55 protein-coding genes (2 of these 55 only partly in view) are annotated in these 57524 nt (G+C 62.2%); 37 read left to right on the forward strand and 18 right to left on the reverse strand.

The window, feature by feature from the left end; all coding sequences use genetic code 11:
- Window positions 1-95: the start of a hypothetical protein gene (locus AC6JA3_RS09495; protein ID WP_223943218.1), read on the reverse strand. 109 nt of this gene lie to the left of the window's left edge; the window shows 95 of its 204 coding nt (coding positions 1-95); the start codon lies at window positions 93-95; its stop codon lies beyond the left edge, outside the window.
- A 176-nt stretch (window positions 96-271) separates the two neighbouring features.
- On the opposite strand from AC6JA3_RS09495, the gene AC6JA3_RS09500 reads away from it, so the two are divergent.
- From AC6JA3_RS09500 to AC6JA3_RS09525, 6 genes are read left to right on the forward strand one after another with little or no spacing between them, the layout of a single operon-like run.
- A complete protein-coding gene (locus tag AC6JA3_RS09500) occupies window positions 272-1279 on the forward strand; it encodes an AAA family ATPase (RefSeq protein ID WP_026542420.1) in 1008 nt (335 codons plus the stop codon).
- Between the two features lie 12 nt (window positions 1280-1291).
- Entirely contained in the window at window positions 1292-2221 is a 930-nt protein-coding gene (locus tag AC6JA3_RS09505) for a DUF58 domain-containing protein (RefSeq protein ID WP_026548192.1), read from the forward strand.
- Entirely contained in the window at window positions 2202-2672 is a 471-nt protein-coding gene (locus AC6JA3_RS09510) for a hypothetical protein (protein WP_223943217.1), read from the forward strand. Before AC6JA3_RS09505 ends, AC6JA3_RS09510 begins: the two co-directional genes overlap by 20 nt.
- Complete coding sequence (locus AC6JA3_RS09515; RefSeq protein ID WP_026548190.1) at window positions 2663-3643, forward strand: vWA domain-containing protein; 981 nt, start codon at window positions 2663-2665, stop codon at window positions 3641-3643. Before AC6JA3_RS09510 ends, AC6JA3_RS09515 begins: the two co-directional genes overlap by 10 nt.
- A complete protein-coding gene (locus tag AC6JA3_RS09520; protein ID WP_026548189.1) occupies window positions 3640-4644 on the forward strand; it encodes a vWA domain-containing protein in 1005 nt (334 codons plus the stop codon). Before AC6JA3_RS09515 ends, AC6JA3_RS09520 begins: the two co-directional genes overlap by 4 nt.
- Complete coding sequence (locus tag AC6JA3_RS09525) at window positions 4641-5345, forward strand: hypothetical protein (protein ID WP_026548188.1); 705 nt, start codon at window positions 4641-4643, stop codon at window positions 5343-5345. The genes AC6JA3_RS09520 and AC6JA3_RS09525 overlap by 4 nt, the downstream gene beginning before the upstream one ends.
- Window positions 5346-5441: 96 nt before the next feature.
- On the opposite strand, the gene AC6JA3_RS09530 is transcribed toward AC6JA3_RS09525, so the two are convergent.
- The gene (locus AC6JA3_RS09530) at window positions 5442-5945 is read right to left on the reverse strand and encodes a DUF2004 domain-containing protein (protein ID WP_026542426.1); all 504 of its coding nucleotides are present in this window, start codon (window positions 5943-5945) and stop codon (window positions 5442-5444) included.
- Window positions 5946-5995: 50 nt separating this feature from the next.
- On the reverse strand, window positions 5996-6961 hold the full coding sequence (locus tag AC6JA3_RS09535; protein WP_026542427.1) for a LysR family transcriptional regulator: 966 nt from the start codon (window positions 6959-6961) through the stop codon (window positions 5996-5998).
- 396 nt (window positions 6962-7357) lie between these two features.
- Here AC6JA3_RS09535 and nrdH point away from each other — a divergent pair, with 396 nt between their 5' ends.
- The 4 genes from nrdH to nrdF all read left to right on the forward strand — a co-directional run bounded on the left by nrdH (window position 7358) and on the right by nrdF (window position 11385).
- A complete protein-coding gene (gene nrdH, locus AC6JA3_RS09540) occupies window positions 7358-7600 on the forward strand; it encodes a glutaredoxin-like protein NrdH (RefSeq protein ID WP_011775022.1) in 243 nt (80 codons plus the stop codon).
- Window positions 7601-7663: 63 nt separating this feature from the next.
- Window positions 7664-8134, forward strand: a complete 471-nt coding sequence (gene nrdI / locus AC6JA3_RS09545) for a class Ib ribonucleoside-diphosphate reductase assembly flavoprotein NrdI (protein WP_026548187.1) — start codon at window positions 7664-7666, stop codon at window positions 8132-8134.
- Between the two features lie 11 nt (window positions 8135-8145).
- On the forward strand, window positions 8146-10287 hold the full coding sequence (nrdE, locus tag AC6JA3_RS09550) for a class 1b ribonucleoside-diphosphate reductase subunit alpha (RefSeq protein ID WP_272944995.1): 2142 nt from the start codon (window positions 8146-8148) through the stop codon (window positions 10285-10287).
- A gap of 123 nt (window positions 10288-10410) precedes the next feature.
- Window positions 10411-11385, forward strand: coding sequence for a class 1b ribonucleoside-diphosphate reductase subunit beta (gene nrdF / locus AC6JA3_RS09555; RefSeq protein ID WP_011775019.1), 975 nt, complete (start codon window positions 10411-10413; stop codon window positions 11383-11385).
- Between the two features lie 67 nt (window positions 11386-11452).
- Here nrdF and AC6JA3_RS09560 read toward each other — a convergent pair whose 3' ends face one another.
- On the reverse strand, window positions 11453-12796 hold the full coding sequence (locus tag AC6JA3_RS09560; RefSeq protein WP_497920632.1) for an HNH endonuclease: 1344 nt from the start codon (window positions 12794-12796) through the stop codon (window positions 11453-11455).
- Between the two features lie 382 nt (window positions 12797-13178).
- On the opposite strand from AC6JA3_RS09560, the gene AC6JA3_RS09565 reads away from it, so the two are divergent.
- Window positions 13179-13772 carry a dienelactone hydrolase family protein gene (locus AC6JA3_RS09565; protein WP_155854159.1) on the forward strand — a complete coding sequence of 198 codons (594 nt, stop codon included), beginning with the start codon at window positions 13179-13181 and terminating at the stop codon, window positions 13770-13772.
- Window positions 13773-13790: 18 nt separating this feature from the next.
- Here AC6JA3_RS09565 and AC6JA3_RS09570 read toward each other — a convergent pair whose 3' ends face one another.
- A complete protein-coding gene (locus tag AC6JA3_RS09570; RefSeq protein WP_043433330.1) occupies window positions 13791-14879 on the reverse strand; it encodes a PDDEXK nuclease domain-containing protein in 1089 nt (362 codons plus the stop codon).
- A 60-nt stretch (window positions 14880-14939) separates the two neighbouring features.
- Between AC6JA3_RS09570 and AC6JA3_RS09575 the strand changes: the two genes are divergently transcribed.
- Together AC6JA3_RS09575 and AC6JA3_RS09580 are read left to right on the forward strand one after the other, a co-directional pair.
- Window positions 14940-15434: a DNA alkylation repair protein gene (locus tag AC6JA3_RS09575; RefSeq protein ID WP_026548185.1), complete on the forward strand. Its 495-nt coding sequence runs from the start codon at window positions 14940-14942 to the stop codon at window positions 15432-15434.
- A 67-nt stretch (window positions 15435-15501) separates the two neighbouring features.
- The gene (locus AC6JA3_RS09580) at window positions 15502-17016 is read left to right on the forward strand and encodes an FAD-dependent oxidoreductase (RefSeq protein WP_026548184.1); all 1515 of its coding nucleotides are present in this window, start codon (window positions 15502-15504) and stop codon (window positions 17014-17016) included.
- On the opposite strand, the gene AC6JA3_RS09585 is transcribed toward AC6JA3_RS09580, so the two are convergent.
- On the reverse strand, window positions 17013-18005 hold the full coding sequence (locus AC6JA3_RS09585; RefSeq protein WP_026548183.1) for a hypothetical protein: 993 nt from the start codon (window positions 18003-18005) through the stop codon (window positions 17013-17015). The genes AC6JA3_RS09580 and AC6JA3_RS09585 overlap by 4 nt on opposite strands.
- A gap of 135 nt (window positions 18006-18140) precedes the next feature.
- On the opposite strand from AC6JA3_RS09585, the gene AC6JA3_RS09590 reads away from it, so the two are divergent.
- The 3 genes from AC6JA3_RS09590 to AC6JA3_RS09600 are packed head-to-tail and all read left to right on the forward strand — an operon-like array spanning window position 18141 to window position 20213.
- Window positions 18141-18629: a VTT domain-containing protein gene (locus AC6JA3_RS09590; protein ID WP_026548182.1), complete on the forward strand. Its 489-nt coding sequence runs from the start codon at window positions 18141-18143 to the stop codon at window positions 18627-18629.
- 31 nt (window positions 18630-18660) lie between these two features.
- A complete protein-coding gene (locus AC6JA3_RS09595; RefSeq protein WP_026548181.1) occupies window positions 18661-19464 on the forward strand; it encodes a thioesterase family protein in 804 nt (267 codons plus the stop codon).
- Window positions 19464-20213, forward strand: a complete 750-nt coding sequence (locus AC6JA3_RS09600; protein ID WP_026548180.1) for a lipoate--protein ligase family protein — start codon at window positions 19464-19466, stop codon at window positions 20211-20213. Before AC6JA3_RS09595 ends, AC6JA3_RS09600 begins: the two co-directional genes overlap by 1 nt.
- 49 nt (window positions 20214-20262) lie before the next feature.
- Here AC6JA3_RS09600 and AC6JA3_RS09605 read toward each other — a convergent pair whose 3' ends face one another.
- The 3 genes from AC6JA3_RS09605 to AC6JA3_RS09615 form a co-directional block, all read right to left on the reverse strand.
- Window positions 20263-20895 carry an MBL fold metallo-hydrolase gene (locus AC6JA3_RS09605; RefSeq protein ID WP_026548179.1) on the reverse strand — a complete coding sequence of 211 codons (633 nt, stop codon included), beginning with the start codon at window positions 20893-20895 and terminating at the stop codon, window positions 20263-20265.
- Window positions 20892-21977 (reverse strand): S-(hydroxymethyl)mycothiol dehydrogenase, encoded by a 1086-nt coding sequence (locus AC6JA3_RS09610; RefSeq protein WP_026542440.1) that lies wholly within the window; start codon window positions 21975-21977, stop codon window positions 20892-20894. Before AC6JA3_RS09610 ends, AC6JA3_RS09605 begins: the two co-directional genes overlap by 4 nt.
- 149 nt (window positions 21978-22126) lie before the next feature.
- Window positions 22127-22387: a mycoredoxin gene (locus tag AC6JA3_RS09615; protein WP_026542441.1), complete on the reverse strand. Its 261-nt coding sequence runs from the start codon at window positions 22385-22387 to the stop codon at window positions 22127-22129.
- Window positions 22388-22537: 150 nt separating this feature from the next.
- Between AC6JA3_RS09615 and AC6JA3_RS09620 the strand changes: the two genes are divergently transcribed.
- A complete protein-coding gene (locus tag AC6JA3_RS09620; RefSeq protein WP_167332904.1) occupies window positions 22538-23302 on the forward strand; it encodes an SOS response-associated peptidase in 765 nt (254 codons plus the stop codon).
- Window positions 23303-23304: 2 nt separating this feature from the next.
- Here the strand turns inward: AC6JA3_RS09620 and AC6JA3_RS09625 are convergent, their stop codons facing one another.
- Window positions 23305-23694, reverse strand: coding sequence for a hypothetical protein (locus tag AC6JA3_RS09625; protein ID WP_026548177.1), 390 nt, complete (start codon window positions 23692-23694; stop codon window positions 23305-23307).
- A 46-nt stretch (window positions 23695-23740) separates the two neighbouring features.
- Window positions 23741-24277, reverse strand: a complete 537-nt coding sequence (locus AC6JA3_RS09630; RefSeq protein ID WP_497920099.1) for a TetR/AcrR family transcriptional regulator — start codon at window positions 24275-24277, stop codon at window positions 23741-23743.
- Between the two features lie 52 nt (window positions 24278-24329).
- On the opposite strand from AC6JA3_RS09630, the gene AC6JA3_RS09635 reads away from it, so the two are divergent.
- From AC6JA3_RS09635 to pdxS, 7 genes are all read left to right on the forward strand, one after another.
- Window positions 24330-25391: an FAD-dependent monooxygenase gene (locus AC6JA3_RS09635; RefSeq protein WP_497920100.1), complete on the forward strand. Its 1062-nt coding sequence runs from the start codon at window positions 24330-24332 to the stop codon at window positions 25389-25391.
- Window positions 25392-25473: 82 nt separating this feature from the next.
- Window positions 25474-25818 carry a DUF6504 family protein gene (locus AC6JA3_RS09640; RefSeq protein WP_223943204.1) on the forward strand — a complete coding sequence of 115 codons (345 nt, stop codon included), beginning with the start codon at window positions 25474-25476 and terminating at the stop codon, window positions 25816-25818.
- A 4-nt stretch (window positions 25819-25822) separates the two neighbouring features.
- Window positions 25823-29323 carry a DNA polymerase III subunit alpha gene (locus AC6JA3_RS09645; RefSeq protein ID WP_497920101.1) on the forward strand — a complete coding sequence of 1167 codons (3501 nt, stop codon included), beginning with the start codon at window positions 25823-25825 and terminating at the stop codon, window positions 29321-29323.
- Window positions 29324-29465: 142 nt separating this feature from the next.
- Complete coding sequence (thrS, locus tag AC6JA3_RS09650) at window positions 29466-31475, forward strand: threonine--tRNA ligase (protein ID WP_026542448.1); 2010 nt, start codon at window positions 29466-29468, stop codon at window positions 31473-31475.
- A gap of 19 nt (window positions 31476-31494) precedes the next feature.
- Window positions 31495-32088 (forward strand): HIT family protein, encoded by a 594-nt coding sequence (locus tag AC6JA3_RS09655; protein ID WP_026542449.1) that lies wholly within the window; start codon window positions 31495-31497, stop codon window positions 32086-32088.
- Entirely contained in the window at window positions 32078-32713 is a 636-nt protein-coding gene (gene pgsA / locus AC6JA3_RS09660; RefSeq protein ID WP_026542450.1) for a phosphatidylinositol phosphate synthase, read from the forward strand. Before AC6JA3_RS09655 ends, pgsA begins: the two co-directional genes overlap by 11 nt.
- A gap of 247 nt (window positions 32714-32960) precedes the next feature.
- Window positions 32961-33887, forward strand: coding sequence for a pyridoxal 5'-phosphate synthase lyase subunit PdxS (gene pdxS / locus AC6JA3_RS09665; RefSeq protein WP_105693961.1), 927 nt, complete (start codon window positions 32961-32963; stop codon window positions 33885-33887).
- Between the two features lie 155 nt (window positions 33888-34042).
- Here the strand turns inward: pdxS and AC6JA3_RS09670 are convergent, their stop codons facing one another.
- Window positions 34043-36055 carry a M3 family metallopeptidase gene (locus AC6JA3_RS09670; RefSeq protein WP_497920102.1) on the reverse strand — a complete coding sequence of 671 codons (2013 nt, stop codon included), beginning with the start codon at window positions 36053-36055 and terminating at the stop codon, window positions 34043-34045.
- Window positions 36056-36137: 82 nt separating this feature from the next.
- On the opposite strand from AC6JA3_RS09670, the gene AC6JA3_RS09675 reads away from it, so the two are divergent.
- Complete coding sequence (locus AC6JA3_RS09675; RefSeq protein WP_497920103.1) at window positions 36138-37394, forward strand: CapA family protein; 1257 nt, start codon at window positions 36138-36140, stop codon at window positions 37392-37394.
- Between the two features lie 3 nt (window positions 37395-37397).
- Here AC6JA3_RS09675 and AC6JA3_RS09680 read toward each other — a convergent pair whose 3' ends face one another.
- Both AC6JA3_RS09680 and AC6JA3_RS09685 read right to left on the reverse strand, forming a co-directional pair.
- The gene (locus AC6JA3_RS09680) at window positions 37398-38141 is read right to left on the reverse strand and encodes a type 1 glutamine amidotransferase (RefSeq protein WP_497920104.1); all 744 of its coding nucleotides are present in this window, start codon (window positions 38139-38141) and stop codon (window positions 37398-37400) included.
- Window positions 38138-39469, reverse strand: a complete 1332-nt coding sequence (locus AC6JA3_RS09685; RefSeq protein ID WP_026540837.1) for a Mur ligase family protein — start codon at window positions 39467-39469, stop codon at window positions 38138-38140. Before AC6JA3_RS09685 ends, AC6JA3_RS09680 begins: the two co-directional genes overlap by 4 nt.
- Before the next feature lie 102 nt (window positions 39470-39571).
- On the opposite strand from AC6JA3_RS09685, the gene pdxT reads away from it, so the two are divergent.
- From pdxT to AC6JA3_RS09730, 9 genes are all read left to right on the forward strand, one after another.
- On the forward strand, window positions 39572-40273 hold the full coding sequence (gene pdxT / locus AC6JA3_RS09690; RefSeq protein WP_026540836.1) for a pyridoxal 5'-phosphate synthase glutaminase subunit PdxT: 702 nt from the start codon (window positions 39572-39574) through the stop codon (window positions 40271-40273).
- Between the two features lie 3 nt (window positions 40274-40276).
- Window positions 40277-41032 carry a YebC/PmpR family DNA-binding transcriptional regulator gene (locus AC6JA3_RS09695; protein WP_026540835.1) on the forward strand — a complete coding sequence of 252 codons (756 nt, stop codon included), beginning with the start codon at window positions 40277-40279 and terminating at the stop codon, window positions 41030-41032.
- A 44-nt stretch (window positions 41033-41076) separates the two neighbouring features.
- Window positions 41077-41655 carry a crossover junction endodeoxyribonuclease RuvC gene (ruvC, locus tag AC6JA3_RS09700; protein ID WP_026540834.1) on the forward strand — a complete coding sequence of 193 codons (579 nt, stop codon included), beginning with the start codon at window positions 41077-41079 and terminating at the stop codon, window positions 41653-41655.
- Window positions 41656-41748: 93 nt separating this feature from the next.
- On the forward strand, window positions 41749-42396 hold the full coding sequence (ruvA, locus tag AC6JA3_RS09705; RefSeq protein ID WP_026540833.1) for a Holliday junction branch migration protein RuvA: 648 nt from the start codon (window positions 41749-41751) through the stop codon (window positions 42394-42396).
- Window positions 42389-43465, forward strand: a complete 1077-nt coding sequence (gene ruvB / locus AC6JA3_RS09710) for a Holliday junction branch migration DNA helicase RuvB (protein ID WP_026540832.1) — start codon at window positions 42389-42391, stop codon at window positions 43463-43465. The genes ruvA and ruvB overlap by 8 nt, the downstream gene beginning before the upstream one ends.
- Before the next feature lie 145 nt (window positions 43466-43610).
- On the forward strand, window positions 43611-43994 hold the full coding sequence (gene yajC, locus AC6JA3_RS09715) for a preprotein translocase subunit YajC (protein ID WP_026540831.1): 384 nt from the start codon (window positions 43611-43613) through the stop codon (window positions 43992-43994).
- 114 nt (window positions 43995-44108) lie between these two features.
- Entirely contained in the window at window positions 44109-45860 is a 1752-nt protein-coding gene (gene secD, locus AC6JA3_RS09720; RefSeq protein WP_026540830.1) for a protein translocase subunit SecD, read from the forward strand.
- The gene (gene secF, locus AC6JA3_RS09725; protein WP_026540829.1) at window positions 45861-46850 is read left to right on the forward strand and encodes a protein translocase subunit SecF; all 990 of its coding nucleotides are present in this window, start codon (window positions 45861-45863) and stop codon (window positions 46848-46850) included. It begins immediately after the preceding gene.
- Window positions 46851-47013: 163 nt separating this feature from the next.
- Window positions 47014-49407 (forward strand): RelA/SpoT family protein, encoded by a 2394-nt coding sequence (locus AC6JA3_RS09730; RefSeq protein WP_026540828.1) that lies wholly within the window; start codon window positions 47014-47016, stop codon window positions 49405-49407.
- On the opposite strand, the gene AC6JA3_RS09735 is transcribed toward AC6JA3_RS09730, so the two are convergent.
- From AC6JA3_RS09735 to AC6JA3_RS09745, 3 genes are all read right to left on the reverse strand, one after another.
- A complete protein-coding gene (locus tag AC6JA3_RS09735; protein WP_497920105.1) occupies window positions 49404-50048 on the reverse strand; it encodes a hypothetical protein in 645 nt (214 codons plus the stop codon). The genes AC6JA3_RS09730 and AC6JA3_RS09735 overlap by 4 nt on opposite strands.
- Before the next feature lie 98 nt (window positions 50049-50146).
- Entirely contained in the window at window positions 50147-51754 is a 1608-nt protein-coding gene (locus tag AC6JA3_RS09740; protein WP_497920106.1) for a DUF349 domain-containing protein, read from the reverse strand.
- Window positions 51755-51820: 66 nt separating this feature from the next.
- Window positions 51821-52621: a peptidylprolyl isomerase gene (locus AC6JA3_RS09745; RefSeq protein ID WP_026540825.1), complete on the reverse strand. Its 801-nt coding sequence runs from the start codon at window positions 52619-52621 to the stop codon at window positions 51821-51823.
- 209 nt (window positions 52622-52830) lie between these two features.
- Here AC6JA3_RS09745 and hisS point away from each other — a divergent pair, with 209 nt between their 5' ends.
- The 3 genes from hisS to AC6JA3_RS09760 all read left to right on the forward strand — a co-directional run bounded on the left by hisS (window position 52831) and on the right by AC6JA3_RS09760 (window position 57032).
- A complete protein-coding gene (gene hisS / locus AC6JA3_RS09750) occupies window positions 52831-54186 on the forward strand; it encodes a histidine--tRNA ligase (RefSeq protein WP_497920107.1) in 1356 nt (451 codons plus the stop codon).
- 124 nt (window positions 54187-54310) lie between these two features.
- Window positions 54311-56104, forward strand: a complete 1794-nt coding sequence (aspS, locus tag AC6JA3_RS09755) for an aspartate--tRNA ligase (RefSeq protein ID WP_026546889.1) — start codon at window positions 54311-54313, stop codon at window positions 56102-56104.
- Window positions 56105-56192: 88 nt separating this feature from the next.
- On the forward strand, window positions 56193-57032 hold the full coding sequence (locus AC6JA3_RS09760) for a GNAT family N-acetyltransferase (RefSeq protein WP_497920108.1): 840 nt from the start codon (window positions 56193-56195) through the stop codon (window positions 57030-57032).
- On the opposite strand, the gene AC6JA3_RS09765 is transcribed toward AC6JA3_RS09760, so the two are convergent.
- Window positions 57029-57524, reverse strand: the 3' portion of a protein-coding gene (locus tag AC6JA3_RS09765) for a Vms1/Ankzf1 family peptidyl-tRNA hydrolase (protein ID WP_026546887.1). 101 nt of this gene lie beyond the right edge of the window; only the last 496 of its 597 coding nucleotides appear in the window; its start codon lies off the right edge, out of view; the stop codon is at window positions 57029-57031. The genes AC6JA3_RS09760 and AC6JA3_RS09765 overlap by 4 nt on opposite strands.

Here is a 57524-nt window from a genome sequence, read left to right on the forward strand (position 1 = left end):
GCGGCGGACTGGAGGAGGACGGGCCGTACTGCGTCAATGACGTGTTGGTCCTGGGCGGCGAGGTAGTTCTGGTAGGCGGCTGGTAGCTGATGCATGGCAAAAGGATAGACCTCGAAAGGCTGCATGGGGAGGGGTCCCCATTGCGGCCCTGAACAGGGAGGGCTTGGATAGAGTGGCCCGTGCAGGGTCGTGCATCAGGTACCAGGTATCGCGTATAAGGTACCGCGTGCCGGAACTGCCCGGGATCAGAGAAGCCAGCGAGGGGACCAGAGTGCAACAGACCACAGCCACGGCCGGAATCGACGCACCGGACATGGCCCGTGCCCAGCAGCTGGTGGGGAGCATCGTGCGGAGTTTCGAGAACAAGGTGGTTGGCCAATCAAGGCTTCGTGAGACCTTGGTCATCGGGTTGTTGACCGGCGGCCACGTCTTACTGGAAAGTGTTCCAGGCCTTGCCAAGACCACTGCCGCGCAGGCCATTGCGGAGTCCGTCAGTGCAGAGTTCCGCCGCATCCAGTGCACACCGGACCTGCTGCCCAGTGACATTGCGGGCACCCAGATTTTTGATGCGGCCAAGGGCACTTTCGTCACCCAGCTGGGCCCGGTCCATGCCAACATCGTCCTGCTGGATGAAATCAACAGGTCCAGTGCCAAGACGCAGAGCGCCATGCTGGAGGCCATGCAGGAACGGCAGACCTCCATCGGTGGTGAGTCCTATCCTTTGCCGCAGCCGTTCCTGGTGTTGGCAACACAGAACCCGATCGAGCAGGAGGGGACGTACAGGCTGCCCGAAGCCCAGATGGACCGCTTCATGCTTAAGGACGTCCTGGACTATCCGAGCCCGGCCGAGGAAGCCGAGGTCATCCGACGGATCGACGCCGGGGTGTTCGATGCCGGGCAGAAACCGCCGGCTGCTGCTTCCCTGGACGCCGTGGTCCAGGTCCAGGAACTCGTGAAGCGGGTTTACATCGACCCTGCCATCGTCAGGTACATCGTCGGCCTTGCCTATGTCACCCGCCATGCCTCCCAGTACCTGGAGCCCCGGCTGGCCAACTTGGTGGAGTTCGGCGCCAGCCCCAGGGCCAGTATTGCCTTCAGCCAGGCGGCACGGGCGCTGGCCCTGCTCAACGGCCGGGACCACGTGATTCCCGAGGACGTCAAGAGCCTTGCCCACCGCATTCTGCGTCACCGCATCATTCTGGGATTCGATGCCGTGGTGGAAGGTGTCCCGGTGGAGGCCGTCATTGATGCCGTCGTGGCGTCCGTCCAGACACCGTAGCGGGGACAACGAGTGCTCAGCCTGCTTCGCCGGGTCAAGTCGAAGATGTTCATCTTCGCCCACCGGCGGACCCTTACCCTGCTTGATGGCGAGTACGGCTCTGTCTTCAAAGGCCGCAGCCTGGACTTTGACGAGCTTCGGGCCTACGTGCCCGGAGATGAAGTCAGGGACATTGATTGGAAGGCCACCGCACGGCACGGCTCGCCCCTGGTCAAGCGGTATGTTGCGGTCCGCCGGCATTCAGTGCTGTTGCTGGTGGATACCGGCAGGACCATGGCCGCCCAGGCGTTGTCCGGTGAATCGAAGAAGGACCTCGCCGTTCATGCTGCCGGGGTCCTGGGCTATTTGGCGTGCCGTCACGGTGACGACGTCGGCCTGCTGCACGGCAATGGAACCACAAGCCGGTATGTCCCGCCGCGCAGCGGTGAGGAGAACCTGGAACGACTCCTGCGGGAGGTGGACTCGAGCATTTCGGACCAGGGGCCGGCCAGTTCCCTCGCGGAGCAACTGGACTACGTCCTGCGGTACCTCAAGGGACGCCTTCTCATTGTTGCCATCGCGGACGAGTTCATGCCCGATGCCCGCACTGAGAGCCTGATGCGCAGGCTTCGAGCCAGACACGAAGTCCTCTGGCTCACCATCCGGGACGCGGACCTTGCGCCGGTGGCCGGCCACGAATCCCCGAACAGTACCGATGTGGGGACGGGACAGGTCATTCCAGCGCCCTTGGCCGGGAACCGCAAAATCCAGGCAGCCTACGAAGCTGCCATGGCCGAACGCGCAGAACGCCGCAGCTCCATCTTCCGCCGATTAGGCATAGCCGAGGAACAAGCCTCAGGCAGTGCCGACGTCCTGCCCGCTGTCTTTGCCCTCCTGGAAAAGCACCGCTCGGGTGCAGTGCCGTCCAAGGACGCCGCCGGGGGTGTCAGCCGTGCAGGATGACGCCGGTTTCTACGCGCCACTTCAGTACCAGCCGCTCTGGTTCTGGACCGGGTTGCTGATAGTGCTGTTGGTGGTTGCCTGGTATGGCTGGATCTTCCGCCCAGCCCGCCGTAAACCACCTGCAGGTGCGGAAATGCCACAGCCGGACCTGGACGCGTTGCGATCGGCGTGCCTCACGGCGATCGACGCCACCGCAGAGGACGCCGACGCCGGACGCGTGCCAGTGCGCGACGCCCACCAAAGACTCAGCTTCCTCGTGCGGGAGTTCGCCGGCGCGGCCACAGGCCTGCCCGTCACCTCCATGACGTTGGAGGAGCTGCGCCACCAAGGGCTTGATCGACTGGCCGAAGGGATAGCAGGAATCTATCCCAACGAATTTGCCCGTGTCCCGGTCCACCCCGTACAGCACTCAGCAGCGGTTGCACGGCAGGTGGTGTCCGGATGGAACTAAGCTACTGGTGGATGCTTCCCCTTGCCGCCGCAGCAGTGGTCATCAGCGCCTGGCTGCACCATCGTCGTCGTACTCCACAAACCCGGCCCATCGCACACGGTGACCGGCTGACGGCCCTCCCTGAGTATCAGGACGCGCTCCGCAGGCACAGGAGGCGGCTGCTGTGTGCAGTCATACTCGGAGCGGTGTTCCTCGGCGCCACGGCTACAGCGGCCGCGAGACCCCTCACGCGCACCACCGAGGTTCCGGAAATCCGGAACAGGGACATCGTGCTCTGCCTGGACGTGTCCGGATCCATGACCAGCACCGACGCCGCAATCGCCAAGGTCTTCCAGGAACTCGCCAAGGAATTCGACGGCGAGAGGATCGGCATGGTGATCTTCGACAGCAGCAGCGTCCAACTCTTTCCCCTCACGGACGACTACGACTACGCAGCCCAGCAACTTTCCGAAGCGCGGGAAGCCCTGGACAGCGGGGCAGGATCCTTCTTCGACGGCACCTGGAACGGCGCCGGTTCTTCCTTGATCGGAGACGGCCTCGCCTCCTGTGTGCAGAGCTTCCCCGAGGACACAGCCTCCGCCGATCCCCAGCGCTCACGCTCAGTAGTGCTCGCCACTGACAACTTCCTCTCCGGCGAACCGATCTTCACCCTGGACGAAGCGGCAGCCCTGGCCGTCGCCAAAAACGTGAAGGTCTACGCGATGAACCCGAACGACCTCGACTACGGCAAGCAAGCTGACGAACCCGGGACCCAACTGCGCGCCGCAGCCGAGCGAACAGAGGGGGCCTACTACACCGTAGACAGTGCTGACGCCGTGGCCGGCATCGTCGACAAAGTCCAGGAATCCGAGGCCACAAGCTACCTTGCAGCTCCGCAGGCAGTAGTGGCCGACGCTCCCGCCTGGCCCCTCGGCATTGCACTGCTCGCAGGAACAGGCATGCTGGTGCTCGGCAGGCGGATGGAACCATGACCTTCGCACCGATCATCCCGTGGCCACTGCTGGTACTGGCGCTCGCCGTCGTATCGGTGTTCACACTGCTGCCCCTGGTGCGGGAGCGCCGGGGACCGAAGCAACCAGCGCGGAACCTGAAACCGGCCGCCTTGCGGGGTGCCGCCGTCGTCCTCCTGCTCCTAGCCCTGCTCCGACCGGGCTGGCCCGGGGGACAAGCCAATACCGCCACAGCGGAGATGGACGTGTTCTTCGTGGTGGACACCAGCACCAGCATGGCCGCCGAAGACTACAACGGCTCCGCTACCCGCCTGAGCGGTGCCCAGCGCGACGTCATGGCAATCGCCACAGAGCTCGCCGGCGCCAAATTCTCGCTCATCACCTTCGACAACACAGCCACCGTCCGCATGCCCCTCACCCGTGACGCCACGGCGCTCCAGACCGCCATGACCACGCTCCAACCCCAAAACGCCCGCTACGCAAAAGGCAGCAGCGTCACCGGTGCAGCACAACTGCTCAAGGAGCAGCTCGCTGCCGCAAAGGAGCAACACCCCGGACGGCCCGCCCTGGTCTTCTACGCCGGCGACGGCGAAAACACCAGCACCGAACGGCCACCGGCCATGGACGCAGCCAACGTAGCAGGGGGAGCAGTCCTCGGGTACGGCACCCCCCAAGGCGGCCGCATGAAGGAAAGCCCGGACGCCGACGCCGGCTATCTCAAGGACCGCAGCTCCGACACCGCACAGGATGCCGTTTCCCGCATCGACGAAGAGCAGCTTCACTCCATTGCCGAACAACTCCACCTCCCCTATGCACACCGAACCGGCACCGAGCCTGCATCGGACATGCTCGGCAAAGCCCAGCCAAGTGCCCTGACCGTGACTGACGCAGACACTCCCGGACGCGTGGAGCTCTACTGGCTGCTCGCCCTCGCGGCCTTCCTGCTGGCACTGCATGAACCGCTGCGCCATCTCGCCGCCCTCCTGAACCTCCGCCCCGCACCAAAGGAGCGAACCCGGTGAACAACAATCGACGACGCCGACGCCGCCGGCTTGCGCTGTGGTCCGCCCCACCGGCCCTCTTGGCGCTCGCAGTTTCGGCGAAATTGCTGAGCTTGGGCGCCTTGGGCAATGCAGCGGCCGAGTCCTATGCCGCCGGCCAGGGTAGCAGCGTGGAGAAAGCGGCAGAATGGCTCCAGGTCGCGAACCTCGTGGAGCCGCATAAGGCGTTGTTCGCTTCGGGGGACGCCCAGGTGCTGGCAGGTGACTTCGCTGCTGCACGGGCTGATTTTGAGGCTGCGTTGCGCGCGGGGCCGGGTGACGACGAATGCAAAGTCCGGGTCAACCTGGTGCTCAGCATCGAGAAATTGGGAGACGCTGCCGGCGAGGGCGATGCTGCAGCCCGGCTGTTTGCCGAAGGGCTTGCAGCTGCGAACGCATCGCCGCCGCAATGCCATGCTGATGGTCCCGCGAACGCCGCAGGGGAGGGCGCCGCCCTTGATGCGGCCGGGGAGCGGCTCAGTGCGAAAATCGCCGAGGGCCAGTCGCGCAATGGCGGACCCCAGCAGCCCTCCGGCAAATCGCCGTCCGCTCCTGCACAGGAACAACTCAAACAGCTGGAGCAGAGTGCGCAGCAGGCCCAACGCGAGCGCTCTGAAGGGCAGGAACGCGGAGAATACCTGAGAAGCCCTGACGACGGTCCGCGCGTTGACAGGCCCTGGTGAGCTTCAGCGACTTCAATCCGTACGGCCACCTGCGGCGCGGCGGCCGATCACCAAGAAGGTGACCGGCCGCCGTCGTACGTTTTTAATCCCTGCTTGCTACTCCCAGAGGATTTCGTCGTCCACCACGCCGTCCTCGTCCGCTGCGACCACCAGGAGCTCGTCGGTGAAGCGTGATCCGAGCGTGAAGTCCAGGACGAAATAGCGTTCCGGCTGTCCGGGGTAGATGGCGACGTGGCCGAGCTTAAGTGCTTTCAAGAACACATCGTTGGTGAGCTGGCCCTTGTCCCGGACGCCGAAGACCGATTCCAGCTGCTCATCCTTGAGCTGCGAGCTGTGGAAATGCAGGAACTGCTGAGGGTTGGTGCCGTCTTGGTCGAGCTCGTCGGCGATCATTTCCCTGACTTGGTCCACCAACTCGGGCAGGAAGCGCAAGCGGTAGTCCACCTTGCGCATGGCGGCCTCGTCAAAGTGGTCGTGCGCAGTGACATTGAGGTCCAGCTCCAGTTGGTTGCCGGCGAGCTCGTGCCTCGCGACGAAGCAATGTTCACTCCCGTGGTTGAGCTCAATCTCCCCAAAATGCTTGCTCGCTACCTTGCCCATGTGATCAATCTAACCCCATCAACCTACTGGTTCCAGCACTTGGGGATATTTCACCTACGCCGTTGCGGACCCTTGACAGGCGCGGTTTTCAGGGGGTGAAGTCCGCTCTTGCCGGAGGTGTCCCTCAGGGTGTCGGCCAGCAGCTGTGTGAACAACTGCACTTGGGCGGTCCGCTTTTCGTTGATGAGCAGGGCAAAGACGTTTCGTGCCAATCGGATGTCCGGAACATCGAGGACCACGACGCCGGATGGCCGGTTCCGGAGCGCCAGTTCGGGTACCAGCGAGGCGCCCAGCCCGGCGGCCGTCATTTCCAAGCTGGCATGGAAGTCGTCACTGTAGGCCACCACGCGGGGGTGGAGGTTGCAGCTGGCGAACAGGCGCTCGATCACCAGTGCGTCACTGGTGCCTGGGTGGTGGACGATCCACGGCATATCGGACAAGTGTGCTGCCTCGATTTCTGCATCCTCCCGGATTTTCCATGAGGCCGGCAGCACCACGCGGAAGTCGTCGTCGCCGATCCATTGCCGTTCCAGGGAGTGGGGCCACGCCAGGCCGGACTGTCCCACTTGGTACACCAGTGCTACATCCAGTTCGCCGCCGCTGCGCAGTCCCTGGATGGTTTGGGCCGGCTCTGCCACGGAGACGCGCAGTTCAATGCCCAACCCGTTCCATCGTTCGTTCCGCAGGATCTCCGGCAGTACGTAGGTGGCAAGGCTCGGGAAGATGCCCAGCCTCAGTTCCTGGGCGGGGGAGTCGTTGGTTCTCGAGGCCGCTGCCATAAGGGCTTCGACGTCGGTCAGTACCTTCGAGGCGTGCCGGGTCATGGTCACGGCCGCCTCCGTAGGGACAACGCTGCGGGCCGAGCGTTGGAAGAGTTCGACGCCGGTATCGCGTTCCAGCGCGGCCATCTGTTGGGAGACTGCCGAGGCCGTGTAGCCAAGCTGGGCGGCGGCGGCAGCGAAGGAACCCAAACGGGTTACTTCCATCAGCGTCCGGAGGTGGTGGAGATTGACCATCAGCAGATTTTAGCTGTTCGCCACGCCACATTTTCAAAGTGTCACGACACGCCGTATCCCGGCGACACGCTGGAGATTAAATGTGGCTAAGTAGTCCACAGGGTGTGGATGACATCTCTCAATTTGGCGGAATCACGGACATTTTGAGGGCCCTTGCCTGTGGACGAGCGGTGGATTGAATGACATACTTGTAATACATCATCTTGGGGTTCCAGTTCTGCTCTTGCACTACATGTAGTATCGATTTACGGATTGAGCGGGAAAGCAGCCCAAGCCAAAATCAGAGCGTGTTGGCTGTCACGGCAGCCCGCGGGCCGGTATCGGATTCAGTAGTTAGTTCCGGTTGAGCCCGCCAGATACGAAGAGCGACAGACTTCAACTAAGGGGACAGGGATCATGACCGTAACGGTTTACACGAAGCCGGCCTGTGTTCAGTGCAACGCAACCTACCGGGCACTCGACAAGAAGGGCATTGCCTACCAGAGTGTCGACATCTCCCAGGATGCCGAGGCCCTCGAGCGCCTCAAGGCACTGGGCTACATGCAGGCTCCGGTTGTCGTAACCGAGCAGGACCACTGGTCTGGTTTCCGCCCGGACAAGATCGAGGAACTGGCCCAGGCCGTTTCCTCCGTGGCCTAAGTTTCCATTCAAACTTCGCCACCACAGCACACTAAGAATTCCTCTGTAGACGAGGTGACTCCCATGGCAACGCTGACAGCGGCAACCGTACGCAAGGCGACGGAAGCTGTCACTACGAGGAGTCACCTCATCTACTTTTCCTCGACCTCCGAGAACACCAAACGATTCGTCCGGAAGCTGGGCAGGGATGCGGCTCGTATCCCCTTGTACGCCCAGGACGCTCCTCTTCTGGCACTTGAACCTTTCGTTCTTGTCCTGCCCACTTACGGCGGAACGAACGGCGAAGGTTCCGTGCCGAAGCAGGTCATCAGATTCCTGAACGATCCAAGGAACAGGAAACTGATCCGCGGTGTTATCGGAGCAGGGAACACGAACTTCGCGGACAACTACTGCGCGGCCGGGGACATCATCTCCGTCAAGTGCAAGGTGCCGCATCTTTATCGGTTCGAACTTATGGGAACACCCGAAGACGTAGACCGAGTGAATCAAGGATTGGAAGAGTTTTGGACACAACTGTCGCAGAAACAGAAGTAACCGGGAGCGCTGTGGACACGGCCAAGAAGCCCCTGCCTGAGGCTTATAAGGGCTTGGGTTATCACGAGCTCAACGCCATGCTGAATCTGTACGGACCGAACGGCGAAATCCAGTTCGAAGCCGACCGTGAAGCAGCGCACCAGTACTTCCTGCAGCACGTGAACAACAACACGGTGTTCTTCCATGACCTGGAAGAGAAGCTCGACTACCTGGTGAAGAACCAGTACTACGAGCGCGAAACGCTCGACCAGTACACCATGAACTTCATCCGCGACCTCTTCAACCGCGCCTACAAGAAGAAGTTCCGCTTCGAGACCTTCCTTGGTGCCTTCAAGTTCTACACGTCCTACACACTGAAGACGTTTGACGGCAAGCGCTTCCTGGAGCGCTACGAAGACCGTGTCTGCATGGTTGCCCTGCATCTGGCCCGCGGCAACGAGGACCTGGCCAACCGCCTCGTCGATGAAATCATTGACGGCCGCTTCCAGCCGGCAACCCCCACGTTCCTCAATGCCGGCAAGGCGCAGCGCGGCGAGCTCGTCTCCTGCTTCCTGCTTCGCATCGAAGACAACATGGAGTCGATCGCCCGCGCCATCAACTCCGCCCTTCAGCTCTCCAAGCGTGGCGGCGGTGTTGCCCTCTCGCTCACCAACATCCGCGAGCACGGTGCCCCGATCAAGCAGATCGAAAACCAGTCCTCCGGCGTGATCCCCGTGATGAAGCTCCTCGAAGACAGCTTCTCCTACGCCAACCAGCTCGGTGCCCGCCAGGGTGCAGGTGCCGTCTACCTGCACGCCCACCACCCGGACATCCACCGCTTCCTGGACACCAAGCGCGAGAACGCTGATGAGAAGATCCGCATTAAGACCCTTTCCTTGGGCGTTGTGGTTCCGGACATCACGTTCGAGCTCGCCAAGAAGAACGAGGACATGTACCTCTTCTCGCCGTACGACGTCGAGAAGGTCTATGGTGTTCCGTTCTCCGATATTTCGGTGACCGAGAAGTACTACGAGATGGTTGACGATTCCCGGATCAAGAAGACCAAGATCAGCGCCCGTGAGTTCTTCCAGACGCTCGCGGAGATCCAGTTCGAGTCCGGCTACCCGTACATCATGTTCGAGGACACCGTGAACCGGGCCAACCCGATCGACGGCAAGATCACCATGAGCAACCTGTGCTCGGAGATCCTGCAGGTTTCCTCGCCGTCCATCTACGCCGAGGACCTCAGCTACGAGACCGTCGGCAAGGACATTTCCTGCAACCTCGGTTCCATGAACATCGCCAAGACCATGGATTCGCCGGACTTCGGACTCTCCATCGAGACGTCCATCCGCGCCCTCAGCGCTGTGTCCGACATGTCCTACATCAACTCAGTTCCGTCCATCGCGCAGGGCAACGCCCAGAGCCACGCGATCGGCCTGGGCCAGATGAACCTCCACGGCTACCTTGCCCGCGAGCACGTCCACTACGGTTCCGAAGAGGGCCTGGACTTCACCAACATCTACTTCTACACGGTGCTGTTCCACGCCCTGCGTGCTTCAAACCGCCTGGCCATCGAGACCGGCCAGAAGTTCGGCGGCTTCGAGAAGTCCACCTACGCATCCGGTGAGTTCTTCGACAAGTACACCGAGCAGGAATGGGCTCCGGAGACGGACCGCGTCAAGGAACTCTTTGCCGGCCACCACATCCCCACCCAGGATGACTGGCGCGAGCTGAAGGCCTCTGTCATGGAGCACGGCATCTACAACCAGAACCTCCAGGCCGTGCCGCCTACCGGTTCCATCAGCTACATCAACAACTCCACGTCCTCCATCCACCCGGTGGCCGCGAAGATCGAAATCCGCAAGGAAGGCAAGATCGGCCGCGTCTACTACCCGGCTCCGTACCTGACCAACGACAACCTGGAGTATTACCAGGATGCCTACGAAATCGGCTACGAGAAGATCATCGACACCTACGCCGCTGCTACGCAGCACGTGGACCAGGGCCTGTCCCTGACGCTGTTCTTCAAGGACACCGCCACCACGCGCGATATCAACAAGGCGCAGATCTACGCATGGCGCAAGGGCATCAAGACCCTCTACTACATCCGTCTCCGCCAGCTCGCGCTGGAAGGGACTGAGGTTGAGGGCTGCGTTTCCTGCATGCTCTAGTCAACCGTTATCGGCTGACTCTCGGCGGCCTCGGCTGCACCCAAAACTAAAGATTACGACGGCGGGCCACCACCCGCCGTCGTAGGCTTATCTCAAGAAAAACCATCGCTTAAAGGGGATGAAATGACCGAAAAGGTCAAGCTGCTGACACACGTCGAGGCCATCAACTGGAACAAGATCCAGGACGACAAGGACGTGGAAGTCTGGAACCGGCTGGTCAACAACTTCTGGCTCCCGGAGAAGGTGCCGCTGTCCAACGACGTCCAGTCGTGGCATACCCTGACGCCGGATGAGCAGCAGCTCACCATGCGCGTTTTCACCGGCCTGACGCTCCTGGACACGATCCAGGGCACGGTCGGCGCTGTCTCGCTGATCCCGGATGCGATCACGCCGCACGAAGAAGCTGTGTACACCAACATCGCCTTCATGGAGTCGGTGCACGCCAAGTCGTACTCGTCCATTTTCTCCACCTTGTGCTCCACCAAGGAGATTGACGACGCCTTCCGCTGGTCCCTCGAAAACGAGAACCTGCAGAAGAAAGCCCAGATCGTCATGGACTACTACCAGGGCGACGATCCCCTGAAGCGCAAGGTGGCCTCCACGCTGCTGGAGAGCTTCCTGTTCTACTCGGGCTTCTACCTGCCCATGTACTGGTCCTCGCGCGCCAAGCTCACGAACACGGCCGACCTCATCCGCCTCATCATCCGCGACGAGGCCGTGCACGGTTACTACATCGGTTACAAGTTCCAGAAGGGCTTGGAGAAGGTATCCGAGGCCCGCAAGCAGGAAATCAAGGACTACACGTTCGAGCTCCTCTTCGAACTGTACGAAAACGAAGTCCAGTACACCCACGACCTCTATGACGGAGTCGGCCTGGCCGAGGACGTCAAAAAGTTCCTGCACTACAACGCCAACAAGGCCCTCATGAACCTCGGCTACGAGGCCATGTTCCCGGCTTCCGTCACCGACGTGAACCCGGCCATCCTGTCGGCCCTGTCCCCGAACGCCGACGAGAACCACGACTTCTTCTCGGGCTCGGGCTCCTCCTACGTGATTGGCAAGGCTGTCAACACGGAAGATGAGGACTGGGAGTTCTAAGTCGTCTATTAGTCGACCACCAAGAGGCGGGCAGCGAGCAATCGCTGCCCGCCTTTTTCGTGCCTGGTCATGTTCTGGAGGGTCGGTGTCCGGGTAGTGGTGGGGCTTTGGATTGGTAGGTGTGTCCGGTGGGGGTGCTGATGCTCAGGGTGTGGGTGTCTTCGGGTAGGGGTGTGGCGGCCCAGCCGGGGTTTTCTTTGGTGTGGTTGCATGCTTCGCAGAGCCCTGCTGCGTTGTCCAGGGTGGTGGTCCCGCCGGAGTGCCACGGTACGACGTGATCGATGTGCCGGATGGGCGCGTCGCAGTACGGTGTCCTGCAGGTATGGTCGCGGGCTTCGATGAATCGACGGTGCCGGTGCGGGAAGAGCCTGGCTTTGGAGTCCATGGCCAGCAGCTCACCGCTTTCGGGCGCGGTGTAGAGCCGCCGGAGCCAGACCTTGAACTCCTGGTCCTGTTCGGGTGCCGGCTGTAGGTCCTGTGCTGGGGCACCTCGTGCTGGTTGCCGGTCCTGACCGGATGTTGACCGGATGCCCGGCGGTGATCCGTGGCCTGTCGGGCTGTCTGGGGCTGGTGTTGGTGTCTCCGCCCACCGTGATCGGTAGCTTGTCGGCTGAACCGGCTGTTCCGGGTGGGTTGCTGCGCCGATCAGGGTTCTTGCCCAGGGTGCGGGGACGATGCCGTAGCCGTGGAGCCGGGCGGGTTCGGAATCGCTTTGGAACAGGGTGCGGTCGGTCATGACGACTTGGAGTTCAACCCCGGAGATCCCGCCGGGGGTGCCGGTGGTCCGTTCAACGAGGGTGTCGGCCATGACTTGGCCGCGGGTCCTGGGGTCACCGCTGGACCGGGCAGAGTCAGCGCTCCGGGTCAGTGCCGCGTACACGGCCACGCCTTGGCCGACCGGAAGCAGCGCGGTCAGGTACGTCATGGTGTCCGGTGCCGGTCTGAGGCTGACGGTTCGTTCCGTCGCGGCGTGGCTGGCGCGTTGGGCCACGGACCGTGGGTCACGGCGGTACGCGGCAGCTTTCGCGGCGGCGATGATGGCTTTGTCTCCGGCGCCGTCGAAGGTTCCGGTGTCGGGGGCGAGTTCGGCGTCCACCGCGGCCCGGTCTTCCACGGACAGGCAGGCTGTTTCCTTGACCAGCAGTGTGGCCCGCCACTCGTTGAGCAGGCCTTTGTTCAACGCCGCCAGGGTTCGAGGCATCTCCGTGACCAGGGCTTTGGCGAGGCCCAGCAACCGTGAGCCGCGGTTCGGTGATTCCCGACGCGCCAGCGCTACCTGCGCACCGACACCCTTGCCACGTTCGGCCGCAGGTACTCCCGCTTCGGCCTGTTCAGCGCGTTGGGCCAGATCAAAGGCCACGGCAATCTGGGCCTGCAGACCGGAGATGGCCGACTTCATCTCCTCCAGCATCCGCAATTGAGCAATCAGGTCACCGCTGATGGTCCCGGGCTGAGCCACACCCCGGGACAAGGGCTGCGCTACACCACGGGACAAAGAAACAGCAGGCACAGCAGACACCGTTGCTTGTGCTTGCCTTTCCCCGATCTGCTTCATGCTCCAACTCTCGCAGGAGGCACTGACATTATTAGACCGCCTGACTGGCCGGGTGAGTTCGGTTCCCACGTTGATTTCCCGCAACCAGCATTGAACTACCTCAAGCACCCTCCAGCAACGAGACGCACCCTAAAAGCAGGACTACGGGACCTCGCCTCCAGTTGTCGACCCAGCTGTCCCGCCCTTGTCCGCATCTCCATATCAGAGGAAGATCTTCGTCACAGCCGGGAGGTTTGCCATGGTGCAGCTGGAGAAGTTTGAAAAGTACTTGATTGAAGAGTTCTACGATGACTTTCGCACCGGTGAGATGTCCCACAAGACGTTCACCAGACGGGTCGCGTTCATAATAGGGGAGTATGACCGCGTCTGCGGCGGCCATGACCCTGGTGGGCTGTACACCGGACGAGGCGCCCAGCGGCATGTGGACGATTTCAAGGGCGCCTTCGAGTACCTCAATGGTCAGGACTTTGTCGAAGAGGGCCGCGTCGCCATGATCGGGTTCTGCTTCGGGGGCGGCATCACCTGGCAGGCAAGCACCGAGATCCAAGGACTCAAAGCAACATCCGCCTTCTACGGTCCCGCACCAGATCCGGCGAAAGTCCCCACCATCAAGCCGGCAGTCTTTGGCGTCTACGCGGAGAACGATGCGCGTATGACCGGCTCCATGCCCCAACTCCAAGAGGCCTTGGACAAGACCAGCGTCAAGCACCAGCTCAAGGTGTACCCCGGAGTGGACCATGCCTTCCACAACGACACCAGTGAGCGCTATGTGAGGGCCCAAGCCACGGCAGCCTGGAATGACACCCTGGCCTGGTTCAGGGACAACGTCTGAACCGCCCTACCAGAGGACTCAGCCCTGCAACCGCGCAGCCTCGCTGGCCAACTCGGCCTCCAACGTTTCGATGCTCGGCAGGCTGGCCACCAGTTCGTCCGGCAAGGAGTCAGCGAGGGAGGTTTTCCACTCTGCAATGCCCACAGGAGCGTTGAACCCACGCAGCGCGTACTCGGCCACCACACTGTTCTTCTCCTTGCACAAGAGCAGGCCGATGGTCGGCTTGTCATCCGGATGTGCCATGAGGTCATCCACCGCCGCCATGTACATACCCAGTTGCCCCAAAAACCCGGGTTCAAATTTCACGGCCTTCAGCTCGATCACCATGTAGCAGCGCAACTTCAGGTGGTAGAAGAGGAGGTCTGCGAAGAACTCGTCGCCGGCAATCTCCAACCGGACCTGCTCGCCCACAAAGGCGAAGCCCTGTCCCAGCTCCAACAGGAATTTCTCCACGTGTTTCACCAACTGCAGCTCCAGGTCCCTTTCGGTGTGCCGATCACTCATGGACAGAAAGTCGAAGACGTAGGGATCCTTGGTTGCCTGCTGTGCGAGATCCGAATCTGCAGGGACCATGGTGGAGGCAAAGTTGGTGATGGCTTGCCCCGAACGCTCATGCAAGCGGGTTGAAATCTGGTGTGTCAGCACGTTGCGGGACCATCCGTGTTGGGCAGCTGCCGCGGCGTACCAAAGGCGTGTGGCGGCGTCGTCGAGCTTTTCCAGCAGTGCGATCTGGTGGTACCAGGGCAATGTTGCAAGCGGCGCTTGCAACTTTGGGAAGTCAGGCCAGGCCTGCGCGAAGCTTTTCATGTACCTCAAGTTCCTGGGGGAGAAGCCCTTGGCTTCCGGGAACCGGGTACGGATGTCGGCAGACAAGCGGGTAACCACCTTGGCGCCCCAGCCTTGCTCGGATTCGCGTTCGGCGAGCTGCCGGCCAATGCTCCAGTAGGAATTCAACAACTCACTGTTGGCCGCAGCCATCGCCCGGGTCCTGCCAACGCGGACCTCTTGGGCCACAGTGTTAAGCAAAGTGGGATACCAGTCGGGCATGGACGAAGCAGCCGGGACACCCGGAAATGATGCTTCGGTGGTGAGCTCTTGGGACGGCATGGTGCTCCTGTCGGTTGCTGGTGTGACCACGCTAGGCGGAGGCACTGACAAAATAGACGTGTGAGCGAAGCCGGTGAATTCATGGACCACACGCTGCAGATGGAATCCACGTGGGAGAAAGCTGCCGAGGCCAGCGAGCGTCTTGGCGGGGCGCTGAAGGTGTATGGCGCATCCGTGGGTGCCGTGCGGGGAACCGTGAGGGATGCGCTCAAGCGGTACAAGAACCTGGACCATGACGAGATCACCGCCTTGAGTTCCGAACTCTGGGCCGAACCTGTGTTTGAACGGCGGCTTGCAGCAGTGGTTCTGCTGCAGACCAAATCAGGCATCCTGGTCAACACCGATCTCACCCGCATTGAAGGTTTTATCAGGCAGGCCGGGACCCGCGAACTGGTGGATCCCCTGGCGGTAGACGTCGTCAAACCATTGATGGCACGCCTGGAGGGCCAGGCGAAGGAACGCGCTGAACGCGTACTGGAACGGTGGGCGGCAGACCCGGATCCGGAGCTGCGGCACGCCGCGGCCCTGGCGACGGGGACCACCACTACCCCTTGATATGCACCAGCGACCCGCCTAGCGTTTCACTCACCACATGCCAGTGAATTGAGAGGCAGGCTAATCGATGAAATCGCTGTGGTTGGACCGGGAATCCCGCTTCATGTCCGACTCAATCCCCGAGGAAAAGCATTTTGACACCATCGTGGTGGGCGCCGGGCTTACGGGCATGGTGGCCGCCCTGCTGTTGTCCAGGTCCGGGCAACGCGTGGCCGTGTTCGAAGCCCGAACACTTGGCGCGGTGACCACTGGCAACACCACCGGCAAGCTGAGCCTCCTCCAAGGTGGAGCGCTGTCGGCCTTGCGCAGCCAGTACTCCCTGAAGGTAGTGCAGGCTTACGTGGAAGCCAACAAGTCCGGTCAGGCCTGGCTGACGCAGTACATGGAGCAGCAGGGCATCCCGTTCCAGCGCCGGACGGCGGTTACGTTCGCAACCACGGACGAAGGCGGTCAACGGCTCCGGAAGGAGGCTGCGGTTTCGCGGGACGCAGGTCTGGACGTGCACTTCAGCCGTGACGCCGGCCTGCCGTTTCCCGTAGTGGAGGCCCTGGAACTTGATGGCCAGGTCCAGATTCACCCCATGGAAGTGCTGGAGACCCTCGCCCGGGACATCCGGGACCACGGCGGCATGATCGTCGAGGACATGCAGGTGCAGAACGTCGGCTCGGAGCAACCCATGGAGGTCTCCACCCGCAAAGGAACTTTCACGGCGGACACTGTGGTGATTGCTACGGGCATCCCCATCCTGGACCGCGGCCTGTACTTTGCCAAACTGGAGCCCAACCGGTCTTACGCGGCGGCATTGAAGGTGCCCGGCGACATTCCGAAGGGAATGTACTTGTCCATCGATTCGCCCACCCGTTCCCAGCGCACACAACCCACGCCCGAGGGGGAGTTGCTTCTGGTCGGCGGCTATGGTCACACGGCGGGCCGGGCCACGTCTCCGCAGTCCCACCTGGATGACTTGCTCGGGTGGGCAACGCAGCATTACCCGGGAGCAGAGGTCACCCACACGTGGTCAGCCCAGGATTACCAAGCCACCAACCTGATGCCCTTCTTCGGCAAGCTTCCCCGAGGCCGCGGCCGGATCTTCTTCGGCACGGGTTACAACAAATGGGGGATGAGCAACGGTGTGGCGGCCGCACTTTCCATAACTTCGGACATCCTGGGCGGCCAGTCCGACTGGGCAACCGTCATCCATCATCGCGTTACTTCACCCCAGGGCGCGCTCCAGGCTGTCCGCCTCAACGCCTCCACCACCAAACGGATGGTGGAGGACAGGGCAAGGATCAAGGCAAATCCTGAAATCACCGATCAAACCCGCCCCGCGGAAGGAACGGGCGTGGTGGGGCTCTACAAGGGTGAGCCGGCTGCTGTTTCCACGGTGGATGGCAATGTGTGCATGGTTTCGGCGAGCTGTTCCCACTTGGGTGGCATTGTGAGCTGGAACGATGCCGAAAAGTCCTGGGACTGCCCGCTCCACGGTTCCCGGTTCACGCCGGAGGGTAAGTACCTTGAGGGCCCGGCCACGCATCACTTGCAGAAGTCGCCGGTCAAGCCTCCTGCCAAGAAAAAGGACTAGCTCAGCCGTTCGACGCGCCGCCGCGCTTGGTCGGCGGCGCGTCGTTGCTGCGTGGCGGTCCTGACGGCACGTTTCTTGTTCAATTCCGCGGTTTCGGCATCACGGGTGATGCCAATGAGTTCGGCCTCAAGGGCGGCCAGACGCTTCTTGGCCTCTTCGATCCCTGACTTGATGCCCGTACGACGCTCGGCCAGTTCGTTGACGGTGTCCCACGCTTCGGACGCTGACGATTCTGCCTCCTTGGCTGCTTTGTCGGCAGCCTCGAACTCTTTGCGGGCTTCCTCCAGCGCAGCTTGCTGCTTGGCGGCGCGTCGATCCGCCAGAGATGTCGCTTCGTCCTTGGCGGATTTGCGGTTGGGTTCCTTCTCCTTGGACAACACGTCTTTGGAGGGCGGAGAGCTCTTGGAACGTGCTGCTGTTTTCTTCCCGGCCGGGCCCTTCGCAGTTGTTCCTTCGGCGGAGAGCTGTCCAGCCTCGTCGTCGGGGCCTGCTGCTGCGATCGCCCCCGTCAGATCCACTGCCTCGAAGCCGCTGCCGCTAAGACCCCGGATCAGTCTGCCTGTCCGGACCGCGGCGCCGGCCCCGGGATCGGCCATTGCCGCCCTGAACGTCTGCTCTACATCTGCTGCTGCAGCCGCGCTGAGTGGAGCGCCCAGCTCCGAAGCCAGGTCCTTGGCCGCATGGACTGCTGTTGTCAGGTGGCCTTGGCGTTGCTGCCCGAGTTCGCGGAATGCTTCGGCGTCGCCCTCCTCTTGGGCGGTTCGCAGCGAAACGCCAAAGCGTACGACGCCGTCAATCACCTCAGGCTTGTGATTGGCCAGCATGTTGATGGCCCAGGCGCCTGCAGCCGGTTTGGGCAGGCTGCCGATTTCCTTGGCCAGGTCCTTGGCGCCGGTATCCTTGGCTTTGCGGACCAGTGCTGTTCTCCCGGCCGTGAAGTCGCGGGGCGGCACGGCGTAAAGCTCCTGGGCGGCGTCACGGAGGTCCATGCACTCATCCTAGGGTCAGCAATGGCCCATCCCAGGATCAATGCTGATCCGGGGGATGCCCTGGTGCCGCCGGTTGAGCGTCATGGGCCAAAGCCAGGTCTTCACTGAGTCGTTGCTTAGGGTAGCCTAATTCGAGTGGATCAGATCATGAGTTTGCCTTTCGGCGTCGCCCTCGCGGCGCTCTTTGCGATTGTCATGATCCGGGTCAATGTCACGTATTGGATCGGGCGGGGAGCTGTTGCCGGGCTTGCGCACACCCGCTTCGGCAGTTCCTTGGAGCGCCCCAAAGCAGCCCGTGCCCAAGCCCTCATCCAGCGGTGGGGACCATACGCCGTCGTGCTTTCCTTCCTTACCATTGGGCTGCAGACTGCCATCAACCTCGCTGCGGGGGCAGCGCGGATGCCTTTGCGAAGGTACCTGCCCGCAGCAATTGCCGGTTCTGTGATGTGGGCGTTGCTCTATGCCACCATTGGGCTTGCCGCCTTGGAAGCCTGGCTTGCGGTTGCGGCGGCGTCTCCCGTTGGCGCCGGGCTGGGAGTGGCTGCGGTGGCTGCAGTTGTTGTCTGGGTCGTGCTGGTCCGTCGGCGTCGGGAAAGGGCCAAATCAGCGGATACAGTGGTCTGAGTTCTACTGCTGGATCGGCGAAAGGCTCGGGTTGACTACTGCATTACCGGAACTGGCGGACGGCGATTTCTACTACCAATCGTTGGGCCAGGGCCGTTACAGGTCCACGATCCATGCCCAGGGTGCGTGGAATCCCCACGAGCAACACATGGCCCCGGCCTCGGGCATCATTGCCGATGCCCTGGTCCGCCATGAGCCCAGGGACGATGTCCGCATGGCGCGGATCAGTTACGAAATCCTCGGGCTGATTCCCGGCGGCGAGTTCCAGGTCACCACCTCAACGCTGAGGCCGGGAAGGACCATCGAGCTCATCCAGGCCGAACTCTCCGCCGGCGGCCGTGTTGCCATCCGTGCCTCGGCGTGGCGGATGGTCACCAGCGATACCAGGGCCGTAGCAGCAATTGAGGACCAGCCCATGCCGGCGCCCGATGAATGCAAGCCGTGGGAGGGTGCAAGTGTGTGGCCCGGCGGCTACATCCGCTCCTTGGAAATGCGTTTGGCCGAGGGCCACCGGCCCGGATCAGGCAAGGTTTGGATCCGCACTTCGCACCCTCTGACCGACCAGGACGACACCACGGACCTGGCGCGTCTGATGGGTTTGGTGGATACCGCCAACGGCATCGCTGCCCGGGTTCCCCCGGGCGAAAACAGCTACATTTTTCCCAACGTCGATCTTCAGATCCACATGTACCGGGCTCCGTCCGGTGAATGGCTGGGGCTGGACAACAAAGTCTCCTTCGGTGCTGACGGCATCGGGCTGACCTCTACGGTCCTTCACGATGCCAGCGGGCCGTTTGGCAGGGCCGAACAGATCCTGACATTGAGGAAGAGCTGATGGCGGACTCTCCTGCAGGGGCCCGCCGGCTCACGGTCTATCGGCAAGGCGAATCGATGGGAGCGGCAGAAGACCTCGACTTTGCCCTGGCGCTGTTGCAGCGTGCCCGCAGCGGGCAGCTGGGTCCTTCGCTTCGCCTGTACCGTCCGCAGCCCACCGTTGCGTTCGGGCAACGGGATGCGAACCTTCCTGGATTCCCGGCTGCCGCCGAAGCCTGCCGGGAGCTTGGATTCGAGCCATTGGTTCGGAAGGCCGGTGGCCGCGCTGCCGCCTACCACCAAGGAACGCTGGTGATAGACCACATCGAGCCTCATCCGGATGCGATCGTGAGGGCCAAGGCCAGATTTTCGGAGTTTGGTGAATTATTGGCCGGCGCGCTTCGCAGCGTTGGTGTCCATGCCGCCGTCGGCGAAATACCGGGGGAGTATTGCCCGGGCGAGTTCAGCGTCCACGGCGAGGACCCGGATTTTCCTGCGCACCGCATCAAGCTCATCGGCACGGCCCAACGCGTGGTGTCCGGTGGTTGGCTTTTCAGCTCGGTGATTGTGGTGGAAAACTCCAAGCCCATCCGCGAGGTGCTCTCTGCCAGCTATGCCGCATTGGGGCTTGAATGGGATCCGGCAACCGCCGGTGCAGCCAATGACCTCCTGCCGCATTTGGATGTCCAGACCGTGGAGGACGCGGTGGTTGAGGCCTATCGGGGGTACGCGGAAATCCTCGACGGCGACTTCCGGACCCTGGCGGGTTAGGGACGCGAGTCCCCTTCCCGCCAGGCCACGGGATTCAGCAACGTCCGGGTCAGTGACCGCGGGCGATCCATTCGTCCAGGTGCGGCTTTTCCCCTCCGATGGTGGTGGAGTCGCCGTGACCGGTGCGGACCACTGTCTCTTCGGGCAGGGTGAGCAACTTGGTCCTGATGGACTCAATGATGGTGGGGAAGTCGCTGTACGAGCGTCCCGTTGCGCCGGGGCCGCCCTGGAAGAGCGTATCTCCGCTGAAAAGCGTCCCTTCGCTGGGAACGTGGAAGGAAACAGATCCAGGGGAGTGCCCGGGGGTGTGGATTGCCTTCACTGTTGCACCGGCAATGGTGAACTCGTCGCCGTCCACGATTGCTGCATCGGGATCAGTTTCGGGGAACACGGCGTTCCAGAGCATCCAGTCGTCCTGGTGCAAATGAATGGGAGCTTTGGCCAGCTCCGCGAATTCACCGGCTGAACGGATGTGGTCGTCATGGCCGTGGGTCAGCAAGATGCCTTTGACGCTGCGGCCGCCCACGGCCTGGTGAATTGCTTCGGGGTTGTGGGCTGGGTCGATGACGAAGCATTCGGAGTCGTCCCCGATGATCCAGACGTTGTTCTCAACGTCCCAGGTGCCGCCGTCGAGGGAGAACGTCCCTGAGGTAACGACGTGGTCGATGGTCAGCGCGCTCACAGTTCAACCACCGATCGCAGGACAGCGCCGTGGTGCATCTTGTCGAATGCTTCTTCGACTTGGTCGATGGTGATGCGCTCGGTCACGAACGCGTCCAAATCCAGCTTGCCCTGCTTGTAGAGGTCAACCAACATGGGGAAGTCCCTGGAGGGCAGGCAGTCGCCGTACCAGGAAGATTTCAGCGATCCGCCACGGCCGAAGACGTCCAGCAGCGGCAGCTCCAGGGTCATCTCGGGTGTGGGGACACCTACCAGGACAACCGTGCCGGCCAGGTCCCGGGCGTAGAAGGCCTGCTTGTAGGTTTCAGGACGTCCGACGGCGTCGATCACCACGTCGGCGCCGAATCCGCCGGTGAGGGCCCGGATTTCCTCGATGGGGTCGCCCTTGGAGGAGTCCACGGTGTGCGTTGCACCAAGGTCCTTGGCGCGCTCGAGCTTTTTGGCGTCGATGTCCACGGCGATGATGGTGGTGGCGCCGGCAAGCGCGGCACCTGCGATGGCTGCTACACCGACGCCGCCGCAGCCAATTACGGCAACCGAGTCGCCCCGTTTGACCCCGCCGGTGTTGAGCGCTGCGCCCAAACCTGCCATGACGCCGCAGCCGAGCAGCCCGACTGCGGCGGCATCGGCGTCGGGGTCTACTTTGGTGCACTGCCCGGCGGCGACGAGGGTCTTTTCGATGAAAGCGCCGATGCCCAAGGCCGGGGAGAGCTCCGTGCCGTCTTCGAGGGTCATCTTCTGGGTGGCGTTGTGGGTGTTGAAGCAGTACTGCGCCTGGCCGCGGTTGCAGGCCCGGCAGTTGCCGCACACGGCACGCCAGTTCAGGACCACGCGGTCTCCGGGGGCGACGTCGGTGACGTCGGGCCCTACTGCGCTGACGACTCCGGTGGCTTCGTGTCCGAGCAGGAAGGGAAAGTCGTCGCTGATGCCGCCGAGCTTGTAGTGGAGGTCGGTGTGGCAAACACCGCTGGTGAGGATGTCCACCAGTGCTTCGCCGGGGCCGGGTTCGGGAACCAGGATTGTTTCGAGGGTTGCGGGTGCGCCTTTGGAGCGGACGACGACACCTTTGACTGCGTGGACCATGGAGATGTTCCCTTCGGGGCTCGCGGAGAGCGGGCCCTGTTAAAGGCAGCAAGGCCCGCTGCGGATTCCCAATCTGTCTATCACAGGTGGCAGACAGTGTGTGGATTGTTCCGTTGCGGGCCTTGGCGCGGTTAAGCCGGGAGCTTGCGTTATACGGTGACCAGGCGCTTCTCAACCTCTGAGGCTGAGGGGTTGGTTGCCGCGGTGCCGTCCGGGAAGAGAACGGTGGGGACGGTGCGGTTGCCTCCGTTGAGCTGCTCGACGAGTTCGGCCGTGCCGTCCACTTCTTCGATGTTGATCTCGGTGTAGCCGATTCCCTTGGCGTCCAGTTGCTTCTTCAGGCGGTTGCAGTACCCGCACCAGGTGGTCGAGAACATGGTGATGGTGCCGGAGTCGGGAGTGAAGTCCACAGAGCTCTCCTCAGTATTTGGTCGTTTGCGCGGAATGGTTCGTTGTTATCAACCGTAACCCGCGCCCAAATAATTCCCCGTTGCCCGCGAAGCCGGGTTACGTCGGATCTTGCGCTGGTGCGTTCTGCCAGGAGAAGGCAGACTGTTGGCATGTGTGGACGTTATGTAATGGCCCGTGCGGTGGGGGACCTGCTCGCCGATTTCGATGCCGAACTTGAAAACGAAGTTGCCCTCGAAAAGTCCTGGAATGTAGCACCCACAGATGCTGTTCCGATCGTCCTGGAGCGGCTGGTGGACGAGCACCTGAAGCGCCAGCTCCATGTTGCCAAGTGGGGGCTGGTGCCATCGTGGGCCAAGGATCCCAAGGCCGGTGCCCGGTTGATCAACGCCCGCAGCGAGACCCTCCTGGAGAAGCCCTCCTTCAAAAAGGCAGCCGTAGCCCGCCGATGCGCTGTTCCGGCTGATGGGTATTACGAGTGGAAGAAGGGCGAGGGCAAGAACAAGCAGCCCTACTATGTACACCCGGGTGATGGCCAGGGCCTGGTGTTTGCCGGGTTGTATGAGTGGTGGCGGGACCAGTCGGCGCCGGCTGACGATCCCGGGCGTTGGTTGTTGTCCATGTCCATCCTGACGGCGGATACTCCTACTGCTGAATCTGCCCGGACCAGGCGGAGTGCTTCAGTGTTTGATGAGCTCACGGCCCTGCACGACCGCGTGCCGTTGCCGATGGACAAGGACACCATGGAGGCCTGGTTGGATCCCCGGGAGAAGGACGCTGCGGGATTGGTGGAGATGGTCCGCTCAAAGGCGCACGATGCCGCCGCCGGTTGGACGTTGGATCCTGTGGGCAGTGCCGTGGGAAACGTCCGCAACAACTCCCCGGAGCTCATTGAGCCGGTGGAAGGCCTCTTCTAACCTCAGAGAGCCTCGGTCACCGGGACGCCGGACTGGAATTCGCGTCCGTCTGCTTCGCTGAAGCCCGTCATGACGTGGCCTTTGCTGAGCCCGTGGATGGCTGACATGGGGAAGTTTCCGGTGATGACATTCCCGGAATGCTCCACGCCTTTGATGTCGTAGTTTTCCTCGGCGCTCAGGGAGTGGTTGAAGGAGTAGAACGAGATCGCCTCTCCGTTCATGAACTCAATGCCCAGCCTGCGTTGGGAGGAATAGTCCTCACTGGCAGCAACCAGGCCCACGACGTAAGCGCCGGAGCCTGGTATGTTCCCATCGATTTCGAACCGTGCCACCAGGTTCTCGTCCGATGCCGTGATGTTGACCTGCTTCAGGAGTGCGTCATTGGTACTCATGGCACAATCCTGCTCTGTGGACCCGCTGCCGTCCACCCCTTGACTTTCATCCTTCCAGCAGGCGCCGGATGTTCCCCACGATGGACAGCCTGTCAACGTCCTGGCCTTGGCGTGCGGTCAGCAGATGCATGGCGAGGCCATCACCGTAGTCGGCTACCGACTCGGCGCGGGCCCTGGCATCGGGCACGTTGAGGTGCTCCAGGATGTAGGCCAGTCCGGAGATCATTCGTTCGTGGCCGGCTGCAACCACGCCGGGCTGATCCAGCGCAAAGGCGAACCTGGCCCGGGTGAGGTCTGCATTTTCCAGCGCGAGTCCCATGAGGGCGCTGGTGAGTTGTTCGGCGAGGTCCGCTACCGACGTCGGCCTCTCCCATCCGCGGTGCTGAAGCAGGAGGTTGTCACGTTCCTCGACGCGGTCGACGGCGGCACTGACCAGCGCTGCGCGGTTGCGGAAATAGTTCGAGGTGGTTCCAACGGCCACGCCGGCATGGGCGTCGACGGCCCGGTGCGTGAGGCCTTTGAGGCCTTTGGCCGCGACGACCGCAAGGGCGGCGTCGGCAAGTTCTGTTCGTCGGTCCGGCATGGCGAAAGTCTAGCTTCAAGACCTATCTCTACTACAAATGTAGTAGTACAGTGTGGCCATGGAAAAAGTGGACATCATTGGCGGAGGAATTGCCGGACTGGCGCTCGCGGGAAGGCTTGACCCCGGCAGGTTCGCAGTCACGGTTTACGAGCAGCGACCTGAACTGCCCACGGTCGGAACAACCCTGGCCATGTGGACCGAAGCACAGCAAGCGCTGGCCGAGCTGGGGATCCTGGGAGCCGCGCGAAGCCGGGGAGCCACCATCAAAACCGGGGCGCTCCGTAGCCCCACGGGAGAACCCATGCTCTCCATGGAGGGGGAGGGGCTCATGGGAATTTCCCGCCCTGAACTGCTGACACTGCTTGATTCGGCCGTGCCGAAAACCGTACGCAGGGTGAACGGACGGGTGGAGGACCTCCCGAAAGATGCTGCACTGACCGTGGGTGCGGACGGGGTCAACAGTGTTGTAAGGCGTGACTATTGGGGTACGCGAAGTGGGGCCAGGCCGACACCATTCCTCGCCGTCCGCGGAGTCATACCGGAACCTCCCGCCACCAGTGACATCGGCGAGTATTGGGGGCGGGGGGAAATCTTTGGCCTGGCTCCGGCCGGAAACGGAACCAACTGGTATGCCTCCTTCCGCTCAGATGACAGCCTGGACAAAGCGGACGTCGCTACCGCCCTTGAACTGACCAGGCGCCGGTATGCTCACTACTCACCGGCAGTGCTTAGGGTTTTGTCCCTGGCGTCGCCGGAAAACTCACTGGCCCAACGCATCTGGACCACGCCGCCCATGAGGCGCTATTCACGGGGCAAGGTGGTGTTGCTCGGAGATGCCGCACACGCCATGACCCCCAACCTTGGCAGGGGCGCCTGCGAAGCACTTATCGACGCCGTGACCCTGGCCGGTCTCCTCAATGAAAAGCCCTTGGACGCGGCGCTCGCCGCCTATGGCAGGAAGCGGGTGCCAAGGACGCAGCAACTTCGCCTCGCATCCTCACTCATGGGAAACATCGCCCTCGCCCAGGGACTGCAACCATGGCGTGATGCCCTCCTTAAGCAGGTGGGCAAGCAGGTGGCACGGTCCAGGAAGAAGGCCGAAACTTCGAAGTAGGTTTTGCATCCGGCCCGGCGTAAACTGGATTTATTCGAACATACTTTCGAATTAAGGAAACCAGTGCAAACGGGGTGAGGATATGGGGCTGTTCAGCGAGTCCGTGGAAGTCGGCTGCACGGAAACGGGCCAGCCAAACACCGTCCAATGGAAAGGAACGCACTACTCAGTGTGCAACCCCCCGGAGCGCTGGTACGAACGACGCCAATGGTGGCTTGAAGAAAGCCGCGCCCCCTTGGGAACCGGAGCAGGCCTGGTGGACCACGAAATATGGCGCGTCCAGCTCCAACCCCTCCACACAGACGCCACAGCTGCAGAACCCATCACCCTTGACCTCGTACGCCACGTCAACAGCGGGCGATGGCGGCTCCTTCGCATCCACGCTGCTGCGCCCGCACGTGCAGTAGAGCCCGACGAAGCAGCGTGAACCCTTGAGCTTTACCCACCTGCACGTCTCCACGGCCTTCAGCGCACACTATGGCGTCTCCTGGCCCGAGGAACTCGCCCAAGCAGCCGCAGCAGACGGAGCCACCGCACTGGCATGTACAGACCGTGACGGCTTGTACGGCACCATCAAACACCTCAAAGCATGCATGGACGCCGGCATCGATCCCATCGTCGGGGTGGACCTGGCAGTCTTCGACGACGACGGCGACCACCGCACCCAAGTCGCGGGCCGCGTCGTCGTCCTCGCCCACGGCAACAACAACGGCGCCGGCTACCGCGCACTCTGCAGGCTCATCTCCGACGCCCACGCCCGAACCTCAGGCAAAGCCGGAGGAACAATCCCCACGGCCATCACCCGCAGCGAACTGGCATCAAGGACACTGGACCCCCAAACCCTCAAACCCGTGCTGACAGTCCTGATCGGACCCGACTCAGATGTTGGACAGGCCATGGGAGGCCGAAAATACCTCAGGCCCAGAACACTCTTCAAACAGTGGATTGACGCCATGCCTCCCGGAACCGTCGTAGCTGAAGTCGTCACCCACCTCAGCGCCCCCGGAGAACCACTCAGCACCGCCCATGCCGTACGGATGCTCAAGCTGGCCCTCGAATACAACATCCCCGCAGTCCTCACCAACGCCGTACGCTATTGCGCCCAAGACGGCGCCGCCACGGCAGATGTCCTGGATTCCGCACGCACCCTCAAATCCCTGCCCGAACTCTCAGCAGCCCCCATGCTCCAACCAACAGGGCAAGGATGGCTGAAAACCGCTGGCCACATGCTCCAACTCGGCAAAGAAATCATGACAGCAGCCGGACAGGGAAAAGCTGACCTCCATAAACTGCTGGCCAACACCGAAGCGCTCGCCGACAAATGCCGCATCAACCCCATCCTGGACATGGGTTGGAAGAAACCCGTGGTTCCGGAAGCCTCCATCATCGGCATCGACACCGATCCCATGGTGGAACTCACCCAGCGTTGCCACGCCGGAATCACCAAGAGGTTCCCCGGCATCACAGGAGAAGCCGAAAAGCAGGTGCGCTCGCGGTTGGAACATGAACTGGGCATCATCGCGCGGCTGGGTTTCGCTTCCTACTTCCTCACCGTTGCAGAGGTATCCAGGATGATCCTCGACATGGGCGTCAGGGTAGCGGCCAGGGGGTCCGGCGCCTCCAGCCTGGTCAACTACCTGATCGATATCAGCCAGGTGGATCCAATCCGCCACGACCTCATTTTTGAACGATTCCTGTCTGGTCGCCGATCCACCCTTCCGGACATTGATATAGACGTCGAAAGCGCCGAAAGGCACAACGTCTATCGAAAGATTTTTGACCGCTTCGGCTCTGAACGCGTCACCCTCATGAGCATGCAGAACGGATATAGGGCGAGGGGGGCTGTTCGGGACGCGGGCCTCGCCTTGGGTATGGACGATGGTGAAGTCGGCGAAATTGCCAAGCAATTGTGGAGGTTCTCAGCCCGCAAGTTCCGTGAGGCATTGGTTGAAAAGCCGGAACTGCGCTCCTTTGCAGGCCGGGTGGAACAAAGGGGCCTGGAGGAAAACCAGCAGCTCGATCTCCTGGTGGACCTTACCGAAAGGTTGGACCGGCTTCCCCGGCACATCTCCATGCATCCATGCGGACTGATTTTGGGTGATGCGACCCTCCTTGACCGCACTCCGGTCCAGCCCAGCGGATTGGGACTGCCCATGAGTCAGTTCGACAAGCACGACATGGATCCCATGGGAATGCTTAAGCTCGATGTCCTGGGCGTACGCATGCAAAGTGCCATGGCGTTTGCTGTCCGGGAAGTCATTCGCCTTCATCCTTCCAAAGCTGAGGTTGTGGCTGCGGGGCGGCATCCTGTGGAACCGGGAGGGACAGGTCCGGACTTTATCGCCGAGGACGGCAGGATCGACCTCAACGCAGTTCCTTTCGACGACGAACCCACTTTCGAGCTGATCCGGAGCACCCACACACTGGGTTGCTTCCAGATCGAGTCCCCTGGTCAGCGGGAGCTCATTGGAAAGATGGCGCCCCGGGAATTCAATGACCTCATCATTGATATCTCGCTCTTCAGGCCCGGGCCCATGAAATCGGACATGGTGCGGCCCTTCCTGGAACACCGGCACGGGTTTGCTCCGGAAAAATATCCCCACCCGGACCTCAAGCCGGCGTTGCAGGAAACGCATGGAGTGACCGTCTTCCATGAACAGATCCTCAAGACCTTCCATGTCATGACCGGGTGCGGGCTGGACAGGGCTGATGAGTTCCGGCGGGCATTGGGCGACGAAGTCCTTGAGCCGGGAGTGGAGAGCTACTTCCGACGCAAGGCCATCAAGAAGTATTCACCCGAGGTGGTGGATGCAGTGTGGGGAACCTTGAAGGCCTTCGGCAGCTTTGGGTTCTGCAAAGCCCATGGAGCAGCCTTTGCTGTGCCCACCTATCAATCTGCTTGGCTGAAAGCCCACCATCCGGAAGCCTTTCTGGCCGGACTATGGGAACACGATCCTGGAATGTACCCAAAGCGCCTCCTGGTGGCAGAAGCACGCAGGTTGGGCATCCCCATCCTGCCCTTGGACATCAACCGCAGCCAGGCCGAATACCGGGTGGAAAAAATCCAGGACGGTCCCCATCACGGCAAACTCGGGATCCGGTTGAGCCTTACGGGAATCTACGGCCTGTCGGGAGCTGAGCTCAAAAGAATCGTGGCAGGCCAGCCCTTTGATTCCCTGGCTGACCTCCGGGCGCGCGCCAGGGTAAGCAAGCCCAACATCAAGAGGCTTGCCCAGCTTGGGGCTTTTGATGCCCTTCATCATGACTCCGGGGGTAAAGCCAACAGGGCTGACCTTGTGCAACACCTCCAGGCCCTCCAAAGCAGCCCGTCCAAAAAAGCTGCCGACGTCATTGAAGGGCAATTGTCATTTGCCTTTGGTGATGTTGAGCTCCGGAACCTGGCTCCGGAACTTCCCGAGCCTTCCATGGTGGACAACGTCAGGGCAGAGCTTGACCTGATGGCCGTCGATGTCAGCGAACACCTCATGGACAGTCACCGTCCATTGCTGGACAAGCTGGGAGTCACCACTGCAGATAAGCTCCTTGGTCTTCGCAACGGGACCGAAGTGCTGGTGGCGGGAGTGAGGGTCGCCACCCAGACCCCGCCCATGCGTGGTGGCAGGCGTGTGGTCTTCATCAGCATCGATGACGGTACTGGTTGCGTGGATTCCGTCTTTTTCCATGAAGCGCAGGAAGAATCCGGACCCCTGCTGTTTGGTACCCGTTTGCTGCTGATCCGCGGAACCACCAGGCGGACAGGTCCCAAAGGCATCAGCATCAGCGCCACCAAAGCGTGGGATTTGAGCCGGCCCGAAACGTTGCCCTATGCCGAACCCGTTCCATCCGGAGGTGCCCTGCCGGATGAATACACCCACAGGGGAGCATTGCATGGCATCTCCAGGAACCTCGCCATCACTGGCCTGGGCAGCTGAACGGGCGGCTGCTTGCGCTGCTGCTTGGGCGTCGGCGCGCTGCTTTGGCCGCCCCCGCTGAAGCAGATACGATTGACGGTGGCTGGCTGTGGTCCCCGTACGCCACAAGCTATGAAGCCTTAACCATGAATAGGAGACACCCGTGTCAGATGCCCAACAGATCACCCTCATCGTCGATGGCGAAGAGACCAAGGTGACGGAAGGGACTACCGGCGCGGAACTCTTCTTCGAGCGCCGCGACGTCGTTGTAGCCCGTGTCAATGGAGTGTTGAAGGACCTTGACCAGGTCCTCACCGAGGGCGCGGACGTCGAAGGCGTCACCATCGATTCCCCTGATGGACTCAACGTCCTTCGCCACTCCACAGCCCACGTCATGGCGCAGGCTGTGCAGCAGTTGCGCCCCGACGCCAAGCTTGGCATCGGCCCCTACATCACTGACGGCTTCTACTTCGACTTCGACGTCGCCGAGCCGTTCACCCCTGAAGACCTGCGCACCCTGGAAAAGATGATGCAGAAGATCATCAACCAGAACCAGAAGTTCGTCCGCCGTGTGGTTACTGAAGAAGAAGCCCGCGAAGCAATGTCCAACGAGCCCTACAAGCTGGAGCTGTTGGGCAAGAAGAACGACTCAACCGACGCCGCGGAAGGCGTCAATGTTGAGGTCGGCGCCGGCGACATCACTATCTACGACAATGTGGATCGCAAGAGTGGCGAAAGCATCTGGTGCGACCTTTGCCGTGGTCCCCACCTGCAGAACACCAAAATCATCTCCAACGCCTTCGCATTGACGCGTTCTTCCGCTGCCTACTGGCTGGGCAACCAGAACAACCAGCAGCTCCAGCGCATCTACGGAACCGCCTGGCCAACCAAGGAAGCACTCAAGGCCTACCAGGAGCGGATTGCCGAAGCTGAGCGCCGCGACCACCGCAAGCTTGGCGTGGAGCTTGACCTGTTCTCCTTCCCTGACGAGCTTGGCTCGGGCCTTCCGGTCTTCCACCCCAAGGGCGGCATCATCCGCAAGGCCATGGAGGACTATTCCCGTCAGCGCCACGTGGATGCCGGCTACGAGTTCGTCTACACCCCGCACATCACCAAGGGGCACCTCTACGAGGTTTCCGGACACCTTGACTGGTACAAGGACGGTATGTTCCCCGCGATGCAGGTGGACGCCGAATTCAACGAAGACGGTACCGTTCGCAAACCGGCCCAGGACTACTACCTGAAGCCGATGAACTGCCCCATGCACAACCTGATCTTCCGCTCCCGCGGCCGCTCCTACCGCGAACTTCCGCTGCGCCTGTTCGAGTTTGGTTCGGTCTACCGCTACGAAAAGTCCGGCGTCGTGCACGGGCTGACACGTGTCCGGGGCATGACACAGGACGACGCCCACATCTACTGCACCCGCGAGCAGATGAAGGACGAGCTCACCACCACGTTGAACTTTGTCCTGGGCCTCCTCAAGGATTACGGCCTGGACGACTTCTATCTGGAGCTCTCCACCAAGAACGAAGAAAAATTCGTTGGTGACGATGCCGCATGGGAGGAAGCCACCCGCACGTTGTCCGAGGTTGCCGCCGCTTCCGGCCTGGAACTGGTGCCGGATCCGGGTGGAGCTGCCTTCTACGGCCCCAAGATCTCGGTGCAGGCCAAGGACGCCCTGGGCAGGACCTGGCAAATGTCCACCATCCAGCTCGACTTCAATCTGCCGGAGCGCTTTGAGCTTGAGTACCAGGCTGCGGACGGGACCCGGCAACGCCCGGTCATGATCCACCGGGCACTCTTCGGATCCGTGGAACGCTTCATGGGCGTCCTCACGGAGCACTACGCAGGTGCGTTCCCGGCATGGCTCGCCCCCGTCCAGGTCGTGGGTATCCCGGTGGCCGAGACTTTCAACGACTACATGTTCGACGTCGTTGGGCAGCTTAAGGCAGCAGGCATACGCGCCGAAGTGGATATCTCCTCTGACCGCTTCCCCAAGAAGATCCGCACGGCCAGCAAGGACAAGATTCCCTTCGTCCTGATCGCCGGTGGCGAGGATGCAGAAGCCGGCGCTGTTTCGTTCCGCTTCCGCGACGGCAGCCAGGACAACGGCGTGCCCGTGGCGGAGGCGGTCCGCAGGATTGTGGACGCCGTCAAGAACCGCGAGAGCTGACGGAACGGACAAAGAGACGGTGCAGGAGAACACAGACGCGACAACCGGGATTCCGGGCGACGCCGAGGTAACCGATGACTTCGGACTTGCGGGCGTGCCGGACGCGTTTCAGCGCCTGTGGACTCCGCACCGCATGGCCTACATCAAGGGCGGGCAGGATCAGTTCAAGAACAAGGACGACTGCCCGTTCTGTGTAGGACCCACACGATCGGACGAGGAATCGCTGATCGTGCACCGGGGAAGGACCTGCTATGTGGTCCTGAACCTTTTCCCGTACAACCCGGGGCACTTGCTGATATGCCCCTACCGCCATGTCCCTGACTACACGGACATCACGGTGGAGGAGACGGCAGAGTTCGCCGACCTCACCCAAACCGCCATGCGGGTACTGCGGAAAGTGTCAAACCCCAGCGGTTTCAACCTTGGGATGAACCAAGGCGTCACCGGTGGCGCGGGAATCGCAGCGCATCTCCACCAGCACGTGGTTCCGCGCTGGGGTGGGGACGGAAACTTCTTCCCCATCATCGCCCAGACCAAGGCCATCACGCAGACGCTGGACGAAGTCCGCAAGCTCGTGGCCGAAGCCTGGCCGGGGGAGTCGAATGCTCAATAGGCATGCGCGCGGCTTCTTCACTTCACTTTTCACACCACTTGCGCGCTGGCTCCTCAAGATCGGCGTGTCCCCGGATGCGGTGACCATGGCCGGCACCGCCGGGGTCATCCTGGGTGGCTTGGTGCTGTATCCCCTCGGGCACCTGTGGTGGGGCTCCGTAGTGGTGGCCTTCTTCGCTTTCTCCGACGTCGTTGATGGAATCATGGCGCGGCTTCAAGGCCGAAGCGGCGGTTGGGGCAACTTCCTGGATTCCACCCTCGACCGCTTGGCCGACGGTGCAATCTTCGCCGGTATCACCATCTGGTTCTTCACCCGGGGTGAGGATCCGGCGATCGGAACAGCCGCCGTCGTCTGCCTCGTTCTTGGCATGGTGGTCTCCTATGCCAGGGCCAAAGCCGAGTCCTTGGGCTACCAGGCCAGCGTGGGGATCGCAGAGCGGGCCGAACGGTTGGCGTCCGTTCTGCTCATCACCGGCCTGACCGGGCTTGGGCTCCCTCCAGTGGTGCTGTTCGGCACCTTGATCCTGCTGGCACTGGCAAGCGTGGTGACCATCATCCAGAGGATGTCCACCGTGCACCGCCAGGCGATGGCCGAGACCGGCGGGACCCCCGCCGGCCAGGGCTAACCGCAGGCCAGCGGACAGGGAACTGGCAAACGGCCAAACCCGTCCCTTGGCTGTTGTGCACCTGTCCTACCACAGCCCCGTTTGTTGCCCTCCGGGCAGGTAATGAATGTACTGCCACCACGGAACGTGCGACTACTATTACTAGTACTTGGTCACCCTGACCTGAAACCCGGTGTGCGCTGATTGCGGTCGTGTGGCTGCGCGCGCCTCCGGCAAGAAGGTCGTTTATCTACCCATAGGGGTTTTTGTGTCTACACCAGATGTAAGCAACGAAGCCGGTTCGTCCGCGAACAGCGTCACGGGCAGCAGCCGCGTCAAGCGGGGCATGGCGGAGATGCTCAAGGGCGGCGTCATCATGGACGTCGTTAACGTCGAGCAGGCCCGCATCGCCGAGGATGCCGGTGCCGTGGCTGTCATGGCGCTCGAGCGAGTGCCTGCCGATATCCGCGCCCAGGGCGGCGTGTCCCGCATGTCGGACCCGGACATGATCGATGCGATCATCGCCGCGGTGTCCATCCCGGTCATGGCGAAGGCCCGCATTGGCCACTTCGTTGAAGCCCAGGTCCTGCAGTCCCTCGGTGTTGACTACATCGACGAGTCCGAGGTCCTGACCCCGGCCGACTACATCAACCACATCGACAAGTGGAACTTCACCGTCCCGTTCGTTTGTGGTGCCACCAACCTTGGTGAGGCGCTGCGCCGCATCAACGAGGGCGCGGCGATGATCCGTTCCAAGGGCGAGGCCGGCACCGGTGATGTTTCCAACGCCACCGGGCACATGCGCAAGATCCGCTCGGAAATCGCCAAGCTCGCAGCCCTTCCCGAGGACGAGCTGTACGTTGCGGCCAAGGAACTGCAGGCCCCGTACGAATTGGTCAAGGAAGTTGCCGCTACCGGCAAGCTCCCCGTCGTGCTGTTCACCGCCGGCGGCATCGCTACTCCGGCTGACGCTGCGATGATGATGCAGCTCGGCGCCGACGGTGTGTTCGTTGGTTCGGGCATTTTCAAGTCCGGCAACCCGGCAGAGCGCGCCGCCGCCGTCGTCAAGGCCACCACGTTCCATGATGATCCCGATGTCATCGCCAAGGTCTCCCGAGGACTTGGTGAAGCCATGGTGGGCATCAACGTCGACGAGATCCCGCAGCCGCACCGCCTCGCAGAGCGCGGCTGGTAGGTCTCACTTAGGGTTCCCGCCAAGGCGGGTACCGATCCTCTGCGTGCTATTCCCCGCTCTCGCTGCCGCGATTCTGATGGTGGCCAGGGCGGGGGCCCTTTTACGCACGCTGCCGGATCGGTACCCGTCTTTCGGCTTTAAAGCTCGGGTTCTGTTTAATCCAGTCCCCGGCGCTTCAGAAGGGGTTCCAGCTTGGCATCCCTGCCTCGGAAGGCCCGGAAGGACTCCAACGGGTCACGGCTGTTTCCCCGGGAGAGCAGCTCCGAGCGGAAGTGATCTCCGTTGGCCCGGGTCAGGCCGCCATTTTCCTTGAACCATTCCACGGTATCGGCATCCAATACCTCGCTCCTGATGTAGGAGTAATAGCCTGCCGCGTAGCCTGCGCCGGCGAAGATGTGCTGGAAGTAGCCCGTCCGGTACCGGGGCGGAATGAGCGGGTGCGCGATGCCGGCGTCGGACAGGGCCTTGGCTTCGAACGCTATGACATCGTCCGGGACCTCAGCTTCTGCCAGTACGTGCCAGGCCAGGTCCAGCAGGGCCGCCCCAAGGTACTCGGTGGTGGCGAAGCCTTCGCCCCAGAGGAGTGAGTCATTAAGCTTGTCCACTGTGGCCTGGGGGAGGGATTCCCCGGTGGAGAAATGGCGGGCATAGTTGGCCAGGATGTCAGGCCACATGATCCACATTTCATTGACCTGCGAGGGGTACTCCACAAAGTCGCGCGGGACGGACGTTCCGGAGAAGCGCGGATAGGTCACGTTCGAGAACAGGCCGTGCAGTGCATGGCCGAACTCGTGGAAAACCGTCCGGACTTCATCAAGGGTCAACAGCGTGGGCTCGCCGGGGGCAGGCTTGGTGATGTTGAGGTTGTTGATGACCACGGACTTTGTACCCAACAGCCCGGACTGTTGCACCAAGGAATTCATCCAGGCACCCCCGCGCTTGGACTCCCGGGTGTAGTAGTCGCCCAGGAACAGGCCAAGGCCGCTGCCGTCCTGATCCCGGACCTCCCAGACGCGCACGTCCGGGTGGTAGCCCTCAAGGTCCCCACGTTCGTGGAAAGTTATCCCGTAAAGTCCGGTAGCTGCGTGGAATATGCCGTCTGTCAGTAAGGTCTCCAGGCTGAAGTACGGGCGCAGCGCCTGCTCGTCGACCTCGAACTTGTCCTTTCGGACACGGGCGGAGTAGTAGGCCCAGTCCCATGGTTCCAGGTCGTGCCCGGCCGAGGCAGCCAGGGCCTCGGCTTCGGATTGGGCGTTCCTGACGGCCGCCGGGGCCAGCTTCCCCAGCATGGCCTTGACCTCGCCGAAGTCCGGTGCGGTCTGCCGGTCCACTACAAGCTCGGCATAGTTGGCGAAACCGAGGAGTCTGGCCTTTTCCGCGCGCAACCGGACGGTAGCTCCCACAAGCTCACGCGTGTCCAAGCCTCCGCCGTTGCTGCCTCGCGCGAGGGACGCTTCGTACAAACGACGCCGGATGGCCCGGTTCTCCAGCGAAGCAAGGGCAGGTTGGTTGCTGGGTTGGATGAGCGTGAGTAAGTATTTGCCTTCGTATCCGGCCGTTTTGGCTGCCTCCGACGCACCGGAGACGTCTTCAGCCGGCAGTCCTGCCAGGTCTGCGGCGTCGTCGAGCAGCAGGGCAGCTGACTTCATGCCTTCTTTGACCCGCTGGCCGAATTCGGTTCCCAGCCGGGAGAGCTCAGCGTTGATTTGCCGCAGGCGTTGTTGTCCGGCGGCATCAAGCTGAATGCCGGACTGCCGGAACTCCTTCAGGTATTCCTCAACCAGGCGCGTCGATTCCGGGTCAAGATCCGCAACGTCGATCGCGGCGAAGCGTTCATACAGGGCGCGGTTCATGTAGACGGCATCCTGGTGCGCCGAAAACTTCGGCGACAACTCTGTTTCAAGGGCTTTGATTTCATCAGAGGCGTCTGCCGAGACCACGGTGAAAAATGCTGCAGCGGCCCTCTCCAGAAGTTGTCCCGAACGTTCCATGGCCACGGCCGTGTTCTGGAAAGTCGCCGGATCCGGGTTGTCCGTGATGGCACTGATTTCCTGCAGGTGCCCGGCCAGGCCGGCGTCGACAGCTTCTGCGTAGTGTCCGGCGTTGATGCCGGCGAAAGGCGGAAGTCCGTAGGGCAGCGGGCTGGGGCTCAGGAGGGGATTGGTCATGAAGTGACTCTTTCACGTAAGAATCGTGTCCTCAAGGGTGGCACGCCCCGGCCGGCCCTTCTTCCGCCGTAGGATGAAAAACATGGGGAATATCACATCCAAGGCGGGGCTGATCAGTCATTCACGGGCCGCAATTCTCATGCTGACTTTGGTTGCTGCGTTCTCCGTGGGCGGCTGCGGTGTCATTGCCGAAACCGAAAACCAGAACCGCAGTGCTGCCGCTAGTGCTCCCGCTTCGGAGTCACCAGCACCTACTCGGACCCCGGCGCCCAACCCCACACCGGGCGAAGGCCCTGCCTGTCCGGAACTTCGCTGCACCTCCATCACCGTAACCGGTGACATGCTGGTCCACACCCAATTGTGGCAACAGGCAAGGGCCGACGCCGCGGCGGCCGGCCTCCCGGGATATACGTTCGTCCCCCTCCTCGAAGGGCAACGGCGCTACATCCGTAACAGCGATCTCGCGATCTGTCATCAGGAAACACCTGTCGCCACCCCTGAGGGTCCCTTCTCGGCCTACCCGTCCTTCAACGTTCCCCCGCAGATCATCGCGGCCTCAAAGGACATCGGTTACCAGGCGTGCACCACAGCCAGCAACCACACCATTGACCGGGGAACCGACGGCCTCCTGCGAACCCTCGATGCCCTCGACGCAGCAGGGCTGAAGCACACCGGTTCTTATCGGACCGAGGCGGCTTCCAAAGAAATACTGATGCTTGAAACGGACGCGGCCAAGGTCGCCGTGATCATTGGTACGTACGGGCACAACGGGCAGATCCCCGAATACCCCTGGCTGGTTGACGAGCTGGACCCTGCAGCCATGATCGCCAAGGCAACGCAGGCCAGAGCCCAGGGCGCGGACATAGTCCTCGGAGTGATGCATGCCGGTGACGAGTACGCCAGCGAAGCGAATACACAGCAGCAGGACGTTGCGCACGCGCTGGTGGACAGCGGCCAGTTCACCATGATCTATGGGCACCACACGCATTCGGTACTGCCGATCGAGAATTACAAGGGCACGTGGATTGTGTACGGGCTGGGCAACGGGATCACCGAGTTGTCGCCTTGGTATGTGGTCAACAATGAAGGATTGCTGGTCAGGGCCCAGTTCAGCCAAAACACAGCCGGAACCTGGACGGCTTCTGATCTTGCCTGGGCACCGTCGGTCATTGTCCGTGATCCCTACCGGTGGTGCTCGGTGTCCAGCGACGCCCCGCAGGGTGTCTGCGCATCACCGGCAGCCGACGCTGCCACCTATCAACGGACCAAGTCGGTGGTTGAGTCCATGGGCGCCGCCACCGCAGGCGCCCACGAACTGTTGATCACCAAGGAAAAGTAGCGCCTACCGCGGACGCTTTGCGGCGTGTTCGCGCGCGAGGCGGGCGTAGTCGTCGTCGGGCGTTCCCGGCACGAAGGTCCCGTACTTTCGCTCCGCCGCAGTCCGGATGAGGAAGTCGGCAATTGCCGGATTCTTCGGCAGCAGCGAACCGTGGAGGTAACTGGCCACCACGTTGTTAAACCGCGCGCCCTCGTGCCCGTCTTTGCTGTTGTTGCCGGCGCCCTTGGTGACGGTCCCGAGGGGTTCGACGCCGGGACCAAGGGTGGTTTGGCCGCTGTGGTTCTCGTAGCCCATGATGTCGCCGAACTCGGCCGACTTCATGAGCACGTTGCCGATCAACCGTTCATCCGTCCCGTGGGTTTCGACATCCAGGATCCCGATTCCGGGAATGACCGGCCCGGCGCTGGTCTTGAAGAATTTCCCAAAGAGCTGGTAGAGACCACAGATCACCAACATCGGCGCACCGTCATCGGCCAGTTCCCGGAGATGGTCCGCCCGTGCCTGGAGGTCGTCCTGGATGACCACCTGTCCGCTGTCCTGCCCGCCTCCACCGACCACGATGTCAATATCTGCGGGAAACTCGTCACCCACGTTGTACTCAAGCAGTTCCGGCGTGTATCCGTGCCACTTGATCCGTTGTTGGAGCACCAAAGCGTTCCCCCAGTCCCCGTAAATGTTCATCTCCCGGGGATAGAGCTGGAGGACACGGAGGGTTCCCTTGCTGGGCTGCTGTGATTCCGAGGTCATGAGACCACCTCAACTATGGTGATTTTGGCGAGTTCGCGACGAATGGCAAGCATGGACGTGTAAGTGCAGAAAATCCGTTTGGGCTTGCCGCGCGAGCCGTTGATGAAGGTGCGCAAAGCGGCGGTGATGTCCGGTTCCACTGTGCCGAAGGGAACTTCGTCGTACTGCAGCCGCAGGGCCATGTCGTAGGCGCGGACGCCGGTGAGGACTTCCACCCCATCCTCGCGCAACGACTCGAACTCAACGTCCCAGAGCCAGGACATATCCCTGCCGTCCGCGTAGTTGTCGTTGATGGCAATCATGGTGGCGTAGCCGCCTGCCGGGAAGGACTTGAGCCCGAGGCGGAAGCCACTGGGGTTCTTCACCAGGACCAGTTCCAGGGGTTGTCCATCGACGGTCAGGCTTTCACCGCGTCCAAAGGCGGGAGCAACATCGCCCAGGGCTTTGACCAATTTGGGAGTATCAACCGGGCCGGTACCCAGGACAGCGCGCGCCAGCGACAAAGCGGCAGCGGCATTGAAGATGTTGTAGACGCCACGCAGCTTCATGGCGGTACTGACAGTTTCGCCGTCGAACTCGAAGTCAGCGTCCTGCGCACCTACCCGTCGGAGTACGACGTCGGCAGCCGGCAGGTCTACCGGCTCGCCTGCCGCGGCGGCCACCGAGGTACCGGACGGTGATGGTCCGGAGCCGGCGGTCCGCATGTCGTCATCATTGGGAAAAGTGCTGCGCAGGGACTCGTCAAGGCCGAAGTAACGGATGACGGGGTGATGGGGCGCATCCGGGACGTTAATGACATTGGAGATACGGGCCACCCGCGGATCCTCGCGGTTCAACACCACCGTGTCCGTCGTCCTGGACGCGATGTGCTCGAGCAAGCGGGCCGTCTTGTCGATTTCTCCAAAGCGGTCCAACTGGTCACGAAGGACATTGAGCAGGAGGCTGAACCGGGGCTGGACCTTGTTGACGAAATGCACCGCATGGGCTTCGTCGAGTTCAAGGATGGCAATGTCCGCATCGAGGCGTCCCCGCCAGTCCACCTCACCGAGGAGGGAGGCTGCCACGCCGCGGGTGAAGTTGCTCCCGCTGCGGTTGGTGAAGACCTTGAGGCCTTGGCTTTCGAGGAGTTCCACCACCATTTTGGTGGTGGTGGTCTTGCCGTTGGTGCCACTGACCACTGCCACGCCGTGGGGGAGCGAGGCCAGCGTTCGCTGCATGAAGCCGGGATCGATTTTCTCGACCACCAGGCCGGGAAAAGCTGATCCTCCGCCCCGAAGCCGGGACAGTGTGCGGACCAGCTTGCCGAGGGGGACGCTGAAGGAAAGCATGCTCTGTAATATATCCCAGTCAGGGCATGGAACCCGGCCCGGGGTGGGTGCCCCGAGGACGCGGAAGACCCCGGCCAAGGCGCAGCGCACTATGATGGATCAATGACCAACCCCCTTTCCGACGCTTCAACGCGCGTGGGTTCAGGACTCAGGATCGGCGTTCTGGCACTCCAGGGCGACTTCCGCGAGCATCTCCACGCCGTCGAGGCCGCTGGAGCCACTGGCGTAGGCATCCGTCGGCCATCCGAGCTGGACGACGTCGACGGCCTGATCATCCCCGGCGGCGAATCCACCACCATCGACAAATTGTCGCGGATCTTCGAATTGCGCGGTCCCATCCAAAAGCGCATAGCGGACGGTCTTCCCGTCTACGGTTCCTGCGCCGGGATGATCCTGCTGGCCAATGAAATCGCCGACCCCGCCAAGGATCTTGACGGCAATCCGCAGCAAACGTTCGGTGGCCTGGACATCACTGTGCGGCGAAACGCCTTCGGACGCCAGCGCGAATCCTTCGAAACGGACCTTGATTTCAAGGGCCTGGACTTCAGCGCAGGAGAGGCCGGCGTGGATCCCGTCCACGCCGTCTTCATTCGCGGGCCGTGGGTGGAGCGCGTTGGCCCCGACGTTGAAATCCTGGCGCAGGTCGATCCCGACCACGCCGGCCACACTGATGCTTTGCACGGAGTGGCTAGAATTGTTGCAGTGCGCTCGGGCCACCTGCTGGCCACCTCCTTCCATCCGGAAGTGACCGGGGAGAAGCGCGTGCATGAACTCTTTATTCGAATGATCAGAGGAGAAGCGTAAAGCATGTCAGGCCACTCCAAATGGGCGACCACCAAGCACAAAAAAGCCATCATTGACAGCCGGCGTGCAAAGTCGTTCGCGAAACTGATCAAGAACATCGAAGTTGCTGCCCGTATGGGCGGACCGGACCTCGCCGGCAACCCCGGCCTGGAACTGGCCGTTACCAAGGCCAAGAAGACTTCGGTACCCAACGACAACATCGATCGCGCCATCAAGCGCGGAGCGGGCCTCACGGGCGAGGTCGTGGATTACACCGAGATCATGTACGAAGCCCGCGGCCCCCAAGGCTCGGCACTGCTGATCGAATGTCTGACCGACAACAAGAACCGGGCGGCATCCGAAGTCCGCCTCGCCATTTCCCGCAATGGCGGCACCATTGCCGACCCCGGTTCCGTCAGCTACCTCTTTGCCCGGAAGGGCGTAGTGGTCCTGCCGAAGAACGGCCTCAGCGAGGATGACATCCTGATGGCTGTACTGGAAGCCGGAGCCGAAGAAGTGAAGGACAGCGGCGAGAACTGGGAAATCCATTCCGAGCCCTCCGACCTCCAGGCCATCCGCGATGCTCTCAAGGAGGCCGGCATCGACTACGAAACCGATGAGGCCGAATTCGTTCCGTCCATGCAGGTGGAACTCGACGTCGATGGCGCCAGGAAATTCATGAAGCTCGTCGATGCCTTGGAAGACCTGGACGATGTCCAGAACGTCTACAGCAACGCCGACCTCAGCGAGGAAGTACAGGCTGCCCTCGACGCCGACTAGGCGGGGCGGCATTCACCAGTGGTACAAAACAGGAAGGCCCGGACTTGACTCTTCGCGTATTAGGAGTCGATCCGGGCCTCACCCGTTGCGGCATAGGCGTTGTGGACATCGAGCGGAACCGCAGGGCCACCATGGTGGCAGTTGGGGTGGTGGGCACCTCTGCGGACCTGACCCTGGACAAGCGCCTGTTGGTGATCGCGGAAGCGATCGATGAATGGCTGGACCGGCACGAGCCCGATGTCGTCGCCGTCGAACGCGTCTTTTCGCAAATGAACGTCAGCACGGTAATGGGCGTGGCCCAGGCCTCCGGCGTCGTCATTGCCGCTGCAGCCCGTCGCGGCATCCCGGTAGCCCTGCACACGCCCTCCGAGGTCAAAGCTGCGGTAACCGGCAGCGGCACTGCGAACAAGGAGGCCGTCACCAAGCTCGTGACCAAGATCCTGCGACTCAGTGCTGCACCCAAACCCGCCGATGCCGCCGACGCCCTGGCACTTGCCCTCACCCACGCATGGCGGGCGGGCAGCGGAATGGGTGCGGCCGGTGGAGCCTCCGGGGCCGGTTCGCTGACGCCGGCCCAAAAGGCCTGGGCTGATGCCGAAGCCAAAGCGCGCCGCGCACGGTGATTTCCGTCCGCTCTTGCTAGGGTATTCGTAGATATGTTCGGATAGTTCACTTGGGCCGTTCCCAGTTGACCGTAATCTTTCAGGAGCCGGGTCTTGATCAGTTTTCTCCGTGGAACCGTAGCCCACGTGGGTTTGTCCACCGCCGTTATTGACCTCAACGGTGCTGGAATGAGCGTCTTCGCTACTCCGCAGACCCTGAGTCACCTCAAGGTAGGAACCGAAGCGAAACTCTTCACGTCCATGATCGTCCGTGAAGACTCCCTCACGTTGTTCGGTTTCGCCGATGATGATGAACGCGAAGTTTTCGACGTCCTGCTCAGCGTCAGCGGTGTAGGACCGCGGCTGGCGCTTGCTGTCCTTGCCGTCCATGAACCTGAAGCCATCCGCGTTGCAGCGCACACAGGCGACGGCAAGGCATTCACCAAGGTTCCCGGCATCGGGCCCAAGGTGGCGGGTCGTATTGTCCTGGAACTCGCCGGCAAGCTGGTTCCGCACGGCACCGGCTCCACTGCAGCTGCTGCCCAGGTTGCTGCGAACGCTGAATGGAAGCCGCAGGTAGTCGCCGCAATGACCAGCCTGGGGTGGTCCGAGAAGGACGCCACCGGCAGCATCGACAAGGCCATGGCGGACACTCCGGAGCTGGTTGAAGCAGGAAACGTGGCCCAAATCCTTCGCGCTACGCTGCGGTGGCTGGGCCAGGACGGCGCCCGCGCCGGCAACCGCGTAGGCAGCCGTGGCTGAGCAGTCACTCGTCAACGGGGGAGAGGAGCCGGAAGAGCGGGTCATTGAAGCCGCTCTCCGCCCTAAGAACCTGCATGACTTTGTTGGCCAGCACCGCGTCCGTAAGCAGTTGGCCCTTGTCCTTGAGGCGTCAAAAATGCGTGGACGCAGCGCCGACCACGTCCTGATGTCCGGCCCTCCAGGCCTTGGCAAGACAACTCTGGCCATGATCATTGCCGCAGAAATGAATGCACCATTGCGTATCAGCAGTGGTCCCGCCATTCAGCACGCCGGTGACCTCGCAGCCATCCTTTCTTCGCTGTCGGAAGGGGAGGTCCTGTTCCTGGACGAAATCCACCGGATGTCCCGGCCCGCAGAGGAAATGCTCTACATGGCCATGGAGGACTTCCGGGTGGACATCGTGGTGGGCAAGGGTGCGGGCGCCACCGCCATACCACTGGAGTTGCCCCCGTTTACGCTGGTGGGGGCCACCACCCGCGCCGGCCTCCTGCCCGGCCCTTTGCGTGACCGCTTTGGTTTTACCGGTCACCTCGAGTTCTACTCCGTTGCCGAACTGGAACTGGTCCTTCGGCGATCTGCCGGTCTTTTGGACCTCAAGGTGAACTCGGCCGGATTTACCGAAATTGCCGGACGATCCCGTGGTACGCCCCGTATCGCCAACCGCCTCCTTCGCCGGGTCCGTGACTGGGCCTTGGTCCACGGCATTGACCAGATCGACGCCCGGTCCGCCTCGGCTGCCTTGGACATGTACGAAGTGGATGCCAAGGGCCTCGACAGGCTGGACCGTTCCGTGCTGGAAGCACTCATTACCAAATTCAATGGCGGTCCCGTGGGGCTGTCCACCCTGGCCATTGCCGTGGGGGAGGAACCCGAAACGGTGGAGACCGTTGCCGAGCCCTTCCTGGTTCGTGAAGGTCTCCTGGGACGCACGCCCCGGGGCCGCATTGCAATGGCATCGGCCTGGACACACCTTGGCTACGCCGTCCCGGCAGGTGTGTTCGGCCAGGAAGCACTTGCGCTCTTCGGCGAGGACGAAAACCACGCTGAAAGCGTAGATACCATCGGTTAACACGCCCCGTTCAGCTTTTCCCTCTAGACTGGTATGACGCTCGGCACGTTCGAGTCCTTGATCCATGCACCCGCCCCGCGGATTTGCCAGGGACGTTGCCGTGAACCAAAACGTAAGTACAGAACGGAACTTCCCTGTGGATCCAATGACCATATTGCTGTTCGTCATGCTTGGACTCTTTGTCTTCATGATGTTCCGCCGCAACAAGAAGACCCAGCAGCAGCAGGCTGAGATGCAGTCCAAGTTCGCTCCGGGCGTCGACGTCATGACCAGCTTTGGCCTCTTTGGCCGCATCGTCTCCATCGACGAAGCCGAGAACAAGGTTGTCATCGAGCTTTCCCCGGGCAACCTGGCTACGGTCCACCGCCAGGCGGTTACCAAGGTAGTCGAGGCGCCTGTCGAGGAAGCCCCTGTCGTTCCGGACGACGCTTCTTCCCTCACTACCGCAGATGCTGAAGCTCCTGCCGCAGTTGAGACGCCCGAAGAAACCATTGCGCGCCTCAACAAAGAGGATAAGAAGGACAACTAGGATCGTCAGGCGCGGCACCCCCGCGCAAGGCAACTTCTACGGCAGCTGAGAGCCGCCGGCAAACGCTCACCAGTGTTGGCCGGCGGCTGTCCGGCGATAACAGGAAGATCGATAATGGCACGGACCGGCCCCAAAAATTCAGCCCGCAGGGTGCTGACCTGGCTTGGAGCAATATTCGTTGTACTCACCGCTGTCCTGGGTGGCGGAGTTTTGACTGGCAATGCCAGCTGGGCTCCAAAACTTGCCCTGGACCTCGAGGGCGGCACCCAGATGATCCTGGCGCCCAGGGTCGAGGGATCCAGCGATATCAACGAAGAGCAGCTCAACCAGGCAGTTGCCATTATCCGTCAGCGTGTTGACGGCTCGGGCGTTGCCGAAGCGGAAATCAGCACCCAGTCCGGCCGCAACGTCGTGGTCAGCCTCCCGGGGACGCCTTCCAAGGAAACCCGCGACTTGATCCAGGCCTCGGCCGACATGAACTTCCGGCCGGTCATCACCTACGGTGATCCTGCAGCCATCCCTGTCGAATCGCGCACGCCCGAAGACCAGCTGAACAAGCCGACGGCCGAGCCGGCGAACGCAAGTGATACCAACTGGATCACTCCCGAAGTCCAGAAGGAGTTCGAAGCACTCGATTGCGTCAATCCTTCGACGGAAAGGCGCGAACGCTCCGATCCCGCCAAGCCCCTGGTCACCTGCGAAGCTGCCACGGCGACGACTCCCGCCATCAAGTACATCCTTGGTCCGGTAGAAGTCCGGGGCCAGGACATCAGTGACTCCACCTTCTCCCAGGTACAGGGCGCCCAGGGTTCGGTCACCAACTCCTGGGGCGTGAACATCGTCTTCAACGGCGATGCCACCGAGAAGTTCAAGGCCGTCACCGAGCGGCTCAACCAGTACTACGTTGCGGCGCAGGCGCAGGGCCAGGACGACCCCAAGTCCCAGTTCGCCATCGTCCTGGACGACAAAGTCATTTCGGCTCCGCGTTCCTTGGCAGTCATCACTGATGGCCGGCCGCAGATTACCGGTAACTTCACGCAGGCCACCGCCAAGGCACTGTCTGACCAGCTCCGCTATGGTGCGCTGCCCATCAGCTTCGAGATCCAGTCGCAGGAGCAGATTTCCGCCACGCTTGGTGGGGATCAGCTTCGCCTGGGCCTGCTGGCAGGCATCATCGGCTTGTTGCTGGTAGTTGTCTACTCACTCTTCCAATACCGGGCCCTTGGCCTGGTTACCATCGCCTCGCTGGTGGTCGCCGGTGTCCTGACATATCTGGCCATTGCAATCCTCGGCTGGACAGAGAATTATCGGCTCTCCCTTGCCGGTGTTGCTGGTTTGATCGTTGCCATCGGACAGACTGCTGACTCGTTCATCGTCTACTTCGAGCGCATCCGCGACGAACTGCGCGAGGGCCGTGGTCTGGTATCGGCGGTGGAGAACGGCTGGAAGCGCGCCAAGCGCACCGTACTGGCCTCCAAGGCCGTCAACCTCCTGGCTGCCCTTGTCCTGTACTTCGTTGCCGTCGGCAACGTACGTGGCTTTGCCTTCACCTTGGGCCTGACGGCCCTTGCCGACCTCCTGGTCGTATTCATGTTCACCCATCCCATGCTTCAGGTCCTGGCACGTACCAAGTTCTTTGGCGAAGGACACCGGTTCTCCGGGCTGTCTCCGGACCGGCTTGGTGCAATTCCGCTGTATCGAGGCGCTGGGCGGCTCCGTACTCCTGCTGAGAAGCCGACGCCCGTCCGTGGACGGAACGCCGGTGCTGCAGCCGAGGCTGAGCGCCGCATGACCATCGCAGAACGGCGCCTTGCCGAGAAGGGCCAGCTGACTGGTTCCTCCAAGGCAACCAAGGAGGAGAAGTAAATGACTACGAGCTTCGCAACCTTCGGCCATGAGCTCTACACGGGCAAGCGCTCGTACAATTTTGTCGGCTCGAAGAAAATCTGGTTCATCATTGCGGCAGTCGCCGTGGCCCTCTCCATCCTGATTCCGGTGGCCAAGGGAGGCTTCAACCTTGGCATCGAATTCCGTGGTGGGTCGGAGTTCACTGTTTCCAACGTGAGCACCACTGATGCTGCCCTCGGCGAGAAGGCCGTGCACGACGTCGTACCCGGTGCCATCCCGCGCGTGGCCAACGTTGCCGGCAACACCATGCGTATCCAAACGGATCAACTGACCGACGACGAGACCAACCGGATCAAGGACGGCCTCACCAGCGCCTATGGCGTAACCGAGAACGAAGTGACATCGAACTTTGTTGGTCCCACCTGGGGGCAGGATGTCACCAGGCAGGCACTCATTGGCCTGGTGGTCTTCGTGGGCTTGGCGGCTATCCTGATGGCCCTGTACTTCAGGACCTGGAAAATGTCCTTGTCTGCCCTGGTGGGCATGCTTGTCACCATGTTCACCACGGCGGGTGTTTACGCACTGAGCGACTTCGAAGTGACGCCGTCGGCCATCATCGGCTTCCTGACGGTCCTGAGCTATTCGCTGTACGACACCGTGGTGGTCTTCGACAAAATACGTGAAAACACCTCGGATATCGCCACCTCAACGCGTCGTACTTTCGGCGAAGAAGTGAACCTGGCCGTCAACCAGACGCTGGTCCGTTCCATCAACACCATGATGGTGGCGGTGCTTCCTGTGGCAGCGATCCTCTTTATCGGTGCCGGGCTCCTGGGCGCGGGCACGCTGCGCGACCTTTCGCTGGCATTGTTCGTGGGTATCCTCATCGGTACTGCAGCGACCATCTTCATCGCCGCGCCCCTGTATGCCTGGTTGCGCCAGGGTGAACCGGAACTGGTGAAGCAGGCCCGGAAGGTAAGCCACCGCAGGGCCGAAGCCACCGTATAGCTTGCCTGCAACGCCTCTGTTGGACCAAAGAGCCGGCCTCCGCACATGTGTGGAGGCCGGCTCTTTGACTTGCCCGACTTCCCGTCATGTGCCCTCCATTTGCAGAAGCATTCACTTGCGGGAATAGACTGGGTGAATTAAATCGGTTGTGAGGGGTACTTCTGTGGAAGAACGTGCGACGTCGGCACCACCGGCGGGCGGGGAGGACGGCCACAATGCTGTGGCAGTCCCGGCAACAAGCATGGCTGGACGGACTGCGGGAGCTGTTCCGGTTGATACCCCTGGCGTGCGTCCCACATTCCCCGGACGGCGGGAACGTACCCGATCAAGGCTGGCGCGTCTGACCGGTCGGGGCGTGGCTCCTTACTCGCCGATCCTGGAACCTCTCCTGCGCACGGTGCGCGCCAACAACCCCAAAGAAGACTTTGACCTGATCCAGCGGGCCTTTACGGTTGCGGAACGAAGCCACCAGGGACAGAAACGCAAGAGCGGTGATCCCTACATCACCCATCCCGTGGCCGTCGCCACCATCCTGGCCGAGCTGGGCATGACAGGTACCACCCTGGCAGCGGCATTGCTTCACGACACCGTAGAGGACACCCCGTACACCCTGGCTGACCTGACGCGGGATTTTGGTCCCGAGGTCGCCATGTTGGTTGATGGAGTGACCAAGCTGGACAAGGTCAGCTTTGGTGAAGCCGCGCAGTCCGAGACCGTCCGCAAGATGGTCGTGGCCATGGCCAAGGACATCCGGGTCCTGATGATCAAACTGGCCGACCGCCTTCACAATGCACGTACCTGGCGTTTTGTTTCGGCAGAGTCATCCTCCCGCAAAGCGCGTGAAACGCTGGAGATTTTCGCACCCCTGGCGCACCGCCTGGGCATGAACACCATCAAGTGGGAGCTCGAAGATCTCTCCTTCGCAGCCTTGTACCCCAAGGTCTACGAGGAAATCGTGCGCATGGTGGGGGACCGGACTCCTGAGCGCGAGAAGAGCCTCAGTGTCATCCGTAACCAGATCGCCGATGACCTGCGGACGGCGAGGATCAAGGCGACCATCACCGGCCGTCCCAAGCACTACTACTCCATCTACCAAAAGATGATCGTCCGGGATAAGGACTTCGACGACATCAACGACCTCATGGGCGTCCGCGTCCTGGTTGACTCGGTCCGGGATTGCTACGCAGCCCTGGGTACCCTGCATTCGCGATGGAACCCCCTTCCGGGCCGGTTCAAGGACTACATCGCCATGCCCAAGTTCAACATGTACCAATCGCTGCACACCACGGTGATCGGCCCGGGCGGCAAGCCCGTGGAAATCCAGATCCGCACCCATGAAATGCACCGCAGGGCCGAGTACGGCGTGGCAGCGCACTGGAAGTACAAGGACCAGCCCAACCGCACGGCCCAAGGCCCGGGCAGCCCTCGCGATGGCGACATGGGCTGGTTGAGGTCCTTGGTGGATTGGCAGCAGGAAACCTCCGATCCCGGAGAGTTCCTGGACTCCCTGCGCTATGAGATCAACGCGCGCGAAGTTTTTGTCTTCACCCCCAAAGGTGAGGTCATGGCCCTGCCCGCGGGATCGACTCCTGTCGATTTTGCCTACGCGGTCCACACCGAAGTTGGCCACAGGACCATCGGTGCCCGCGTCAATGGGAAACTGGTTCCGCTCAACAGCGAGCTCAACCACGGCGACTGGGTTGAAATCTTCACGTCCAAGGCCGAAGGGGCCGGCCCCAGCCAGGACTGGCAACACTTCGTCAAGTCGGCGCGTGCACGCAACAAGATCCGCCAGTGGTTCACCAAGGAACGCCGCGAGGAAGCCATTGACCGCGGAAAGGACATGCTGACCCGTGCAATGCGGAAGCAGAACCTTCCGTTGCAGCGACTTATGACGCACGACGCCTTGTCCGCCGTGGCTGAGGATTTCCACTATGTCGATATCTCCGGGCTGTACGCAGGGGTTGGTGACGGACATACCTCCGCGCAGTCGGTGATGGAAAAACTCGTCGAGCACTTGGGCGGCCACGAGACACCGGACGAAGACCTCGACGAAGTCAGCATTCCTACGCAGGTTGCCAAGTCCAAATTCTCCGATTCCGGCGTCATCGTCCGCGGTGTTGGCGACGTCTGGGTCAAACTGGCCCGCTGTTGCACCCCCGTCCCGCCGGATCCCATCCTGGGGTTCGTTACCCGCGGCTCAGGCGTTTCCGTGCACCGGACGGACTGCACCAACGTTTCCGGGCTCCGGGACCAGCCGGACAGAATTGTGGAAGTTGAATGGGCTCCCACCCAATCGAGCGTCTTCCTGGTGGAAATCCAGGTGGAGGCATTGGACCGTAAGTCCCTGTTGTCGGACGTGACGCGGATTCTGTCCGAGAACCACGTCAATATCCTTGCTGCCTCGGTGCATACATCAAGCGACAGGGTTGCCATATCGAAGTTCGCTTTCGAGATGGGCGATCCCAAGTACCTCCACCACGTCCTGAATGCCGTACGCCGCATTGATGGTGTCTTTGATGTCTACCGAACCACTGGCAACAGGAGACGCAGCTAGCCGGCTGCAAGCCGGGTGAGTGTGGCCAGGGCACGTCGTTTGTGCGGAACCCTGGGCGCGGCTTCTACGGCGAGCATGAGGAGCCTCAGGCGGATGCCCAGGTCTTCCTTGGCCAGCAGCCGCCTCAGGGTGGGCAGTGCCCTGTCGCTCTCGACATGAAGGGCGATGTCGGACGCGGTGCGCAACGGACTGCTGACCAGCATCCCGCCCAGGCTTACAACGTCCATTTGTCCGAGCCGGACCTCGTGGAGGCTGCATGCCGTGCTTCCACGCAAGCTTGAAATGCGGTGCTTGGCATCCACCAGGAGCGAGAGATGCTCCGGAGGTTTGGCGCAGCCGTAGATCCACGCGGCTGTGAGCCGGCCGGCAACGACCTTGGTCCGGATACGTTCAGGAACGGTCAAGGCCGCCGCGCGCGCCCGGAGGCGATGGGTGACAGCAGTACCCGGCGAGGCGTAACTCTTCCCGTAGAGCGGCAGCAGGATGCCATCAAAGGCCATGCTCTGGAGTTCGTTCCACGTAAAGATCCGGTTGGGGGAGTAGAGCTCCGGGATGACCGGCTCCGATAAATGCTGGGCGGCGGCAAGCTGGGCGGCGGCAAACTGGGCGGCGGCAAGCGGGGCGGCGGCAACGGGGTCCATCCACTGATCATTGCGTGCACCCGTCCAAGCAGTACAGGCTCCGTTCCGGTTATGTGGATAACCGGAACGGAGCCTGCGGTAGTGCAAGTCCAGAAGTGCTAGGCGAGGTCGCTTGCCGAGCGCTGGATCTGGTCCAACCAGGCCTGGCGGGCCTCCAGAGCCTCACGGGCAGCCTTGATGCGGCGCTGGTCGCCCGCCTTCTCCGCCTTCTCAAGGTCATCCTTCAGGCCGGCGATGGCGGCTTCGAGCTGGGAAAGGGCACTGTTCGTGCGTGCCTTGGTCTCCGGGTTGCTCCGGCGCCACTTCTCTTCTTCGGCTTCCTTGACCGCGTCCTCAACCTTGCGCAGTCCCGCCTCGATCCGGCCCATGTCGCCACGGGGAACCTTTCCGGCGTCTTCCCAACGGTCCCTGATGGACTGGAGGGACTTCTTGGCTGCGTTGAGGTCCTTGATCGGCAGCAGGGCCTGTGCCTCGGCCACGAGCTGTTCCTTGACTACCAGGTTGGCTGTGTACTCCTGGTCGATCTGGTCGTTGGCGGCCTGGCGGTTGCTGAAGAAAACGTCCTGGGCGGCGCGGAAGCGTCCCCACAGGGCGTCGTCATCCTTGCGGCTGGCACGGGGCGTGGCCTTCCATTGGTCCATCAACCGACGGTATTCGCCGGCGGCAAATCCCCAATCGGTCGATGAGGAGAGGGCTTCGGCTTCCGCGATAAGGGCTTCCTTGGCGGACTTGGCAGCCGAGTTATTGCTGTCCAGCTGCGAGAAGTAGGCGCGGCGGTGGCGGTCAAAGACCGTACGGGCCGAACGGAACCGCTTCCACAGGGCGTCCTCGTTGCTTCGGCCCAGGCGTACGCCGCTCTTCTGCGCCGCCTTCCAGGTTTCAAACAATTCGTTCATGCGGGCGCTGGAGGTCTTCCACTGGATCTGGGCAGGATCCTGCCCGGCAATGGTCTCTGCCTCGGACACGATCGCTTCACGCGCTGCGAGTTCGCCCGCCCGCACGGCTTCGTGTGCTGCCTTCTCCGATTTTTCCAGCTCCACGATCTGGGTGGAAAGGGCATCCAAGCGTGCTTCGGCGGAACGGATGTCGCCCACCATGGTGCGCTCTGCGAGTTGCTCGCGAAGATGGGTGACAGTCTTTTGCATGTCCGTGGCCGGAGCCTTGGATTCCACCCGGTGTTCCAACAGAACTACCTGGGCAATGATGTCGTCGAACTTCCGTGCAAAGTAGCCCAGGGCCTCATCAGGGCTGACCCCCGGATACTGGCCGACCGGGATTTCCTCACCATCGAGCGTCAGGAACACATGGCCATCACCTTCAGCGCGGCCCCATTTGGCGGCCTCGGCAAGCGAGGCGGCGGACACGGCCGGAGCGGCAGGAACGACGGCGGCCGGTGCCTTGGGGCGCGCGGCAAACGCTGCGGGCGTGGGGACCACGGATGGTGTCGGGCGCAGTGCGGCCGGTTCTGTTGCCGCTGTTTCGGGCCCCGGGGCTGGAACAGCTGCCGGCTCCGCTGCGGGCGCCGGTGCCGGCTCCCCTGCGGGCGCCGTTGGCTCGTCCACAGGAGCTGCCTCGTCAACGGGTGCTTGTTCTGGTGCAGCTGCCGGCGCGACGGGGGTTTCGGCAGGGTCGGGGCTGTTGGCCTCGACTGCCTCTTCTTCGTTGGCCTCTACTGCTGTTTCGTCGGATTTCTGACTGTCTGTCACCGCTAAAAGTCTTTCGCTTGGAGGGACTGCTAAGGTAATGCACCCCGGGCCGGGGCCAAGGGCTGGTTACTTCAGAGAAAACGAGTCTATCGTGACAGGTGCCACAGGGGCGCCGTCAGTGCTGCTTTGGCCGCTTTTCAGGCCTGCGGCCGCGATGTTGGTGACCACGTCCAGTCCGCTGGTTACCTTGCCCACAATGGTGTATCCGCCAGCGGTGTCAGCGGGAATGGTGGTGTCCTTGTAGACGATAAAGAACTGGTGCCCGTTGCCGTAGGCGTTGTTGCCACTGCGGGCCACGGCAATGGTTCCCGCCGGGTACTTGTTGTCAGCAGGGGTGTTTTCGAGGGGGCCCCACCGGTAGTTGGGGTCATCCGCACCGTCTTCGGAGGTGGCGCCGCATTGCAGGACCCCGAACGTCTCCGACGTCGTCAGGCGGTGGCAGAACTTCCCTTTGTAGTAATTGGCGTCGCCCAGCGACTTGAAGACCGCTGCCGCCTGGGGTGCTGCCGTTCCATTGAGTTCTATGCCCACCACGCCGCTGTTCAGCGCCAACTCACCGGTGAAGGTCTTGCCCGCTGCGGTATCCGGGCTGGGAACATCGGCACTGTTGGATGCCGGTGCGGACGGGGAGGCAGAGGGAGAGCTGAGTCCGGCTTCCGCCGCCGCAAACTCTGCCTCGGTCGGGTTGGAGCTGAAGGCCGTCAGTTGAAGCACGACGGCGAGGACCACTGCCGCTGAACCCGCACCGATGGCGATGGCGTTGTCGCGTTTGCGCCGCTTGCCCTGTTCCTGCCGCAGGGCACGCTTGGCTTCCATCTGCCTGATGCGCCGTTTCGCTTCGCGGTCATCCCGCGACCTTGTTGCCAAGAGTCCTCCTGATTGTGTCCACTTTCCGGGGCAGCCGACAGGAACCCGGGCTTGCTGCATTAGATGTGCACGCGCGGAAAGCATAAACTGGCTGCCGCACATAGTTTATGCATGACCGGCTGGACGCCCGCGGTGTAAACGCCGAACGGGCGTTTTAAAAGCTGCGGGTGCCAGGACAGCGTCAATTTCTTCGAGGAGACATTTCCACCATGGCACGTACCGCCTCCCTGTCCGGATTCCCCGAGTGGCTTCCCCAGGAGCGGTTGGTGGAGCTCCATGTGCTGGATACGCTCCGCAAGACGTTCGAGTTGCACGGGTTCTCCTCCATCGAGACCCGCGCGGTAGAGACCGTGGGACAACTGCTCCGCAAGGGCGAAATCGACAAAGAGGTCTATGGGCTGAGCCGGCTCCAGGACGACGAGGGCGAGTCTGCCAAGCCAAACGGATCGGATAAAGCAGATCCCAATGCCCTGGCGTTGCACTTCGACCTCACTGTTCCGTTCGCCCGCTACGTGGTGGAGAATGCCGGCTACCTGGCATTCCCTTTCCGTCGCTACCAGATTCAGAAGGTATGGCGTGGGGAGCGGCCGCAGGAGGGCCGTGCCCGTGAATTCACCCAGGCGGACATCGATGTGGTGGGCGATGGCGACTTGCCGTTCCGTTATGACGTCGAGATTGCCCTGGTGATCGCCGAGGCCTTGGGCGCATTACCCATTCCGGATTTCCGGCTCCGCATCAACAACCGGAAATTGGCAGAAGGTTTTTACCGCGGCATCGGCCTGACGGACACTGCCGGAGTCCTGCGCAGCATCGACAAACTGGAAAAGATCGGTGCCGACAAGGTGGCCGGGCTACTCAAGAGCGAGCTCGGCGCCACGGAGGAACAAGCTCGTCTGGCCCTCCAACTGGCCGGCATCCGCACCGAAGATGCCTCGTTCGTCCAGGAGGTCCGGGCACTGGGAGTCACCGACGACCTCCTCGAGGAAGGCCTGAACGAGCTGGAGCAGGTCATCCAGGCGGTCGTCCAGCGTGCACCCGGCAAGGTGGTTGCCGATTTGAGTATTGCCCGTGGACTGGATTACTACACGGGAACTGTGGTCGAAACGGTCTTGGTGGGCCACGAGCAGCTTGGCTCGATTTGCTCCGGTGGCCGATACGACGCCCTCGCCAGCAAGGGCAACCGCAAGTTCCCCGGCGTCGGGCTGTCCATCGGTGTGACGCGCCTGGTTTCGCGCATCCTCAGCCAGGAACTGGCAGTGGCCACACGGTCGGTGCCCACGGCAGTCCTGGTTGCCCTGAACACCGATGAGAGTTGGTCTGCGGCCCAGGATATCGCTGCCCAATTGCGGGGGAGGGGCATCGCGACCGAAGTTGCAGCAAAGGCCGAGAAATTCGGCAAGCAGATCAAGTTTGCCGACCGCCGCGGCATTCCGTTCGTGTGGTTTACCGACGACGACGGCAAGCACCAGGTCAAGGACATCCGCACCGGTGAGCAAGTGGATGCCGACCCTGCCATCTGGACGCCGTCGGAAGAGGACTTGCACGTCCGCGTCACCACCGCCTGATACAGGCATCGCTTACAGAAATAGCTGGCTCCGCCCCTTGGCGGGAGCCGTGGCCGGGGCGGGTAAACTCGGACGGGACCGTCTTTGCTGCGGTCCCTATAAATTTCATGCTGAAAGGAATGCTGTGCTGCGCACACATGACCTCGGATCACTTCGCTCCGAGCACATTGGACAAACCGTTACCCTGGCCGGCTGGGTGGGCCGCCGCCGTGATCACGGTGGCGTTGCATTCGTTGACCTGCGTGACGCGTCCGGTGTCGCCCAAGTGGTGGTCCGTGAGGAAGAGGTCTTCCATGGCCTGCGGAACGAGTACGTCCTGCAGGTGACAGGTACCGTCAACAAGCGTCCCGAAGGCAACGAAAACCCGGCTCTGGCCACGGGCGACATCGAGGTCATCGCTGAGACGGTAGTGATCCTCAACACCTCGGAGCCCCTTCCGTTCCAGATCGACGAACACGTTGAAGTCGGCGAGGAAGCCCGCCTGAAGCACCGTTACCTGGACCTTCGCCGTCCGGGCCCCGCCCGCAACATGCGCCTGCGTTCAGAGGCCAACCGCGTGGCCCGTGAACTGCTGCACCAGCGCGGCTACGTCGAAATCGAAACGCCCACGTTGACGCGTTCGACGCCGGAAGGCGCCCGCGACTTCGTTGTTCCGGCACGCCTTGCTCCGGGTTCCTGGTACGCCCTGCCGCAGTCGCCGCAGCTTTTCAAGCAGCTGCTCCAGGTTGGCGGCTTCGAAAAGTATTACCAGATTGCCCGTTGCTACCGCGATGAGGACTTCCGCGCGGACCGCCAGCCGGAGTTCACCCAGTTGGATATCGAAGCCAGCTTCGTGGACCAGGACGACGTCATCGAGCTGGGCGAAGCAATCGTCAAGGCTCTCTGGCAGCTGATCGACGTTGAGGTTCCCACGCCGATCCGCCGCATGACCTACCTGGATGCCATGGCCAAGTACGGCTCCGACAAGCCGGACCTTCGTTTCGGCGTGGAACTGACGGAGCTCACTGAGTTCTTCAAGGACACCAACTTCGGTGTCTTCAAGGCCCCCTATGTTGGCGCAGTGGTCATGCCCGGCGGAGCCTCACAGCCTCGCCGGACGCTGGACGGCTGGCAGGAATTCGCCAAGCAGCGTGGACACAAGGGCCTGGCCTACGTCCTGTTCAAGGAGGACGGTGAACTCGCCGGCCCCGTTGCCAAGAACCTCACGGAGGCAGAGCGCGACGGCCTGGCCGACGCCGTCGGTGCCAAGCCGGGCGACTGCATCTTCTTCGCCGCCGGGGAGAAGTCGGCAGCGCGCGCGCTGCTCGGCGCTGCCCGCGTGGAGATCGGCCACCGCACCGGGCTGATCGATCCCAACGACTGGGCATTTGTCTGGATCGTGGATGCTCCCATGTTCGAGCCCGCCGCTGCGGCCGTTGCCTCCGGTGACGTTGCCGTGGGTGGTGGCCAATGGACGGCTGTGCACCACGCGTTTACCTCCCCGAAGCCCGAGTTCCTGGACACCTTTGACAAGGACCCGGAGTCCGCGCTCTCCTACGCCTACGACATCGTGTGCAACGGCAACGAGATCGGCGGCGGTTCCATCCGTATCCACCAGCGCGAAGTGCAGGAACGCGTGTTCCAGCTCATGGGCCTGGACAAGGAAGACGCCGAAACCAAGTTCGGCTTCCTGCTTGAGGGCTTCAAGTACGGCGCGCCTCCCCACGGCGGAATGGCCCTCGGCTGGGACCGTGTAGTGGCCTTGCTGGCCGGCGTGGAGTCCATCCGCGATGTCATTGCCTTCCCGAAGTCGGGCAACGGCTACGACCCCCTCACGGCTGCTCCGGCGCCGATCACCCCGCAGCAGCGCAAGGAGGCGGGCGTGGACTTCAAGCCCGAATCCAAGCCCGCAGCAAAGCCGGACGCCGCGTCCGAATAAGTAGCAGCCAATGGCCCTCCACTCCGGTGGAGGGCTTTTGGCATTTCCGTGTCCGGCTCCTTTAGCGACTGATGAAAGGTCTTGCCATATGGCGGTAGGGCAGGCATTCCTGGAAAATCTCATGGACAAGGCATGGCCGGCCCTTGAGCGTGAAGAGCTTGTACTCGACGCTGCGGCGGAGTGGGTGCTCCGCGCTTCCAACGGTGTGACGCAGCGGGCCAATTCCGTGTGGCCGGTCAACAGTGCAGGGGGAGGAGGCAGCGGCGACGCAGGCCCTGCTCTTGACGCAGGCCCTGCTCTTGACGCGGCGGCCGGCCTTGAACGCTCGGTTCGGGCTGCTTCGGAGTGGTACAGGCGCCGCCGGCTTCCCCTGATCTTCCAGGTGTTCGACGACACCGGTAATGCTGCCCTTAATAGTGTCCTTGACCGGCAGCGTTTCACCAGGCAGTCCGAAACCAGGATTATGGTCCGCGGCGTCCAGGACGTGCCGCAGGGATCATCAACGGTGGAACTCCTCGATCTTCCCTCCGCCGAGTGGCTCCATGTGTGGTGGTCAGTTGACGGCCGGGGTGGTGACGCCGAATTGTCGGTCGCCCACAGGATCCTCACTGCCTGCCCGGCCCTGTACGCCATGGTGAGGGACGACGACGGCGTCCCCGCCGCCGTCGGACGTCTCGCCCTGGTGGACGGCTGGGGAGGCATTTACAGCATGGCGACCTCAGGGACCCATCGCAGGCGAGGCTATGGGGCGCAGGTTCTGGCCTCCTTGTTGCATGCCGGCGCCGGGCGGGACCTCAGGGGATTCTGGCTCCTTGTTACTGCTGTCAATCATGGGGCGCAGTCTTTGTATTCCCAGGCCGGATTTACCCCCTACGGCAGCTATCTGTACCGGCAGGCTCCCCTGAAACGGGCTCCTGGCGGCTGCTAGCCCACGGGGTCGGTCACGGTGATCCGAACTGAGCAGGCGTCGGCTGCCGCTTTCTGCAGGCCAGCGGCTTTGACGTCCTGAACGTCCAGGAAGGGCAGCCTGGTTCGGCCCGTGAACGCTTTAAGGGCCGGTTGCGCGAGGACCTGATCCACCAGGGCCCTGTCTCCGCCGGGAACGATGTACTCCACTACATGTGCGGCAAAGATCCTGGCTGCATGCTCTGCCGTTGACCTGGCATCAATGAAGCGGTTGCCGCTCTTGGAAGCGAGGATGGTGGTGCCGCCCGCCGAGGCTACAACATAGCCGCCGCGGCGCACCAGAACCAAGCCCAGGCCTCGCTCCTGGGCGGCCAGTGAGGCAAGGCGCTGGAGCTCGTTTGGCCCCCTGCCCGGACGCCCGTCCGCAGGCCACGGAGCCCTCAGCAGTGCGGTGGCGCCGTCGGCCGCGCGAAGGAGCAGGCCGGCGTCGTCGAAATCTTCCACGACAGGGCCG

The organism is Arthrobacter sp. TmtSoilC79, assembly GCF_059739405.1.

Coding starts and splice junctions, on each gene's coding strand:
- AC6JA3_RS09675 (WP_497920103.1), top strand. CDS start 36,138: ATGGGGAATATCACATCCAAGGCGGGGCTGATCAGTCATTCACGGGCC.
- nrdH (WP_011775022.1), top strand. CDS start 7,358: ATGACCGTAACGGTTTACACGAAGCCGGCCTGTGTTCAGTGCAACGCA.
- AC6JA3_RS09640 (WP_223943204.1), top strand. CDS start 25,474: ATGGGGCTGTTCAGCGAGTCCGTGGAAGTCGGCTGCACGGAAACGGGC.
- AC6JA3_RS09625 (WP_026548177.1), bottom strand. CDS start 23,694: ATGAGTACCAATGACGCACTCCTGAAGCAGGTCAACATCACGGCATCG.
- AC6JA3_RS09515 (WP_026548190.1), top strand. CDS start 2,663: ATGGAACTAAGCTACTGGTGGATGCTTCCCCTTGCCGCCGCAGCAGTG.
- AC6JA3_RS09680 (WP_497920104.1), bottom strand. CDS start 38,141: ATGACCTCGGAATCACAGCAGCCCAGCAAGGGAACCCTCCGTGTCCTC.
- AC6JA3_RS09630 (WP_497920099.1), bottom strand. CDS start 24,277: ATGCCGGACCGACGAACAGAACTTGCCGACGCCGCCCTTGCGGTCGTC.
- nrdI (WP_026548187.1), top strand. CDS start 7,664: ATGGCAACGCTGACAGCGGCAACCGTACGCAAGGCGACGGAAGCTGTC.
- AC6JA3_RS09520 (WP_026548189.1), top strand. CDS start 3,640: ATGACCTTCGCACCGATCATCCCGTGGCCACTGCTGGTACTGGCGCTC.
- nrdF (WP_011775019.1), top strand. CDS start 10,411: ATGACCGAAAAGGTCAAGCTGCTGACACACGTCGAGGCCATCAACTGG.
- hisS (WP_497920107.1), top strand. CDS start 52,831: ATGGCACGTACCGCCTCCCTGTCCGGATTCCCCGAGTGGCTTCCCCAG.
- secF (WP_026540829.1), top strand. CDS start 45,861: ATGACTACGAGCTTCGCAACCTTCGGCCATGAGCTCTACACGGGCAAG.
- AC6JA3_RS09685 (WP_026540837.1), bottom strand. CDS start 39,469: ATGCTTTCCTTCAGCGTCCCCCTCGGCAAGCTGGTCCGCACACTGTCC.
- AC6JA3_RS09610 (WP_026542440.1), bottom strand. CDS start 21,977: ATGGTCCACGCAGTCAAAGGTGTCGTCGTCCGCTCCAAAGGCGCACCC.
- AC6JA3_RS09670 (WP_497920102.1), bottom strand. CDS start 36,055: ATGACCAATCCCCTCCTGAGCCCCAGCCCGCTGCCCTACGGACTTCCG.
- AC6JA3_RS09760 (WP_497920108.1), top strand. CDS start 56,193: ATGGCGGTAGGGCAGGCATTCCTGGAAAATCTCATGGACAAGGCATGG.
- AC6JA3_RS09530 (WP_026542426.1), bottom strand. CDS start 5,945: ATGGGCAAGGTAGCGAGCAAGCATTTTGGGGAGATTGAGCTCAACCAC.
- AC6JA3_RS09600 (WP_026548180.1), top strand. CDS start 19,464: ATGGCGGACTCTCCTGCAGGGGCCCGCCGGCTCACGGTCTATCGGCAA.
- AC6JA3_RS09560 (WP_497920632.1), bottom strand. CDS start 12,796: ATGCTGGAGGAGATGAAGTCGGCCATCTCCGGTCTGCAGGCCCAGATT.
- pgsA (WP_026542450.1), top strand. CDS start 32,078: ATGCTCAATAGGCATGCGCGCGGCTTCTTCACTTCACTTTTCACACCA.
- AC6JA3_RS09620 (WP_167332904.1), top strand. CDS start 22,538: ATGTGTGGACGTTATGTAATGGCCCGTGCGGTGGGGGACCTGCTCGCC.
- AC6JA3_RS09570 (WP_043433330.1), bottom strand. CDS start 14,879: ATGCCGTCCCAAGAGCTCACCACCGAAGCATCATTTCCGGGTGTCCCG.
- AC6JA3_RS09695 (WP_026540835.1), top strand. CDS start 40,277: ATGTCAGGCCACTCCAAATGGGCGACCACCAAGCACAAAAAAGCCATC.
- AC6JA3_RS09565 (WP_155854159.1), top strand. CDS start 13,179: ATGGTGCAGCTGGAGAAGTTTGAAAAGTACTTGATTGAAGAGTTCTAC.
- AC6JA3_RS09580 (WP_026548184.1), top strand. CDS start 15,502: ATGAAATCGCTGTGGTTGGACCGGGAATCCCGCTTCATGTCCGACTCA.
- AC6JA3_RS09585 (WP_026548183.1), bottom strand. CDS start 18,005: ATGGACCTCCGTGACGCCGCCCAGGAGCTTTACGCCGTGCCGCCCCGC.
- AC6JA3_RS09535 (WP_026542427.1), bottom strand. CDS start 6,961: ATGGTCAATCTCCACCACCTCCGGACGCTGATGGAAGTAACCCGTTTG.
- yajC (WP_026540831.1), top strand. CDS start 43,611: ATGACCATATTGCTGTTCGTCATGCTTGGACTCTTTGTCTTCATGATG.
- secD (WP_026540830.1), top strand. CDS start 44,109: ATGGCACGGACCGGCCCCAAAAATTCAGCCCGCAGGGTGCTGACCTGG.
- pdxT (WP_026540836.1), top strand. CDS start 39,572: ATGACCAACCCCCTTTCCGACGCTTCAACGCGCGTGGGTTCAGGACTC.
- AC6JA3_RS09735 (WP_497920105.1), bottom strand. CDS start 50,048: ATGGACCCCGTTGCCGCCGCCCCGCTTGCCGCCGCCCAGTTTGCCGCC.